The 55080-nt window shown below is 50.3% G+C and carries 69 protein-coding genes, 1 tRNA gene and 5 pseudogenes (2 of these 75 running past the window's edge); 61 read left to right on the forward strand and 14 right to left on the reverse strand.

Annotated features, from left to right (window positions below):
* Positions 1–126: the start of a beta-Ala-His dipeptidase gene (pepD, locus tag CWC46_RS07650; RefSeq protein WP_021017458.1), read on the reverse strand. Its footprint begins 1335 nt before the window's first position; 126 of the gene's 1461 nt are visible here — the first part of the coding sequence; the start codon lies at positions 124–126; the stop codon falls past the left edge of the window.
* A 293-nt stretch (positions 127–419) separates the two neighbouring features.
* Between pepD and gpt the strand changes: the two genes are divergently transcribed.
* The 6 genes from gpt (at position 420) to CWC46_RS07680 (ending at position 5523) form a co-directional block, all read left to right on the forward strand.
* Positions 420–878, forward strand: a complete 459-nt coding sequence (gene gpt, locus CWC46_RS07655; RefSeq protein ID WP_021017457.1) for a xanthine phosphoribosyltransferase — start codon at positions 420–422, stop codon at positions 876–878.
* A gap of 156 nt (positions 879–1034) precedes the next feature.
* Positions 1035–2291, forward strand: a complete 1257-nt coding sequence (gene frsA / locus CWC46_RS07660; RefSeq protein WP_037382517.1) for an esterase FrsA — start codon at positions 1035–1037, stop codon at positions 2289–2291.
* Between the two features lie 112 nt (positions 2292–2403).
* Entirely contained in the window at positions 2404–2778 is a 375-nt protein-coding gene (crl, locus tag CWC46_RS07665; protein WP_021017455.1) for a sigma factor-binding protein Crl, read from the forward strand.
* Between the two features lie 121 nt (positions 2779–2899).
* Positions 2900–4003, forward strand: a complete 1104-nt coding sequence (gene proB, locus CWC46_RS07670; RefSeq protein ID WP_037382626.1) for a glutamate 5-kinase — start codon at positions 2900–2902, stop codon at positions 4001–4003.
* A gap of 10 nt (positions 4004–4013) precedes the next feature.
* Positions 4014–5267, forward strand: a complete 1254-nt coding sequence (proA, locus tag CWC46_RS07675) for a glutamate-5-semialdehyde dehydrogenase (protein WP_021017453.1) — start codon at positions 4014–4016, stop codon at positions 5265–5267.
* 180 nt (positions 5268–5447) lie between these two features.
* Positions 5448–5523, forward strand: a tRNA-Thr gene (locus CWC46_RS07680).
* Between the two features lie 23 nt (positions 5524–5546).
* On the opposite strand, the gene CWC46_RS07685 is transcribed toward CWC46_RS07680, so the two are convergent.
* From CWC46_RS07685 to CWC46_RS07730, 9 genes are all read right to left on the reverse strand, one after another.
* Positions 5547–6695, reverse strand: coding sequence for a tyrosine-type recombinase/integrase (locus CWC46_RS07685; protein ID WP_416354397.1), 1149 nt, complete (start codon positions 6693–6695; stop codon positions 5547–5549).
* Positions 6578–6937, reverse strand: coding sequence for a helix-turn-helix domain-containing protein (locus CWC46_RS23605; protein WP_071790908.1), 360 nt, complete (start codon positions 6935–6937; stop codon positions 6578–6580). The genes CWC46_RS07685 and CWC46_RS23605 overlap by 118 nt, the downstream gene beginning before the upstream one ends.
* Positions 6934–7221, reverse strand: a complete 288-nt coding sequence (locus CWC46_RS07695) for a TraR/DksA family transcriptional regulator (RefSeq protein ID WP_416354388.1) — start codon at positions 7219–7221, stop codon at positions 6934–6936. The genes CWC46_RS23605 and CWC46_RS07695 overlap by 4 nt, the downstream gene beginning before the upstream one ends.
* Positions 7222–7926 carry a hypothetical protein gene (locus tag CWC46_RS07700; protein WP_021017450.1) on the reverse strand — a complete coding sequence of 235 codons (705 nt, stop codon included), beginning with the start codon at positions 7924–7926 and terminating at the stop codon, positions 7222–7224.
* A gap of 17 nt (positions 7927–7943) precedes the next feature.
* The gene (locus CWC46_RS07705) at positions 7944–8612 is read right to left on the reverse strand and encodes a DEAD/DEAH box helicase family protein (protein ID WP_021017449.1); all 669 of its coding nucleotides are present in this window, start codon (positions 8610–8612) and stop codon (positions 7944–7946) included.
* Positions 8612–9274: an exodeoxyribonuclease X gene (gene exoX, locus CWC46_RS07710; protein ID WP_021017448.1), complete on the reverse strand. Its 663-nt coding sequence runs from the start codon at positions 9272–9274 to the stop codon at positions 8612–8614. Before exoX ends, CWC46_RS07705 begins: the two co-directional genes overlap by 1 nt.
* Positions 9275–9594: 320 nt before the next feature.
* A complete protein-coding gene (locus CWC46_RS07715) occupies positions 9595–11280 on the reverse strand; it encodes a RecE family exodeoxyribonuclease (protein ID WP_101377479.1) in 1686 nt (561 codons plus the stop codon).
* A 281-nt stretch (positions 11281–11561) separates the two neighbouring features.
* Positions 11562–11753, reverse strand: a complete 192-nt coding sequence (locus tag CWC46_RS07720; RefSeq protein ID WP_021017445.1) for a DUF1482 family protein — start codon at positions 11751–11753, stop codon at positions 11562–11564.
* Positions 11754–12228: 475 nt separating this feature from the next.
* Entirely contained in the window at positions 12229–12618 is a 390-nt protein-coding gene (locus CWC46_RS07730) for a helix-turn-helix domain-containing protein (RefSeq protein ID WP_037382513.1), read from the reverse strand.
* 110 nt (positions 12619–12728) lie between these two features.
* On the opposite strand from CWC46_RS07730, the gene CWC46_RS07735 reads away from it, so the two are divergent.
* From CWC46_RS07735 to CWC46_RS07970, 50 genes and pseudogenes are all read left to right on the forward strand, one after another.
* Positions 12729–12932, forward strand: coding sequence for a helix-turn-helix transcriptional regulator (locus CWC46_RS07735; RefSeq protein WP_021017443.1), 204 nt, complete (start codon positions 12729–12731; stop codon positions 12930–12932).
* Positions 12933–12949: 17 nt separating this feature from the next.
* On the forward strand, positions 12950–13459 hold the full coding sequence (locus CWC46_RS07740; RefSeq protein ID WP_021017442.1) for a toxin YdaT family protein: 510 nt from the start codon (positions 12950–12952) through the stop codon (positions 13457–13459).
* A 27-nt stretch (positions 13460–13486) separates the two neighbouring features.
* Positions 13487–14209 carry a hypothetical protein gene (locus CWC46_RS07745; RefSeq protein ID WP_021017441.1) on the forward strand — a complete coding sequence of 241 codons (723 nt, stop codon included), beginning with the start codon at positions 13487–13489 and terminating at the stop codon, positions 14207–14209.
* Complete coding sequence (locus CWC46_RS07750; protein ID WP_021017440.1) at positions 14209–15066, forward strand: DnaT-like ssDNA-binding domain-containing protein; 858 nt, start codon at positions 14209–14211, stop codon at positions 15064–15066. Before CWC46_RS07745 ends, CWC46_RS07750 begins: the two co-directional genes overlap by 1 nt.
* A gap of 17 nt (positions 15067–15083) precedes the next feature.
* Entirely contained in the window at positions 15084–15824 is a 741-nt protein-coding gene (locus tag CWC46_RS07755; protein WP_021017439.1) for an ATP-binding protein, read from the forward strand.
* 125 nt (positions 15825–15949) lie between these two features.
* On the forward strand, positions 15950–16639 hold the full coding sequence (locus CWC46_RS07760; protein ID WP_021017437.1) for a hypothetical protein: 690 nt from the start codon (positions 15950–15952) through the stop codon (positions 16637–16639).
* Positions 16632–17105, forward strand: a pseudogene (locus tag CWC46_RS23225) (class I SAM-dependent methyltransferase); the annotation flags it as partial. The gene CWC46_RS07760 and the pseudogene CWC46_RS23225, both read left to right, overlap by 8 nt.
* Before the next feature lie 281 nt (positions 17106–17386).
* Positions 17387–19126, forward strand: coding sequence for a DNA cytosine methyltransferase (locus CWC46_RS07770; protein ID WP_021017436.1), 1740 nt, complete (start codon positions 17387–17389; stop codon positions 19124–19126).
* A gap of 97 nt (positions 19127–19223) precedes the next feature.
* Entirely contained in the window at positions 19224–19472 is a 249-nt protein-coding gene (locus tag CWC46_RS07775) for a hypothetical protein (RefSeq protein WP_021015870.1), read from the forward strand.
* Between the two features lie 136 nt (positions 19473–19608).
* Positions 19609–20046, forward strand: a complete 438-nt coding sequence (locus CWC46_RS07780) for a recombination protein NinB (protein ID WP_021017435.1) — start codon at positions 19609–19611, stop codon at positions 20044–20046.
* Positions 20039–20224 carry a recombination protein NinG gene (locus CWC46_RS07785; RefSeq protein WP_021017434.1) on the forward strand — a complete coding sequence of 62 codons (186 nt, stop codon included), beginning with the start codon at positions 20039–20041 and terminating at the stop codon, positions 20222–20224. Before CWC46_RS07780 ends, CWC46_RS07785 begins: the two co-directional genes overlap by 8 nt.
* A complete protein-coding gene (locus CWC46_RS22810) occupies positions 20221–20352 on the forward strand; it encodes a YlcG family protein (RefSeq protein WP_021017433.1) in 132 nt (43 codons plus the stop codon). Before CWC46_RS07785 ends, CWC46_RS22810 begins: the two co-directional genes overlap by 4 nt.
* Complete coding sequence (locus CWC46_RS07790) at positions 20349–21044, forward strand: bacteriophage antitermination protein Q (protein WP_021017432.1); 696 nt, start codon at positions 20349–20351, stop codon at positions 21042–21044. Before CWC46_RS22810 ends, CWC46_RS07790 begins: the two co-directional genes overlap by 4 nt.
* Positions 21045–21559: 515 nt before the next feature.
* Positions 21560–22630, forward strand: coding sequence for a DNA-methyltransferase (locus tag CWC46_RS07795; protein ID WP_021017431.1), 1071 nt, complete (start codon positions 21560–21562; stop codon positions 22628–22630).
* A gap of 247 nt (positions 22631–22877) precedes the next feature.
* Complete coding sequence (locus CWC46_RS07800; RefSeq protein ID WP_021015876.1) at positions 22878–23117, forward strand: phage holin; 240 nt, start codon at positions 22878–22880, stop codon at positions 23115–23117.
* 2 nt (positions 23118–23119) lie between these two features.
* Positions 23120–23638: a lysozyme gene (locus CWC46_RS07805; RefSeq protein WP_021017430.1), complete on the forward strand. Its 519-nt coding sequence runs from the start codon at positions 23120–23122 to the stop codon at positions 23636–23638.
* Between the two features lie 2 nt (positions 23639–23640).
* Positions 23641–24174 (forward strand): hypothetical protein, encoded by a 534-nt coding sequence (locus CWC46_RS07810; protein WP_021017429.1) that lies wholly within the window; start codon positions 23641–23643, stop codon positions 24172–24174.
* Positions 24175–24257: 83 nt separating this feature from the next.
* On the forward strand, positions 24258–24488 hold the full coding sequence (locus CWC46_RS07815; protein WP_101377481.1) for an Ig domain protein group 1 domain protein: 231 nt from the start codon (positions 24258–24260) through the stop codon (positions 24486–24488).
* 68 nt (positions 24489–24556) lie between these two features.
* On the forward strand, positions 24557–24739 hold the full coding sequence (locus tag CWC46_RS07820; protein ID WP_021017427.1) for a hypothetical protein: 183 nt from the start codon (positions 24557–24559) through the stop codon (positions 24737–24739).
* A 14-nt stretch (positions 24740–24753) separates the two neighbouring features.
* Positions 24754–25563 carry a hypothetical protein gene (locus CWC46_RS07825; RefSeq protein ID WP_021017426.1) on the forward strand — a complete coding sequence of 270 codons (810 nt, stop codon included), beginning with the start codon at positions 24754–24756 and terminating at the stop codon, positions 25561–25563.
* Positions 25493–26884 (forward strand): PBSX family phage terminase large subunit, encoded by a 1392-nt coding sequence (locus tag CWC46_RS07830; protein WP_416354389.1) that lies wholly within the window; start codon positions 25493–25495, stop codon positions 26882–26884. Before CWC46_RS07825 ends, CWC46_RS07830 begins: the two co-directional genes overlap by 71 nt.
* Before the next feature lie 4 nt (positions 26885–26888).
* A complete protein-coding gene (locus CWC46_RS07835; RefSeq protein WP_021017424.1) occupies positions 26889–28340 on the forward strand; it encodes a DUF1073 domain-containing protein in 1452 nt (483 codons plus the stop codon).
* 55 nt (positions 28341–28395) lie between these two features.
* Entirely contained in the window at positions 28396–28944 is a 549-nt protein-coding gene (locus CWC46_RS07840) for a phage head morphogenesis protein (protein ID WP_037382600.1), read from the forward strand.
* A 52-nt stretch (positions 28945–28996) separates the two neighbouring features.
* Complete coding sequence (locus CWC46_RS07845) at positions 28997–30199, forward strand: DUF2213 domain-containing protein (protein WP_021017422.1); 1203 nt, start codon at positions 28997–28999, stop codon at positions 30197–30199.
* 3 nt (positions 30200–30202) lie between these two features.
* Positions 30203–30697, forward strand: a complete 495-nt coding sequence (locus CWC46_RS07850) for a structural cement protein Gp24 (protein WP_021017421.1) — start codon at positions 30203–30205, stop codon at positions 30695–30697.
* Between the two features lie 11 nt (positions 30698–30708).
* Positions 30709–31650, forward strand: coding sequence for a DUF2184 domain-containing protein (locus CWC46_RS07855; protein WP_021017420.1), 942 nt, complete (start codon positions 30709–30711; stop codon positions 31648–31650).
* Between the two features lie 39 nt (positions 31651–31689).
* Positions 31690–31971 (forward strand): STY1053 family phage-associated protein, encoded by a 282-nt coding sequence (locus tag CWC46_RS07860; RefSeq protein ID WP_021017419.1) that lies wholly within the window; start codon positions 31690–31692, stop codon positions 31969–31971.
* Positions 31940–32359, forward strand: a complete 420-nt coding sequence (locus CWC46_RS07865; RefSeq protein WP_021017418.1) for a DUF4054 domain-containing protein — start codon at positions 31940–31942, stop codon at positions 32357–32359. Before CWC46_RS07860 ends, CWC46_RS07865 begins: the two co-directional genes overlap by 32 nt.
* Complete coding sequence (locus tag CWC46_RS07870; RefSeq protein WP_021017417.1) at positions 32356–32973, forward strand: phage virion morphogenesis protein; 618 nt, start codon at positions 32356–32358, stop codon at positions 32971–32973. The genes CWC46_RS07865 and CWC46_RS07870 overlap by 4 nt, the downstream gene beginning before the upstream one ends.
* Positions 32973–33359, forward strand: a complete 387-nt coding sequence (locus CWC46_RS07875) for a hypothetical protein (RefSeq protein ID WP_021017416.1) — start codon at positions 32973–32975, stop codon at positions 33357–33359. Before CWC46_RS07870 ends, CWC46_RS07875 begins: the two co-directional genes overlap by 1 nt.
* Complete coding sequence (locus CWC46_RS07880) at positions 33352–33903, forward strand: phage neck terminator protein (protein WP_021017415.1); 552 nt, start codon at positions 33352–33354, stop codon at positions 33901–33903. The genes CWC46_RS07875 and CWC46_RS07880 overlap by 8 nt, the downstream gene beginning before the upstream one ends.
* Positions 33904–33908: 5 nt before the next feature.
* Positions 33909–35060 (forward strand): DUF3383 family protein, encoded by a 1152-nt coding sequence (locus CWC46_RS07885; RefSeq protein WP_037382598.1) that lies wholly within the window; start codon positions 33909–33911, stop codon positions 35058–35060.
* Positions 35061–35069: 9 nt separating this feature from the next.
* Entirely contained in the window at positions 35070–35510 is a 441-nt protein-coding gene (locus tag CWC46_RS07890) for a phage structural protein (RefSeq protein ID WP_021017413.1), read from the forward strand.
* A gap of 3 nt (positions 35511–35513) precedes the next feature.
* On the forward strand, positions 35514–35960 hold the full coding sequence (locus tag CWC46_RS07895; protein WP_021017412.1) for a phage tail assembly chaperone: 447 nt from the start codon (positions 35514–35516) through the stop codon (positions 35958–35960).
* 35 nt (positions 35961–35995) lie between these two features.
* On the forward strand, positions 35996–36142 hold the full coding sequence (locus CWC46_RS07900; RefSeq protein WP_037382508.1) for a DUF6889 family protein: 147 nt from the start codon (positions 35996–35998) through the stop codon (positions 36140–36142).
* Positions 36139–38145 carry a hypothetical protein gene (locus CWC46_RS07905; RefSeq protein ID WP_021017411.1) on the forward strand — a complete coding sequence of 669 codons (2007 nt, stop codon included), beginning with the start codon at positions 36139–36141 and terminating at the stop codon, positions 38143–38145. The genes CWC46_RS07900 and CWC46_RS07905 overlap by 4 nt, the downstream gene beginning before the upstream one ends.
* Positions 38145–38732, forward strand: a complete 588-nt coding sequence (locus tag CWC46_RS07910; protein WP_021017410.1) for a phage baseplate protein — start codon at positions 38145–38147, stop codon at positions 38730–38732. The genes CWC46_RS07905 and CWC46_RS07910 overlap by 1 nt, the downstream gene beginning before the upstream one ends.
* Entirely contained in the window at positions 38732–39034 is a 303-nt protein-coding gene (locus CWC46_RS07915) for a phage baseplate plug family protein (RefSeq protein WP_021017409.1), read from the forward strand. The genes CWC46_RS07910 and CWC46_RS07915 overlap by 1 nt, the downstream gene beginning before the upstream one ends.
* Before the next feature lie 2 nt (positions 39035–39036).
* Complete coding sequence (locus CWC46_RS07920; protein WP_021017408.1) at positions 39037–40104, forward strand: hypothetical protein; 1068 nt, start codon at positions 39037–39039, stop codon at positions 40102–40104.
* Position 40105: 1 nt separating this feature from the next.
* Positions 40106–40570: a hypothetical protein gene (locus tag CWC46_RS07925; protein ID WP_037382505.1), complete on the forward strand. Its 465-nt coding sequence runs from the start codon at positions 40106–40108 to the stop codon at positions 40568–40570.
* A 236-nt stretch (positions 40571–40806) separates the two neighbouring features.
* The gene (locus tag CWC46_RS22815; protein ID WP_021017406.1) at positions 40807–41016 is read left to right on the forward strand and encodes a hypothetical protein; all 210 of its coding nucleotides are present in this window, start codon (positions 40807–40809) and stop codon (positions 41014–41016) included.
* Complete coding sequence (locus CWC46_RS07930; RefSeq protein WP_021017405.1) at positions 40967–41518, forward strand: DUF2335 domain-containing protein; 552 nt, start codon at positions 40967–40969, stop codon at positions 41516–41518. Before CWC46_RS22815 ends, CWC46_RS07930 begins: the two co-directional genes overlap by 50 nt.
* 57 nt (positions 41519–41575) lie before the next feature.
* Positions 41576–42331, forward strand: a complete 756-nt coding sequence (locus CWC46_RS07935; protein ID WP_021017404.1) for a phage baseplate assembly protein V — start codon at positions 41576–41578, stop codon at positions 42329–42331.
* A complete protein-coding gene (locus CWC46_RS07940; protein WP_021017403.1) occupies positions 42331–42687 on the forward strand; it encodes a contractile injection system sheath initiator in 357 nt (118 codons plus the stop codon). The genes CWC46_RS07935 and CWC46_RS07940 overlap by 1 nt, the downstream gene beginning before the upstream one ends.
* Positions 42688–43878 carry a baseplate J/gp47 family protein gene (locus CWC46_RS07945; RefSeq protein WP_021017402.1) on the forward strand — a complete coding sequence of 397 codons (1191 nt, stop codon included), beginning with the start codon at positions 42688–42690 and terminating at the stop codon, positions 43876–43878. It begins immediately after the preceding gene.
* The gene (locus CWC46_RS07950) at positions 43875–44555 is read left to right on the forward strand and encodes a DUF2612 domain-containing protein (RefSeq protein ID WP_021017401.1); all 681 of its coding nucleotides are present in this window, start codon (positions 43875–43877) and stop codon (positions 44553–44555) included. The genes CWC46_RS07945 and CWC46_RS07950 overlap by 4 nt, the downstream gene beginning before the upstream one ends.
* Entirely contained in the window at positions 44555–45376 is an 822-nt protein-coding gene (locus CWC46_RS07955; protein ID WP_021017400.1) for a phage tail protein, read from the forward strand. Before CWC46_RS07950 ends, CWC46_RS07955 begins: the two co-directional genes overlap by 1 nt.
* On the forward strand, positions 45376–45990 hold the full coding sequence (locus tag CWC46_RS07960) for a tail fiber assembly protein (RefSeq protein ID WP_021017399.1): 615 nt from the start codon (positions 45376–45378) through the stop codon (positions 45988–45990). The genes CWC46_RS07955 and CWC46_RS07960 overlap by 1 nt, the downstream gene beginning before the upstream one ends.
* 373 nt (positions 45991–46363) lie before the next feature.
* Positions 46364–46660, forward strand: a pseudogene (locus CWC46_RS07965) (Arm DNA-binding domain-containing protein); the annotation flags it as partial.
* A gap of 245 nt (positions 46661–46905) precedes the next feature.
* Positions 46906–47730 (forward strand): annotated as a pseudogene (locus CWC46_RS07970) (IS110 family RNA-guided transposase); the annotation flags it as partial.
* Between the two features lie 218 nt (positions 47731–47948).
* Here CWC46_RS07970 and CWC46_RS07975 read toward each other — a convergent pair.
* From CWC46_RS07975 to CWC46_RS07990, 4 genes and pseudogenes are all read right to left on the reverse strand, one after another.
* Positions 47949–48065 (reverse strand): annotated as a pseudogene (locus CWC46_RS07975) (transposase); the annotation flags it as partial.
* A gap of 168 nt (positions 48066–48233) precedes the next feature.
* Entirely contained in the window at positions 48234–49187 is a 954-nt protein-coding gene (locus CWC46_RS07980; protein ID WP_021017395.1) for a retron St85 family RNA-directed DNA polymerase, read from the reverse strand.
* A gap of 12 nt (positions 49188–49199) precedes the next feature.
* A complete protein-coding gene (locus CWC46_RS07985; RefSeq protein ID WP_021017394.1) occupies positions 49200–50171 on the reverse strand; it encodes a retron St85 family effector protein in 972 nt (323 codons plus the stop codon).
* 320 nt (positions 50172–50491) lie between these two features.
* A pseudogene (locus CWC46_RS07990) lies at positions 50492–50868 on the reverse strand (hypothetical protein).
* Positions 50869–51159: 291 nt separating this feature from the next.
* On the opposite strand from CWC46_RS07990, the gene arsR reads away from it, so the two are divergent.
* The 5 genes in view from arsR to arsC are tightly spaced (at most 47 nt apart) and all read left to right on the forward strand, a layout consistent with a single transcriptional unit that may run on beyond the window.
* Complete coding sequence (arsR, locus tag CWC46_RS07995) at positions 51160–51510, forward strand: As(III)-sensing metalloregulatory transcriptional repressor ArsR (protein ID WP_021017392.1); 351 nt, start codon at positions 51160–51162, stop codon at positions 51508–51510.
* Between the two features lie 47 nt (positions 51511–51557).
* The gene (gene arsD / locus CWC46_RS08000) at positions 51558–51920 is read left to right on the forward strand and encodes an arsenite efflux transporter metallochaperone ArsD (RefSeq protein ID WP_021017391.1); all 363 of its coding nucleotides are present in this window, start codon (positions 51558–51560) and stop codon (positions 51918–51920) included.
* Positions 51921–51937: 17 nt separating this feature from the next.
* Entirely contained in the window at positions 51938–53689 is a 1752-nt protein-coding gene (gene arsA / locus CWC46_RS08005) for an arsenite efflux transporter ATPase subunit ArsA (protein ID WP_021017390.1), read from the forward strand.
* Between the two features lie 46 nt (positions 53690–53735).
* Complete coding sequence (gene arsB, locus CWC46_RS08010) at positions 53736–55025, forward strand: arsenite efflux transporter membrane subunit ArsB (protein ID WP_021017389.1); 1290 nt, start codon at positions 53736–53738, stop codon at positions 55023–55025.
* A 12-nt stretch (positions 55026–55037) separates the two neighbouring features.
* Positions 55038–55080 carry the start of a glutaredoxin-dependent arsenate reductase gene (arsC, locus tag CWC46_RS08015; protein WP_021017388.1) on the forward strand. The gene runs 383 nt beyond the window's last position, so 43 of the gene's 426 nt are visible here — the first part of the coding sequence; it begins with the start codon at positions 55038–55040; its stop codon lies off the right edge, out of view.

Genomic DNA, 55080 nt, shown 5'->3' on the forward strand with positions numbered 1-55080 from the left:
TTCCTGTGCCCACGATATAATATGCGCGGCAAGCGCCTCTTCATGATAGGAAGGGTGTGGAATAGAACAAATCTTGGCGAAAATGTCCCACAGCGGCTGTGGGGAAAGCTGAGACAATTCAGACACTATTTAACGTCTCCTTTTCAGCAGGCTGCTCTTCGCGGTTGGTGCGAGAGGCGCTACAGGATGAAAGTGATGGTTTGTTGCCCGAATAATCAGGCTCAATGAGATAGAGTATCACTTTCCCGCCGCAAGGGAGAATGTCTGTATTCGAGGAGACGATTCTGGCGGGGATAAGGAAATGAGGAAATAGGGATAAATACTGGTTTTTATACGGTAGGATATTTATAATCTCGCGCAACCTTTTTCCCCCCTCAGACTCGAATTGAGCCAATTAACCGTTGGCCGGGATATATTTTATGAGTGAAAAGTACGTCGTAACCTGGGATATGCTACAAATCCATGCCCGTAAACTGGCGCAGCGTTTACTGCCAGCCGAACAATGGAAAGGCATTATTGCCGTTAGCCGTGGTGGTTTGGTACCGGGATCCTTGCTGGCCCGTGAAATGAGCATTCGCTACGTTGATACTGTTTGCATCTCTAGCTATGACCATGATAGCCAGCGTGAAATGAAAGTGCTGAAACGTGTAGAGGGTGATGGTGAAGGTTTTATCATTGTCGATGACCTGGTGGACACCGGCGGTACGGCGCAAGCCATTCGTGATATGTACCCCAAAGCATACTTCGTGACCATTTTTGCCAAACCTGCCGGTAAACCGCTGGTTGACGACTATGTCGTTGATATTCCGCAAGATACCTGGATTGAGCAGCCATGGGATATGGGCGTGGTCTTTATTCCGCCCTTATCTGGCAATTGAGTCTTCTGCGTTGCTAATAAAAACGCCCGGTAATGCCGGGCGTTGTCGTCTGTTTTTGTTTTATTGATATCACCGTTTGTCTTCTCCCTTCGGTGTTGGTTACACTCTCTGATGCGTCTGTATGCGCTAATGTTGCTTACACCCATGGAGGCTGTTGTGGTTCAAGCCAACCTGTCCGAAACGTTGTTCAAGCCCTCTTTTAAACATCAGGAAACGTCCACGCTGATTCGGCGCACTCACCATATTGATACGGATACGATGCCGGATACGCAGTCCACGCTGGAAGGACGAAATAACCATAGCTGGTATCGCACGATTAACCGCCTGATGTGGATTTGGCGTGGTGTTCATCCGTGGGAGATAGAAGAAGTCCTGTCGCGTATTTCTGCCAGTCAGGCAGTACGGAGTAATGAGCTTTTGTTAGATACCGTAGTGGGATACCGCAGTGGTAACTGGATTTATGAGTGGACAGCACAGGGAATGCATTGGCAGCAGCGAGCAGTAGAGAGCGCGTCGGGGAAGGATGCGGGGAAGTGCTGGCTTAACGCCGCCAACCTTTACAGTATTGCTGCCTATCCATATCTGAAAGGGGATGATTTGGCGGAGCAGGCCCAGACACTGGCTAATCGAGCGTATGAAGAGGCAGCGAACCATCTTTCCTACGAATTGAAAACGCTGAACTTTCCAGTGGCTGGCGGTGGAACATTAACCACTTTTTTGCATCTGCCTACACGGGGTAAGGCACCGTTTCCGACCATATTGTTATGTGGCAGTCTGGATATGTTACAGAATGATTATCATCGCCTGTTTCAGGATTATCTGGCACCCGCAGGGATGGCGATGCTGACGGTTGACATGCCATCGGTAGGGTTTTCATCCCGCTGGAAGCTGAGTCAAGACTCGAGCTTTTTACATCAACAGGTATTGAGCGCGCTGCCGGATGTTCCCTGGATAGATCACACCCGTGTCGGGGCATTTGGCTTTCGTTTCGGCGCCAATGTCGCGGTGCGGCTGGCTTATCTGGAAGCAAATCGGTTGCGGGGAGTTGCCTGTCTGGGACCGGTGGTACACCATTTATTGTCCGATACCGAACGCCAGAACCAGGTGCCGGATATGTTTATGGACGTGCTGGCCAGTCGCCTGGGTATGCCGTTCTCTGCTGATATGGCCTTGAAAACCGAATTGGGGCGCTATTCTCTCAAGACGCAAGGATTGCTGGGACACCGCTGTTCGACACCGATGTTGGCTGGTTACTGGAAAGGCGATCTGATTTGCCCAAAAGAAGAAGCGAGTCTGATTGTGAATTCATCACAGCAGGGAAAGCTTATGTCGTTGGATTTTTCACCGGTTTATCAGAATTTTCATCTGGCGTTACAGCAAATTAGTCATTGGTTGCAGAATAAATTGGATTAATATGTTGATAAATCTCTAATATCTGTTAATAAATTAGGCAGTGTCCTGCACGCGGCACTTATTGATACCATGGTGGGTCACGGCCTAGTGTTCAACTCAAGGAGATTGCTGAATGACATTGTCTAGTGGACTTTCAAGAAACCGGCTGATAAAAAAATTTGCTTCATTAGGGCCGTATTTGCGTGAAAGCCAATGTGAAGACTTCCATTTTTTCTTTGATTGCCTTGCTGTGTGTGTGAATGTAAATCCGGATCCAGAAAAGCGGGAATTCTGGGGCTGGTGGCTGGAGTTGGATGCAGAAGAACAAAAGCTGATTTATTCGTATCGCTTCGGTTTATTTGATGAAAGTGGTAACTGGTGTGAGAAAGAGTTCAAAAATACTGAGGTAGATGAGAAAGTTCACACTACCCGGCAGGATTTTCATAACCGCCTGGAAATCCTGGCACAAAAACTTGAGCCGCCTTATATCTTAACGGAACGACCGTGATTCACTTCTGTTGACTCGTCTTATTGGCGGGTTTTTCGCGTTGCGCCTGTTGGCATAACGCGTCTCTCCTGTTACAACGTTTTTTCATGGTAATTTTTTATATTCTAACGGCAGAAATATGATGAGTGGCAGCCAGACTTTGGTTGTAAAACTGGGTACCAGCGTACTGACCGGCGGATCGCGCCGTCTCAATCGTGCCCATATTGTTGAGCTGGTGCGTCAGTGTGCGCAGCAACATGCCGCAGGGCATCGCATTGTCATTGTCACGTCAGGGGCGATCGCCGCCGGACGTGAGCATTTGGGGTATCCGGAATTGCCCGCTACCATCGCCACTAAACAGTTGTTGGCAGCAGTCGGGCAAAGCCGATTGATTCAGTTATGGGAACAGCTGTTCTCCATTTATGGCATCCATATTGGCCAGATGCTGCTGACTCGCGCCGATCTGGAAGATCGGGAACGCTTTCTTAATGCCCGCGATACCATGCGTGCGCTGCTCGATAACCACATTGTGCCGGTAATCAATGAGAACGACGCAGTGGCGACGACTGAAATCAAAGTTGGCGATAATGATAATCTCTCGGCGCTGGCGGCAATACTGGCTGACGCCGATAAACTGCTGCTGCTGACCGATCAGGCCGGGTTATTTACCGCTGATCCGCGTACCAACCCCGACGCTGAATTGATCCGCGAAGTGAATGGCATCAACGATGCGCTGCGCAGTATTGCTGGTGACAGTGTCTCCGGGCTGGGTACTGGTGGTATGTCCACCAAACTACAGGCTGCGGACGTTGCCTGCCGCGCGGGTATTGATGTCATTATTGCCGCGGGCAGCAAGCCGGGCGTGGTTGGTGATGTCATCGACGATATCTCGGTGGGAACCCGCTTCCATGCAATGGAAGCCCCGTTGGAAAGCCGCAAACGCTGGATCTTCGGTGCACCGCCTGCCGGGGAAATTACCGTAGACGATGGTGCGCTGGCGGCGATTATGGATCGCGGCAGTTCTTTACTGCCCAAAGGTATCCGCGACGTAATGGGCAATTTCTCCCGGGGAGAAGTGATCCGTATCCGTAGCCTGTCAGGGCGAGATCTGGCTCATGCGGTGACGCGTTATAACAGCGATGCGTTAAGAATGATCGCCGGGCATCATTCCCAACAGATTGCTGAAATCCTCGGTTACGAATATGGCCCGGTGGCAGTCCATCGGGATGACATGATTATTAATTAAGGAGTACGCGATGCTTGAGCAAATGGGCAAAGCGGCAAGACAAGCCTCGTATCAATTAGCTTCGTTGAGTACTTCGCAGAAGAATCAGGCGCTGTTGGCCATTGCCGATTTACTGGAAACTGAGCGTGCCACTATCCTGGCTGCCAATGAACAGGATCTGGCGCAGGCCAGAGACAATGGCATGAGCGAAGCATTGTTGGATCGTCTGCAACTGACGCCGGCACGTCTGACGGCTGTTGCCAATGACGTGCGTCAGATTTGCCGTCTGAACGATCCGGTGGGTGAAGTGATAGACGGGCGCATTCTGGACAATGGCCTGAAACTGGAACGGCGGCGCGTACCGCTGGGTGTGGTCGGCGTGATTTATGAAGCGCGCCCGAACGTCACGGTGGATGTAGCCAGCTTATGCCTGAAAACCGGGAATGCGGTGATTCTGCGTGGTGGTAAAGAAACCTATCGAACTAATGCCGCGACGGTAAAAGTGATCCAACAAGCACTGATCCAATGTGGTTTACCCTCAGCCGCGATCCAGGCGATTGAAAGTCCGGATCGTGAACTGGTCAATCAGTTACTGAAACTGGATCGCTATGTCGATATGCTGATTCCGCGCGGCGGCGCGGGTTTGCACAAACTATGCCGTGAGAACTCCACCATTCCGGTGATTACCGGTGGGATTGGCGTCTGCCATATCTACATGGATGAGTCGATGGAATTCAAGCCAGCGCTGGATATCATAACCAACGCCAAAACCCAGCGTCCCAGCACCTGTAATACGGTGGAAACACTGCTGGTGCACCAGGGGATTGCCGCCGAGTTTCTGTCGGCGCTCAGTGCCGACATGCACAAGGCAGGCGTAACGTTGCACGCTTGCCCGCAGTCACTCTCTTTGTTGACCGGCGGTCCGGCGCAAGTTGTGGCGGCAGAGGCGGCCGACTACGATGACGAATGGCTCTCATTGGACCTGAACGTGAAGCTGGTGGCTGATATTGCGCAGGCAGTGCAACATATCCGTGAGCATGGCACGCAGCATTCTGATGCGATACTGACCCGTTCCCTGAGTCGTGCTGAACAGTTTGTGAGGGAAGTGGATTCCTCGGCGGTCTATGTAAACGCCAGTACTCGCTTCACTGATGGCGGGCAGTTCGGATTAGGCGCGGAAGTGGCTGTCAGCACGCAAAAACTGCATGCCCGTGGCCCGATGGGACTTGACGCATTGACCACCTACAAATGGATTGGTTACGGCGACGATCTTATCCGCGCTTAAACCAGATGGTTATAGGATTCCTGGTTATTATATGGAAACAGATATCAGGGAATCCTTATCGTCAACTGACCGATTATAAAACCGGCAGACAGTCGCTAGATACTTGACTTGCCGGACAGATTTCACTAGTTTGTCACCCCGTAGTTCATCGTCTGGCACTCGCAGGACGATCCTCTTGACGCCGATATAGCTCAGTTGGTAGAGCAGCGCATTCGTAATGCGAAGGTCGTAGGTTCGACTCCTATTATCGGCACCATATAAATCAATGAGTTACTTCATTTAAACTGCTTTCAATTCCTCCTCTTGTGCCGTATTTGTGTCATCATGGCGCAAAATTCTATCTATCTGCTGGGCGTGCTGAGTGAGATGATTTGGCGCAAGATGGGCATATCGACGCACCATTTCAATACTCTCCCAGCCGCCCATTTCCTGTAGAACTGATAGCGGAACTCCAGCCTGAACTAACCAACTCGCCCATGTATGCCGCAGATCATGAAACCTGAAATTGGTTATCCCCGCCCGGTGTAGCGCTGAGCGCCATCCCGTGTTTGCGTCATAGCGCATCTTTCTGATGCATTCCGTTTCAGATCCATCTGGACGGGTGGATTTATTGACATAGACAAACACATATCTGTTATGCCTACCAATTTGGCGTCTTAATACTTGGCAAGCCACATCATTGAGAGCTACACCTATTGCTCGTCCATTTTTTGAGTCCTCTGGATTTACCCACGCGACACGCCGCTGCATGTCTATTTGCGGCCACTCCAGATTGATAATATTAGAGCGTCTAAGTCCGGTTGTTAGCGCAAACTCAACAATCGACTTCAATGGTTCGGCGCACTCATCGATTAATCTCTGCGCCTCATGTGGCTCCAGCCACCTGATCCGTCTGTTTTTTGGTGTCGGGGTTTTGATATGTGGTGCTCTCTCCAGCAATTTCCATTCTCGTTCTGCCGCCCTCAACAATGCCCGAATAAATGCTAAATGCGTGTTTTTTGTTGCCTGTGCTACCGGTTTTGGTTTGAACTCTGGCGGTTTCCTGCCAGCGTGTATCATTGCTTCCGCTTTTAATCTCCAGTTCTCCTCATGTCGCCTGTTCGTCATTTTGCTGATTGCGGAGTAAATTTTTTGTTCTGTAATAGAGCTAATTGGTAGGCCTGAGAAGTGTTTCATCCAGAAGCCAATCCGCGATTTGTCATCATCCAGGGATTTTTTGCTAGCCCTCTCATCGAGCCATCGAATACACGCCTCATCAAACGTGACGACCGGGAAACCTCCCAGTCGAGCTACCCGCCATGATTCCGCTTTCAGTTTATCGTGGAGTTCCTGAGCTTGCCTTTTGTCCTCTGTTTCAAGCGATTGTCTAACTCTTTGGCCGCCTGGCGTAGTGAAATCACAGTGCCAGATACCGCCACGTAATTTGATTGACATGGTTTTTCCTCGGTCATGTCACCCGCATTCACGGATTGAGTGTTGATCGAATTGGTCATTGCAGCAATACATGCCGCACGTACAAACCTGTAAATAGGGCGTTTATCCGTTCCAATATTGAATGCCGGCAGACGTCCCTGTCTGACCAGTTGGGAAACAGTTTGAGGGTTAATATGTAGTAGCGCAGCAATTTGTTCGCGCGTCAGGATGTCATCGATCTCGACGGTCCTTTTCATGCTACACCGCCTTTAACGTGTTTATTTCGTGATTCCACTTGGTCCTGACAATCCCGGCACATAGTACAACCTGGAACGGCTATGCGCCGCGCCTCTTCGATTGCATCACCGCATTCTTTGCATTCGGTTGCTGACACAGCAGTTCTATCTATGCGGTGAGAGCTTATAGCCACGGAACGTTGTAAATCCTCAGTTTCACTAGCGCGATCGATATCATCTGCCATAAATTTCTCTTCTATTAATGGGGAGGTTTCCACCTCCCAGACCATTAAAATTTCCGGCATTCAAAACGGAATATCGTCGTCGTAAATGGGTTCTGATTGTTGCTGTGCTGCGGCCTGCTGGAGCTTGGATTGGGGAATGCCATTTTGTCGATCATAGGGATTTCCTGATGTGTACGGGTTCCCTTGCTGTCCTTCTCGTTGACCTGTTGATTGCCGGTGGTCGTGATTTCGTTCGTCTTTGTCTTTCATTGAGTTTTCAAGATTTGCGATTGCTTCTGCAGGCGCGTTCTCGGCGTGTTCGGCATACGTCCGGCGCGTTCCTGGCTGGAACACGTGACGCACTTCAAATTTATACCCATCCGATCCATCCTGTTTCGTGTAGAGGACTTTCTGCAGAAACAAACCGATTTTTTTCCCTTCCAATGCAGGGCAGTGCCATTCTGTGCCTTCGGCAGTCGGTACCTGCACAGGTTGAGCTTGCTTCACTTGAGCAACCCACATAAGAGCAGATACCAATCCCATTCCGAACGTTTGCTGCCCGTCTTTGCCGATGAAATTAATGCGCAAGTAGTTAGCCTTGACTCCATTCGAATCAAGAGACAGTTCCAGCGCCTGGGATTGACTCCCATCCCGGCCAAATGTATAGATTGCAGAGGTTATGACGCCCTCGTACGCACCTGTTTCACTTATTCCGGCAGATGCTCCAGCTTTTTTCGCCATTTCTGCAGCGTCGGCATTCCAGACAAAACTCATTGGTTGATTCATGGTGTGATCCTTAATCTTTATAAATCTGTCATAAATTCGGTGATTGCCACATCGACCGCTTTCAGGTCGTTATCCATTTCCGTTTTATCTGGAAACATATCTGGCGGTGCCTTGGCCGTATCATTGTCATCGCCTTTAATCAGGAATACGTGCTTGCCGTCTTTCTTGATAGCCCTCAGCACGATTGAGAAATATCCTTCAGGCGTCAGCTTTTCATTCAACATTTTCCCGGTGGTTTTCATCCTGATTTTTCCCTCGCTCTCTTCTGTGTGAGCTAGGAAATAAACGCGGAAATCGTCAGGTAACAGCGTGGCCGCAGTAATGATCCGCCAGACGTGATCTGCCATTTCTGTGAATTTTGCATACCCGGTCTGATAAGCCCGATTCATATTTTCGTGCTGCATGACAACCTGGAAATCGTCAATGATCAGCACGCGGCGTGTAGGTGACTTGACCATTCGATAAATTGTATCCAGTACAATTTCCCAGTTATCAGAACGCAGAACGTTCCCACGCTGCTTGGTGCCGTCCGGCAATTCTTTACCGTGCAATTTCCAACCTGCAGATTTGAATGGCAACATTTTGGGAATGCATTGCAGCAGCATCACTTCATCGGGATTGAAATTGCGCAAGCTGTATGACTTGCCTGCACCAGAGTCACCAAGGATCAGCACTGGCGTTCCCATTAGATGCCCCCGTTAAGCCAATGCCTGGCCGTGTATTTGATGTCTTCATCCATGTCACTGGCAATCAACCAGCGCAGATACCCGGGATCCCCTTTTGACAGTTCCGCAAAGGTTTTCCCTTTATGCTTGCCGAAGCGCATGGCGTGGAGCAGGGACGGGTTGTTTGTTATTTCCCTCATTTCCCTCATAGTCCATTGCGCCATGCGCCCCATATAGATGAGCAATTCAGCGGTGACATAACAGTCATATAGTGCGCGGTGGGCGTAGAGACCTTCCGGTAATTCGGGCTTAAGTCCCAGGCTGTAACGCAGGTACTGGTTGCTGTGGCTGGCATGTTCCGGGAATAGTTTCCGTGCCAGCTTCATTGTGCAAATCCATGGGGAATCAATTTGTGGCAGTTTTGCTTTATCAAACGCCGCATTATGAGCAACGTACGCATCGGCCCCCAAATAGCGACCAATAACCTCGCTAATTAGTGGCGCGCTTTCAACCATATCCTCAGTGATATGGTGAATCGCCATCGCTTCAAAACTGATAGCCTCAGGAGGACAAACCAGATCGCTCATAGGATTACAAATGACGCCATCAACAATGTCGACACTGGCAATCTCGACGATGCCACCCTCAAAACTGGTGGTTTCCGTATCAATGACTCGTAACATGATTTTCTCCATCCGTAATAGCGTCACAAACTGCGTCATACTCCGCGAGCTTGAGAGCGATAAATTCAAGGTCTGTGGGCGAAATACCGCTGTTCAGACATATCAACGCGATGCACTGCAGCGCTACCTGATGCTCTAGTGGGTGAGTTAACATGCACGCCTCCGGAAATTTAGGCGTGAAAAATTTGCTTTCACGTACTCTTGATAACAGGGCTTGTCTTTGCAGAAGTGCATCTGAGTTATGCCCATATAGCGTTTCACTGGGTAAGTGCTTAGTTCGTCACTTTCACGCTGTACCAGACAATGGTCGCAATATTTCTTCACAGCGTGTCCTCCGCAGTTGTAAACGCAGCAGCAAATGACGCCAGAACCCCCTCCAGACGAGCTATACGGGCCTCGAGTTTTTCGACGTGTTCGCTATCAGTCCTGGCAGGAATATTTTCTGAAATATTTCGTGGTTCGATTTTTTGTACTGACGGGATAGCATCAGTACAGCGCTTCATCGCATTCGCCAGATTTGCGGCCGCTTCTTCAACCGTGCCATGTTCGCTCGTTGCTGGTGGTAACGAAGTAACAGCTTCGCTCGACTGACCGACATTCGTTTCCATCTGCACATCACCAACCTCCTCGGAATGATTTTCCGGTTTTTCTCCCTCATTTGAGGTGGCTTTCTGAGACAATCCATCAATAGAGAACATGCCGCCGCCAAGGTTTTTCATTTCTGGCTGAGCGTCAGTGCTGCCTAGTTTGGTATTTTCCAACGTTGAATCGGTGCCATTATTGGTTTCGGTGGTGTTGCCCGGTTCAGTGATGGCGGGCAGGTGACGTGCTAGCGTTAATAATTCCAGTGAGGGGTGTGCGTGGTTTGACTCTGTGAGGCTGGAATTGATATACGGCTGCATTGATGCGGGCATCTTGGTGATGTCTGGGATCGCATTGCGAATTAACGCGAAAATCGCGGCACGGGAAAAATCCAGAATACCGGGCATGTTGAGTAACTTTTGGCTCCACGTATTAAATGGCTCTTCTTTGTTAGCAATAATCTCTTTGGCCCGGCGGAGTATGGGGCCGGGTATTTCATAGATATCAAAATCCATCGGCAGGGTGGCCATCGCTATTTCTTTATTCAGCAAATCAAGAGAGTGCGTGATGTCATTGCCGCGATCAGTTTGATTGTTACCACCTGCGTTCGTGCCTGCATTAGTGCGTTTTATGCCCTGTTTTGCGACCCACTTCGCGGTAATATCTTCACGTAACGGACCATTAGATGATTCGGACTGATTGTTGTGTGCGTTAATCCATTCTTTTGCAAACGTCAGCAAGTGGCCGACGTCCGGCGCCTTGTCGTCCACCGGCCAAACACTTTTGATGTCACGAATCAGATCGAAAAGCGTTTTAGGGAAGCAGTGCTTGAGCTGTAGCAAGTCTTTTGCATTGTTCAGCGCCAGCAGCAGGTTTTGTGGGTATGCTGCGTCCATATCGTGCTGCAACGTAGCAATATCGCGCAGGCCTTGCGGCCCGAGAGCCGTGAATTTACTATATAGCCACGCGCCAAGAACTCGCTGAGTAAACGTAGCCTGTTCAAATGTAACGGCGCTGTCTTGCTGCGGCTCCGATTGCGTGCCGGTCTGCTCTGTATCCTGTGCTAGTTGCGCGCCAGAATGTTCCACTTGCGCAGCGGCTACGGTTGCGTGGTCGTCATGAATGTTAACTGATGGCGGCGGCGCGGGGATCCGCTTCCACGTCAGGCTATCTTCACTCAGCTCGTAGCGATCGCACCACGTATCATCAATGACACCCTCGTCCGGCAGGTCATCAACAACGTGCCAGTTGGTACGGACGGGCAAGAGATAATCGGTACCGCGGCCAGTTTCAATTTCGGCATCTTCAAGAATATTGGCAATTTCGCGCTCGGCGCGTGAATCAGATTTTGCAGAGAACCAGCAGAACAGACTTTTTTTGTCCGATTTTGCTTTCGCTTTAATGACAAACGCATAGTTGTTCATTGCGTTTTTGCTCCTTCGGGTTGTAGAATCCCCTGAGCCATTGATTGCGCCCTTAGGGAGTGGTTATTGGTCAAAACTCGATTCCGATTTGCTTTGGTCGGCGAATCGGCGCATTAAACCGCTTCGGCGGTTTTTTGCGTTTTAAAAAGCGGCGGATTGGTAAAGTAATAAACCCGCACCGCCGAAAGACTACACACAGCAATTGGTGCTCCGTAACGTGGAGCGGGCGTTTCCCCAGTGCTGGCAAACAGGCCAACAAATGGCAATTGGTCAAAACTCGATTAACGTGTAGCGGGGCGCTGGCCATCTCCTGTGGGGACAATCCCCTCAACTGGATAACATTCACCGTGAACGCGCTGAACATACATGTCCTGAACGCATTCCTGCTTGGACTCATAAACGCCCAGAACTGCGTCATCACAGTTGCCGTTCAGCATGCAAACGCTGATAACGAGCGCGAATAGTGTTCCCATTAGTGCAAAGTCCTCCCTGTTGCCTGCCGAAAAAGGCGTTTAGCCTCTTCCCATTTTTTTTTGTCGCGGCTTGATACTGCGGCTGCGGCCATGCGTTGTGCTTCTCGTAACTGCTGGTGGTTAATCATCAGCCCCTCATTGCCCTTGACGGCGGGTCGCCGGAACGGTTCTAACCTGCTGCGCGTCTACTTCAATTTCAGCAACTGCCGTCATGTTCGTATGCCTCGGGCTGGCTACTTAACCCTTTCGCACCATCAAGTAACTCGTGGTATTGCCTGATGCTTATTGCTGTGGGGTGTTGCTGCGTTGTGTTGGGATGATAGTCACATATTGTGTCTGATATGTCAACCACGATTTGTGGCTAATAATAGCGTTAGATTGTGTTGATGAATTTTTGATAGTGCTGGGCAAAGATTAGATAATAAAAAAACCCGCCGGAGCGGGTTGGGAATAGATGGGGAGGTTAGAAGATTAGTTACTCATCAGCTAACTTGTAACGACCACGCAGATACTTTTCAACGTAATCATCAAGTTCTCGTAGCCGCAATTGAAACAGATCGATCATTCTGTCCTGCTCGGCTTCCGGCAATTGATCGAATAGTAATAGTACGGCCCTCTGTCTGTCATTGAGCCAGTTAGCCGGGTCACCCTGTTCACCGAAAAGCAGCTCTGACGGAGTCACGCCCAGCGCCCGCGCCAGTACGACTGCATCATCCGCTCCAATGTTTCTGGATCCAGATTCGTAATTTCCTACACGCGAAGCCGTAGCCCACCCGCACAGTTTCGATAACTGCGCCTGGCTCAAGTTCCGTTTTGTGCGGAGCTCTTTCAGTCTCTCGCCGATCACTTCTGACATCGTTTTCATACTCCGAATGTTACCACGATGTGTGACATTCAAAAATTCACGTTTTGTTGTTGACCGATAGTCACATTTTGTGTCTAATGCTCACATCACGTTTTGTGAAGGAGGTAATAGTGAGCAACATTCAAGCCGAACGAAAAAAACTTGGCTTATCGCAGGCACAGCTTGCTGATGCGCTTAGTTGGAATCGTTCTCGACTGTCGAACTACGAAGCCGGTTTACGGGCGCCCGGATTATCTGAGTGCCGTGAAATTGTCGAGGCACTAAATCGCCTTGGTAGTAAATGCACGCTGGATAGCGTGTTTCCCGCAGCCTAAAAGGATCAGGTGAAATCATGAACACAGCAGTAACAGAGTTTAAACAACGCGGCGCGCTGGTGCCGATTTACGCAAATCACCCGGCCATTACACATGAGCATATCCGCAATGCTGTGCGTGCATGGGCCGCCAACTGGCGCAGCCGTGAGGCTGTGGCCACTGACATCCTGACGCACTGGCGTGAGCAGGGTGGCGCCGGGCTGGAAATTCCGGAGGGCAGTTATTTGCAGATGCAGAAGCTATTCCGCTGGTTGGATTCTGATTCGGAACATGCTCAGCAGTGCGTTGCGGCATTAACACCGTCAATCCTGGACGTAATGCCGAGTCAGTTCAGATTGTGGCTCGTACAGCCAAATGACCGGCTGGCGCTTCTGTCTATCGCAATGAAGGCCTGCAGCGACGCGTTTAGCGCCGCTCTGCTCGGCGCTCCATCGCGTGAGTTCGAGCTGAAATTATCGGCTGGCATATCGTCGCTGATGCGACTGCGCGACGACCAGCGCGCAAATATCCAGTCCATAGAGTTTTGACCAATGAATACTATTAAGTAACCAGTCATGAAAGAAACCGGACTGATTTTTAACGGCGATATGGTTCGCGCCATTCTCGACGGGCGCAAGACGCAGACGCGGCGCCCGGTTAAATTCAGGCCACGGGAGAAAGGTTTAAACCTGAATTTCAGTGGGCTTGAACTGGGGCATTACTGCGCCGGGGTTCCCTCTAGCGGCTATGTGCTTCACTCTCGCGGTGATATGGGGTGCTGGAACGACAGAACTTTTCCTGCCCATTGCCCTTTTGGCAATGTCGGCGATCGCATCTGGGTGCGGGAGACGTGGGGCGTAGTCAGTTATGCATTTGATGATGACGGCATGATGGTTCCATGGATTCCAGACCGACCAGCAACCGCCATTCATGAAATGCCGTTCGGCAATGGATACTACTCCGGTCACGTCATTTATGCCGCTGATGGCAGTTTTACATGGTGTGATGATGACGGCTATGAAGATGGTCGCTCGTGTTGGAAGCCGTCAATCCATATGCCACGCGCTGCCAGCCGCATTCTGTTGGAAATCATCGATGTGCGCGTGGAGAAACTTAAGCACGCCCCGCGTGATGGGATTATAGCCGAGGGATATCCGGCTGAGAGAGCCATTGATGGCGGTGAGTACGATCCGTTCCTATGGTATCGCGACGTGTGGCAATCCATCTATGGCGAGGGCAGTTGGGCGTCTAATCCATGGTGCTGGGTTATCGAGTTTAAACGCATTGAGGTGAATTGATGGCGCGTATACGGACAGTCAAGCCAGAGTTCTGGACAGATGAAAAGGTGGTGGAATGCTCAATTGCTGCCCGTCTCTTGTTCATTGGTCTGTTCAATTTTGCGAATGATAGGGGATGTCTGGAGCGATCGCCTAAACGCATCAAAATGCAGGTGTTCCCAGCTGACTTGATTGACTGCGAACCGCTGATAGCGGAGCTAATTACTCACGAATTACTCACTGAGTACTCAGTGAATGGCGTGAATTATTTGCGGATACCTGGATTTCTAAAGCATCAGAAAATAAACCGACCCAGCAAATCCAGTATTCCCATGCCATCAGGGTTCACTGAATCAGGGCCAAACGATAGCAAAGATTCAGTGAATGATGTAGATAACCCGCCGCTAGATTCACTACTCACTCAAGGAGCACTCAGTGAGTCCTCAGTGAGTAGTGAAGGAGTGCTCACTGACGGAAGGGAAAAGGAAGGGAAGGGAAAGGATAAAAACATAGAGAGTATACCGTGCGCATGCGATGAGGATTTTCTGGAAGACCCGCAACCTCAAGGCAATTTCTCACTCATCGGGAAAATTCCCGTTACAGGAAGCTGGCTGCCATCCTCTGATTTTTCCCGCCGTGCAGCTCTGTGGGGGTGTTATTTGGGAAATGAACCAGGTTACACGCCTGAAGAGCTACAGCAATTCAGGGATTACTGGGAACCAGAAGGGAAGGTTCGTCACCACCAGCAGTGGGAACAGGCGTTTGCACAGAGCCTAAGACAACAACGCGCCAAAACGCATACTGACAAGCGACGAAGTAGTTCCAGTGCTACCCAATTTTCTGCGCCGAACGACACAATACCACCAGGGTTTAACTAAAAATTCGGAGGATATGCATGAAATCATCAGTTGAGTTACTGGCACGCCTGCAACGCCTCATGCCACCTGGCATCCAGCCGAAATTCAAAACGCCGGAGGAGTGGATCGCCTGGCAGCGCGAGGAGTCCATGAAGCGTAGCGCAGAAATCACGCAGGAAAACCAGCGAGTACGTGCTGAGAAAATTATGGGACGTTCTGGTATCTGTGACCTGCACAGGAATTGCACGTTTGCTAACTACCAGGTCACTAATGACGGCCAGCGCAATGCGTTGAGTAGAGCGAAAAGTTACGCACAGAATTTTGGCATGGGGTTCGCCAGTTTTGTGTTCAGCGGTGGATGTGGGACCGGGAAAAATCATTTAGCCGCCGCCATTGGTAATCACTTGCTGGCGCAAAAATGCAGCATACTGGTTGTCACTGTTCCTGACCTGATGTTGCGAGTGCGCCATTGTTACGACGGTGGTGAGTCTGAATCCTCATTGCTAGATGATTTATGTCGTGTCGACCTGCTGATTTTGGATGAAGTCGGTGTTCAACGAGAAACACGTGGCGAGTGGGTAATTCTGAATCAGATTATCGATCGTCGACTGGCGGCAATGAAACCTGTGGGAGTACTAACAAATTTGAATTTTGAAGAGTTAAGTCGTGTGTTAGGTGAGCGCGTAATAGACCGCCTCACGATAGATAACGGCGTCTGGGTGAATTTTACATGGGGCAGTTATCGAAAAAACGTAAGCCACCTGAGGGTGGTCAAGTAAACAACAATCGAGATTTGACCAATGACCAAAAAATTAACGACTAAACAGCGTGTTGCTCGCTATATCAAGACCAACGAGGACCCCCGGCAGGAACAATTTAATCAGCTATTGGCGGAGGTACGGGCATGAAACCTGAAATGTCTACAACGGTGATGATTGAATTTGTTCGCTCAATGGCCACGGATGATCAATCACTAGAAGTGCCGTTTTTGGCTGCTATTGCTAATCGACTTGAACGGCTTTTATCTATCAAATCCAGCATGTCACGTGAGATGGAATGTATTCGTCATGCGTTGGATATTCCACCAGACAAATCTGTACTGGCTGGTGTTGTAACGGAATGTACCCGGTTGAATGCGGAAATTCTTTCGCTACGCTCTGAACAATCGGAATTGAGAAAATTATTGGATGGTGCCACGCCAGAGGTCATTCCATTAATCGAAAAAGCCTGCAATGACGCCGTAGACCCGCAGTCCGTGAATGATCCCCGCATTAGGCCTGCGCTCCCTGAGCGCGATGAGAGTGGATTTTGGTATCACCCCGCATACAACCCGCCGTTTGAAGAAGGGGCTACGGCAGAAGAGGTGCGTAATTGGCACGCTGAACGTGGTATGGAGCACGACTACACGTTTATGTCTTTCGATTTTTGTGAAGAATGCGTTTACAACAGCGACACGGTTTCGGCATGGAACCCAACACCGCCGAACGGCACAGGCTGGATACTAGTGAGTATATTCGATACAGAAGATGGCGCGGCTGCGTGCTGGGTACGCTACACAGACGCACTGAACGTAAGGACGGTGATGCATGACTGATGTATCACCAATTCTTGATATGTGCTGCGGTGGCCGCGCGTTCTGGTTCGATAAGAGCGATCAGCGTGCCGTTTTCAGCGATATCCGTCAGGAAACGCATACATTGTGTGATGGACGGACGTTGGAGATTTCACCTGATGTGATCGCTGATTTTCGCAGCCTGCCGTTCGCCGATGAAAATTTTAGCCTGGTAGTATTCGATCCGCCGCATCTTGCTCGTGCTGGTGACGACAGCTACATGCGCGCCAAGTATGGAGCGCTGAACAAAGAAACATGGCGAGATGATTTGCGTGCTGGTTTTCGTGAGGCATTTCGGGTGCTGCGGCCTAGAGGTACGCTTATTTTCAAATGGAACGAAACGCATATTCCTGTAAGCCTGATTCTGACTCTGACGGAGCATAAGCCTGTAATAGGGCATAAATCCGGCAAACGCTCGAATACACACTGGATCTGTTTTCTGAAAGACGGCGTGTTGCCAGCGGTGGCGGAGGATACCGATCCACTCCTGCAATACGCCACCAGACGTATTATCGAGTTGGAATCGATGATGCTGGTGGATGTGCCGGAAACGGTATGGCCTGCAGAAGTTGAAATGGTCTACTCGCAGGTTGAACGCGCTGGGGAAATTCCGGCGCATCATCAGCGTCGGTTACATCATCACATTAATCGTATGTGGCTGGAAAAAATGTCGGTACCGGACATCGTCAAAGCGACCAAATCACTGGTCAATGCCATGGAGAATTACTCGTGAGTGAAATCATTGTTGATAATTTTGCGGGCGGCGGCGGAGCCAGTACCGGCATTGAGCTGGCGATTGGCCGTAGCGTTGATATCGCCATCAACCACGACGAAAACGCCGTTGCCATGCACACGACGAATCACCCTGACACCTTGCACTACTGCGAAAGCGTGTTTGATATTAATCCCATGGCGGCAACTTCTGGCCGCCCGGTGGGCCTAGCATGGTTCAGCCCTGATTGCCGTCATTTCTCAAAGGCCAAAGGCGCGAAGCCTGTTGAAAAGGCTATCCGTGGACTTGCCTGGATTGTGCTGCGTTGGGCGCTGGCCGTGCGGCCACGCGTCATGATGCTGGAGAACGTCGAGGAGTTTAAAACGTGGGGGCCACTGCTGGCCACCGAAGATGGCACAGAGCATCCGGATCCGGCGCGCGCTGGTAAAACCTTTGCTGCTTTCATCGGCATGCTGACCACCGGCATTGCAGCGGATCATCCGGCAATTGCTGAGTGTTGCGAAGTGCTGAACATCGATGTTAACAGCGACGACGTTTGCCGCCTGGTCGCCGGTCTGGGCTACGTTGTTGACCACAAAGAGTTACGCGCCTGCGACTTCGGCGCGCCGACCAGGCGGCGCCGGTTCTTCATGGTGATGCGTTGTGACGGCCAGCCAGTTGAATGGCCTGCTGCGAGCCACGGGGATCCGAAATCACTGGACGTGCAAAGTGGGAAGCTGGTGCCGTGGCGCACAGCAGCTGAATGTATCGACTGGTCGATTCCTTGCCCGTCGATTTTCGAGCGCAAAAAGCCGCTGGCTGAAAACACGTTGCGCCGTATAGCGCGTGGGGTGGAACGTTTTGTTATCAATAACCCGACGCCGTTTATCGTCAAGTGCAACCACACCAGCAACCGGACGAAATACGATTGTTTCCGTGGGCAGTCGCTGAACGAGCCGTTGCAGACGATCACTAAAACGCCCGGCTATGCGCTGGTACAGCCGTTTCTTGCTGGTGCAGGTGGCCCGAAATATTCAGCAAAGCCGCGCTGTATTGACCTACCAATGAACACAATCCTGAAAGAATGCCACACCGCGCTGATCGCTCCGGTCATTGCTCGTCAGTTCGGAAATAGCGTGGGGCATGGTGCTGATGAACCCAACGGCACGATCACTGCCGGCGGTGGTGGAAAGTCGCAGCTGGTTTCCGCGTTTCTCGCAAAGCACTACGGTGGAAACTACACTGGTCCCGGCGCTGCGATGGATGAACCCGCCCATACAGTGACGACGACAGATCATCATGCATTGGTTTCGTCGCACCTGGTCAAGTTGCGCGGCACATGCAAAGACGGTCAGCCAGTCACTGAACCGATGCCGACAGTTACGGCCGGGGGCCTGCACATTGGAGAAGTGCGCGCATTCTTGCTGAAATACTACGGCAACGAGAAAGAGGGCGTCGATATCAATGACCCTATGCATACAGTCGTCAGCCATGACCGGTTCGGACTGGTGACTGTAGAGGGAATCGACTATCAGATCGTTGATATCGGCATGCGCATGCTGCAACCGCACGAGCTTTACGCAGCTCAGGGTTTCCCGAGCTGGTACATCATCGATCAAGATTATCGCGGAACCAAATACGCCAAAGACAAGCAGGTAGCGCGGTGCGGCAATGCTGTACCGCCGCCGTTCGCAGAGGCGCTTGTTCGCGCCAATCTGCCGGAAATGTGCGTGGCACGGCAGGAGGTAGCTGCGTGATCAAGTCCACAACAACTCCTTTTTCGTTGCAATTGTGTTAGCTAAGGTTAATAATTATTACTGTATATTTGTACAGTTATTCAAAAAGGGAGTTGGAGTGGCCGAAGAACAGGAACAATTGCCAGCCACTGGCTATGCGGTGGTTAGGTGCCGTGATCAGGTTGTTGTAGCGAAGTTCATGGATTTCCCGGATTGTGATCGGGCGCTAATGTATAGGAGTGGAGATATGGTTTCGTTTATGCCTCTGCAGCATGATGAAATAGTGGGTACGCCCTCGTTGTTTATGCAAATGCTCGAGAAAGCAGGCTACCGAATTACCAGCACCTCTGGTAACATTCCCTCATAGGCCTGAACAACCTATGACCTGCCGCGCCAATGGAGAACACCATGGCGCTATTGCACATAAAAAATCCCCATTCACTGACGTTTAGCGATGCCAGCGATTTTCTGTTATTTGCGTTTTGCCTCTCAGGGGGTGAAGCGTGGCTGTAAAATTCCTCCTGCGTGATAAGCGTATTCGCCAAAACCTTATCGACTATATCAATCAGCAGCCGCTGAACGCTGATTTTCCACTCGTTGTGTCTGTCTCTGACCCCGATCGTACATTGCCGCAGAACTCATTTTTTCACGCGCTATGCAGCGATGTGTCAAAGCAACTGCAATGGGCAGGGAAACGCCGGAACCTATCTGAATGGAAGGTTCTGTTTGTCTCCGGGCATGCGGTAGCCACCGGTAAACCTGGTGAAGTTGTTCCCGGGATTGAGGGCGAGTTTTGCGCCATTCGTGAAAGCACCTCAAAGATGGGCATTAAGCGCATGAACAGCCTGATTGAGTACACGCAGGCTTTTGCCGTTGGTAATGGCGTTCAACTCCGAGAAGTGCGTTATTCGCTGGACTATTTCGGGAGGATGCATGCGTAAACCATCCCGCCGTAAGTGCAAAATCTGTGGTGAAAGGTTCACTCCGCAATTCGACAACATTCGCTGGTGCTGCCCGGAACATGGAGCACAGTACGCTATCCAGTTGCGCGAAAAAGAGCGCCAGCGCCAGCAGGATAAAAATCAGCGGGCAGAGCGCGCCGCAGGAGGAAAACAATGAAAAATATCACCGATTCTCTGCGCCTGCGCTGGCGTCGCTTGCGCATATACCGCTACTCCGGCTCAGTAGTTATTGATTACCGGATTTTGCGTAATTATCAGAAAATGCTGGGGAGGGCTGGCGCGTGAACAATCAGTACCTGCAGTACGTTCGTGAAGAAATCATGCTGGCCACCGCCGATTTTTCGGGGCGGACAAAAGGTCAACTGGCGGCGCTGGTGGAACAACTACAGTTCACGCACGAACGTTACCCGCGCAAACGTCAGTTTGTCGTTGATGAGGTAACAGGAAAGAAAATCATGCTGCGCAATCCTCCTGTTCCGGGCAAACAATCACACGCAAAAGGCCACGCGATCCCGCTGGTAATCCCTGTTGAGTATTCAACAGCGTCATGGCGTCGCGCCATTAGCGTAATCGAGGAGCATCAGAATGCATGGGTGCGTTGGAATTACGCTGGTGATACCAATTTCCAACTCCAGACCATTATCGTTAAATTTGGCTGGGGAAAATTCAGCGAGAGCATTGAAGGACGGCGAATTGCGAAAAAAACGCGCGAACGGTTACGGGCGATGATCTGGCTGGCGGCGCAGGACGTTAGGTTTCAAGTTGCAGGACGCAATAATGACGTTTATCAGCACGCGGATTTAGCGGCGCTAGCGGGTGTAAATAAGTCCACATGGTCAGAAATGTATCAGCCGCACTGGCTATCCATGACCCGAATTTTTGCCGACCTAGATCGCGCTGCGTTGATATCGGTTTCAAAAACACGATCACAGCAAAAATCGACAAATTACAAATCATGTATTGCAAAACCGAACTAAATAGGCCATATTTAAGTTTACTTTGATATGATGTCAAAACTTTAAGTTTCGACAATGAATAGCAAAGATAACCCGCCACTGAGCGGGTTTTTGTATTTCTGGGGGATATGAATCATGTGATGGCAAAACGGATAGACCGCGGTCAGTAGTGACAATGCAGCAGTCATGATGCTGCCCCGAGTCGCCAGTCGGCGAGCCTGTGTAGCGATGGGTCAGGGTTCATAGATCAAAACAAGCTCCGGTAAAGCAGCGCGACAGCCAAACGCGCACCGGTTATCAGCGGCGAGAAGCGACAGAGACTCAAGGGCGTGAGCGCGACCACTGCGAGAGTGTGGTATCGAATAGAGAAATCCCTGGCATATGCAGGGGCTTGATTGTTTGTGGAATGGGCGGTGTGCATGATGCTGATAACATCATGCACACCATTCACCCGTTAGAAGGTCACGAGCGAACCGAGGCCCATTGCTGATGTGCACACAGCAAATGGAGCCTATCAAAAAGGGTGACTCTGATCCATGGAAAATACTGTAAATTTAAACAGCATTAATATTGTTAATGCTGATTCTTTCGAATTTATCAAAACGCTCCCTGATAACTGTATCGATCTGATAGCTACCGATCCACCGTATTACCGAGTTAAAGCGTGTGCATGGGATCGACAGTGGGAAAGCATTGAAAACTATCTTGCGTGGCTGGATGACATGCTGGCAGAGTTCTGGCGCGTCCTGAAGCCGGCCGGCAGCCTTTATCTGTTTTGCGGATCGCGTCTAGCGGCAGATACCGAATTGCTGGTGCGTCAGCGTTTTGATGTATTGAACCACATTATATGGGCGAAACCGTCGGGTCCCTGGCGCCGGATGCGTAAAGAGGACTTGCGGGCATATTTCCCCGCGACTGAGCGGATCGTTTTTGCTGGTCATTACGGTTCTGAGGGATTTGCAAAAGGACAGGTAGGCTATGCCACCAAGTGCCAGGAGTTGAAAGCTCAGGTATTTCGACCACTGATTGATTATTTTCGCAATGCTCGCTCTGGGTTAAAAATTACCGCTACGGAGATCAATACAGTAACTGGTACCCAGATGTGCTCACATTGGTTTTCAGAGAGTCAATGGCAGTTGCCGAACTCGGTGCAGTACGCAGCATTACAAAATTTGTTCGCTGATAAAGCGGCTATTTCTGGCATGGGCAGCCCGCTGGTGGATTCCCACCCTGATTTACTTGAACATTACGATGCCTTGAGTAAAACCTATGCCGGGCTGGTGGTGGAATATGACGAGTTGCGCCAGCAATACCGAGATTTGCGACGGCCGTTCGCTGTAACATCCGCAGTTCCTTATACCGACGTTTGGGCATTCCCGGCTGTTCAGTATTATCCAGGCAAACATCCGTGCGAGAAACCGGCAGATATGATGCGTCATATCATCCAGACCAGCAGTCGGCCCGGCCAAGTGGTTGCAGACTTTTTTATGGGGTCAGGCTCGACAATCAAGGCCGCTATCGCACTGGGGCGTCATGCTCTTGGTGTCGAGATGGAGGAGGAACGATATCGGCAAACACTCCAGGAGATAGAAAAGCCTTCTACTTAATCTGCAAGCGATAGAATTTTAGAAACCCGCCATCAGCGCTGGGTAAACGCCTGGAACTAGTCGCTGCTTAATGCGTTAACCTAAATCACTATGTGTTAAGTTAGCTCCAAGGCTCACTTCGGTGGGCCTTTCCTTTTTCTGCCCCTGCCAAATCTGACGATCAATTCTAAATTACGAAGCGCCTACGGCAACGGGCAGATCCCTATTACTACATCACTACCCTCGGGAACGTCGAGGAGGCCGGAGCATGATTAAAATGCCTGAGAAAATAACGACGGCTGGAGCGTATTCGTCATCCGGCCTGCTAATCGCGTTAGGAAAATTTTTCGATTGGTTTCACCACATCGACTGGAGCCAGGCGGCGGTCATTATCGGGATCGTAGTGGCTATCGCGACGTATTTCACGAATGTTTATTTTCAACGCAGACAAACCCGAGCAATAGAGGCCGCGGCCTCGTTAGGGAAGACGATTATTCGCGGAGATTAATCATGGCCAACTTTAAGAAAGCGGGTGGTGCCGTTGGTGTGGTGTGTTCCGTAATGACAATAATTGCCATCGTGGTTTCTAACGGACAGGTTCGTACAAATGAACGTGGGTTAGAGTTGATCGGCAATGCTGAATCTTGTCGTCGTGATCCGTATGTGTGTCCAGCAGGCATTTTGACAGATGGCATTGGCAACACTCACGGTGTGATAGATGGAACCCGTAAAACAGACGCGCAAATCGCGGCAGACTGGCAGAAAAACATTCTCGACGCTGAACGCTGCGTTGACAGATACGCAAACGGAAAAAAGTTGCCGGATGGTGCGTTCAGCGCTGCCTCAAGTATCGCTTTTAATGCCGGTTGCCCGACGATGCAAAAATCAACGATGTTCCAGTTATTCCGGGCCGGAAATATTCATGCAGCGTGTGAACAGTTTCCGCGTTGGGTATACGGCGGTGGTAAAAAATTGCCGGGGCTGGTGGTTCGTCGCGATAAAGAGAAGGCGCTCTGTCTGGAGGGCTAACCATGATCAACTGGTTCCGCATCAGCGTAACCGCGTTCGCAGCCGGTTTTATCGCTCTGATGATATTTTTGGCTTTTCATTTTTACGGAAAATCTGTCGAGGCAAAAGGGCAGGTGAGCCAGCTTCAGTCTGACAACGCGCTCCAGTCAGAAACCATTTCAACCCAGGCGTTTAACTTCCAGCGAGCAAATCAAATTGCTGGCGCTGCGCAGTTGTACACGGTGCGAATCGTCGGAAAAAGCCAGGAGAGAAAAATTGAATACCGAACGATTATCAAAAGCGATCCTGCCAGCGGCAAGTGTATTGATTCTGCTGTTGCTGGCCGGCTGCTCGGATACGCGAACAGTTTACGTGCCAGCGCAATGCACACCGATACCGGCCAGCCTGCTGCAGAAAGTAGCCCCGCCACTTCCACCGGCTGCAGATTGACATACGGACAGGCTGTTTACTGGATTGACCCGCTGCTTACGACGGTTGACCAGTTAAACAACCAGCTCGATGGCATCAAGCAAATCGAAGAGGCCAGACAGAAATGATTAAGCGCTTTCTTACATGGCTGAAAAGCATCTATTACACCCCAGTCTATACGACTGAAACCCCAACATCAGGAGTTACAACAATGTCAGATATACCAGTAGAAGTCGCAACAACCCAAACCGCTCCAGCAACCGACAAAACTGTCACAGCAGAACCAACCACCACTGATACCATGCCAGCAGCATTATCCCCACTGGAAGCCATGAAAGCTGATTTCGACAAAGTGGTCGCATTTATCGAACACGGTATCGAAGTTCTGGGTGAAGATGCAGAGGCCGATCTAGTCGCTCTGAAAAACAAATTCCTGATCTAAACAGCATTACAGGTGGCTTTCAATGAGAGCCATCGATAATGCCCGTAATCAGCCGTAAGGATTTTTAAATGGCGCGTTTAAATGTAGAAATCATCGAACCACGCAGCGCTGACGTAAACGCTGTTCTGGCAGAAATTGAACGCAAATACCGCAGCAAGGTTGCAACGTCAGAAACCATCGCTGATATGGAGCGTGAAGCCGCGAGACTTATTCGCCGACTGATAACCACGAAAGTGACGTTCGTTAAATAAACTCCGGAGGGGGTATGGCAAATCCCGAGGAAAGCGGCCTTGAACGTGATTACTGCGCCGGACAACTTTCCCTTCGTGATTTGGCTAAAATTTACGGCGTCAGTGAAGGGGCGATAAGAAAGCGCGCCAAAAAACACGGATGGGTACGCAGCGAAAAAAAAGGTACGCAAAAAAGTACGCAGGTACGCAAAAGTGGTACGCAAAAAAAAAGTGTGCGTACCACGGAAAAGCGCGCCACTTCTGACGATTCGAAAAAGAACGCAACGGGGGAAAGTCAGCCTCCTGAAAATACGAAACCGATTCGAGGCTCGCGTACCGATCCACCAGTTAACGCCTTCAAACCGAATAATCAGCTTTCCCTCAAGCATGGTGGCTACGCCCGGCGCCTGTTATTGAGTGATGAGGTAATCGAAGATGCAAAGGCGCTGACGCTCGACGACGAACTATTTCGCCTGCGCGCCAGCAACCTGGTCGCCTCGGAAAATATTGGGCGTTGGAAAACTGAACTGGAAGACGCTAATCACGACGAGATAAAAGGGCTGCTGGAAAAAATCAGCTCTGCGGACAAAGCCATGATGCGCAATACCGTTCGAATAGAATCGATAGAGGGCACCACCGCAACAATCCGTAAGGTGTTCGCTGACACAAATTATCGTGAGATAGCGGCGGAGAAAGTGGGGCTCGAGGTCGATCGTCTGAAACTCGAACTCGGTGATCCGAATAATGACGCCTCAGGCGGTCTGGATGATTTCTATGCTGACAACCCAACGCCCGTCCTTGAATCCGGCACTCAGGCCGTTCTGGACAACCAAGGCGAGGAATAAGGTACTTTACGGTGGCCGCGCTTCGAGTAAGTCGTGGGATGCTGCCGGCATTGCTATTTTTCTTGCCAATAAGTACACGCTGCGTTTCTGCTGTGCCAGGCAGATACAGAACAAGATAGAAGAATCGGTTTACACACTGCTTAAAATCCAGATTGACCGATTCGGTTTGCGACACCGCTTTCGCATTCTGGACAACAAAATCATTAACCGCGTAACGGGAAGTGAATTTGTTTTTTATGGCTTATGGCGAAATATCGAGGAAATAAAATCCCTCGAATCTATCGACGTTCTGTGGCTTGAAGAGGCGCATGGTCTGACAGAAAAACAGTGGGAAATACTTGAACCCACAATCCGTAAAGAAGCCTCTGAATGCTGGTTTATCTTCAATCCCAATCTGGTGACCGATTTTGTCTGGCGTAATTTTGTGGTGGACCCGCCAGAAAACACGCTGATACGCAAAATCAACTACGACGAAAATACATTCCTGTCCGACACCATGTTGGAAGTTATTGAGGCGGCAAGGAGACGTGATCCGGAAGGGTTTGAACATGTCTATCTTGGCGTTCCTGATTCCGATGATGATGTCGCCATTATCAAACTTTCATGGATTGAGGCGGCCGTTGATGCTCACAAAGCACTTGGTTTTGAACCTAATGGGCGTAAACGGGTTGGGTTTGACGTTGCGGACAGCGGAGCGGATAAATGTGCCAACGTATACCGCCACGGTTCAGTTGTTTACTGGGCTGATGAATGGTCCGCCAAAGAAGATGAGTTACTCAAATCCTGTCAGCGTACTTACCAGGCTGCATTAGAGCGCGGTGCTGATATTGTCTACGACAGCATTGGTGTGGGCGCATCTGCTGGCGCTAAATTCTCAGAAATTAACTTCGATAGAAAACGCGATAATCCGAATGCCAGGGATGTTAACTATCAGCGTTTCAATGCCGGTGCTGGCGTTAATGAACCAGAACAGGAATACAACAGTATTCCCAATCAGGATTTCTTTGCAAATATGAAAGCGCAGGCGTGGTGGCTGGTGGCCGACCGTTTCCGAAATACCTACAACGCGGTAAAGCGTAGTGAAAAGTTTGAAGTCGATGAACTGATTAGCATCGATTCATCCTGCCCGTTGCTGGAAAAGCTCAAGCTGGAACTGACAACACCACATCGTGATTTTGACAAAAATGGTCGAGTGATGGTTGAGAGTAAAAAAGACCTGGCTAAACGTGATGTGCCGTCACCTAACGTGGCTGATGCTTTCATTATGGCGTTCGCACCTACCGACACTGCTATGGATGTTTGGGCGAAGCTTGGAGAATAACCGTATGGCGAAAAAAACAGGAAGGTTCGCCACGGCGGATTCGTACGATAACTTTATTGCCCGCGTTGGCATGCAGCAACCGAACCAGCACGCTGCGTCTACGTACAAGGCGAACTATACCAGCCGTAACCGCCTGCTTATTGAGTGGGCATATCGCTCGTCGTGGATCATTGGGGTGGCCGTTGACGCCATCCCCGACGACATGACCAAAAAAGGCGTGCGCATTACCAGTGAGATTGACCCGAAGCGCCGCGGCATTCTGGAATCGAAGTTTGAAGAGCTTCAACTGTGGGATGCACTCAACGAGGCGCTGAAATGGTCACGGCTTTACGGTGGAGCGGGCGCACTGATTCTTATCGAAGGTCAGGCACCGTTAACCCCCCTTATCCTCGATAAAGTTGGCAAGGGAAGTTTCAAAGGTCTGGCGGTACTGGATCGCTGGATGCTTAACCCGCAGCTAGCGCGCCGCATTAAAACGCTGGGTCCAAACCTGGGTAAGCCTGAGTTTTATGACATCGTGACAACGGCACAGGGGTTACCCGCCTGGACGCTGCACCATTCTCGCCTGATTCGTATGGATGGTGTGAAACTGCCGTACCAGCAGAAAACAACCGAAAACGAGTGGGGTATGTCTGTCGTCGAGCGCATCTTTGACCGCCTGACTGCCTATGACAGTACCAGCGTTGGCGCAGCTCAGCTTGCCTACAAAGCACACCTTCGCACCGCAAAGATTAAAAAGCTGCGTGAAATAATTGCCATGGGAGGCAAGCCGTTTGAAGCACTTGTCAAACAGATGGACCTGGTGCGCCAGTTCCAGACCAACGAGGGTATGTCGCTTTTCGACGCGGAGGACACCTTTGAAACGCACTCATATTCGTTTGCCGGATTGTCTGACCTGCTGAGTGAGTTTAAAGAAGACATTGCCGGGGCCGTTGGAATCCCCCTGGTGCGTATGTTCCGACAATCCCCGAAAGGATTCTCTACGGGTGACGCTGACCTGGCTAACTACTATGGTGACGTGGGTACGCAGCAGGAACGCGACCTTCGCTCGCATATTCGCCTGTTGTTCGATGTCCTGCATCGCTCAGAGTTCGGCGAGCCATTGCCGGACGATTTCACCTTTGAATTTAACCCGCTCTGGCAGATGTCGGACGTTGACCGATCAACGGTCGCAACAAACACGGCTAACGCGCTGGCAACGGCAGTTCGCGAATTGGGGATGTCTCCGGCGGCTGCGCTGACTGACCTGCGCGAAATGGCTGACGTTACCGGGATTGGGGCCAGCATTTCAGACGAGGATATAGAAAATGCCAAGTCTCAGTGGGAGGAGGCTGAATCTGAAACCGAACCTCCGCCGCAAATCGGAGCGACAGTACAGAAAGAGCCTACTGGCGATAGCCAACCAGATCGGCGAAATAGTGGCGGGTTCCTACGATGGTTCACAGGCAAGCGCTGATAAGACGGCTGCCACGTTGGTGGATTATTCAGAGCTAATCAGCAACTGGGCTGAAATGGTCGGCAACAAGATGTTCGCCCAGGTCGAGAAGGAAGAGTGGAACCAGTGGCGATCAGTGTCAGAACAAATCTCTGTCGGGTTGCGCGACGTTGTCGGTAACACGCCAGTCGGGATGGTCGCGAAGGATATCGTGGCCCGTCAGGTTCAGTACATGAAGTCGTTACCGCTTGAAGCCGCTGGACGCGTTTCTGAGATTCAGGATCGGGCAATAGAAGCGGTTATTCGCGGTGAACGGCCCGATGCGCTGTACGAAATGATTATGGCCTCCGGTGATGTGGCAGCCAGTCGAGCGCAGATGATAGCGCGTACCGAGATTGGCAGGGCTACAGGCGCACTGACGCAAGCTCGCGCGCTTGCCGTTGGTTCTGAGGGCTACTGGTGGCGCATTGAAGGGGCAGGAACGAGACCATCACATCGCAAGATGAAAGATAAGTTTGTTCGCTGGGATGACCCACCGACCCTTGATGGCATGACTGGTCACGCCGGATGCTTGCCTAATTGCAAGTGCTGGTCAGAAGTTCAGATACCCGAGCCAAGAAAATAACAGGTCGCCACTGAGCGGCCTTTTTTATTGCCCGCAATTCAGCAGGTAACCCATGAAATATTTTTTTAAAACCCGCCTGGGGAATACCCGCTATCAACTGGCGGATGGCTCCGTTCTGTTTAAAGACGTGCCTATTGGCCGCACAGGCGAACAGGTCTATGGCGCGGAAGAGTTGCCAGAAATCGAGCCAGACAGCCAGGAGTTGATAGTCGTTCGCCGGACGCCGGAAGAGGTATTCAGCGAGCGCACGATCGCTTCGTTTGAGGGAATGGCCGTCACTATCGGTCACCCGAAAGACTTCAATGGCAACATAATTTTTGTCACGCCAGCCAACTGGCGACAACTGGCAAACGGACACATTCAGAACGTCAGGCGCGGTAGCGGGGAAAATTCAGACCTTCAACTGGCTGACGTTATCGTAAAGACACCCGAAGCCATCCAGGCGGTGGAAGACGGTGACGATGAGGTGAGCTGCGGCTACGACGCAGATTACCGCCAAATCTCGCCGGGTATCGCGGAACAATACGCGATCACCGGTAATCATCTGGCTTTAGTCCCTAACGGGCGGGCCGGTTCACGTTGCGCACTTGGAGATAGTATGCCAAACAAAGCCAAGAATTGGTGGGAGCGCCTCGTGCGCGCTCGTAAAACCAATGATGCCGCCGAAATGGCGAGCCTTATCGATAATCCGCCAGATACCGTTACCGGGGATGATGATGTCACATCCTCTATGACACCTGGTGGCGTGGTTATCAATCTTGCACCGCAAAACCCGCTGCCCGGTCCGGCATTGCCAGGTACTGGTGACGCAGAGGAAAACGTGCCCGCATGGGCGCAGGCCATCATTGCCCGTCTGGACAAGCTGGAAGGCCTGGAGAAACAGGAACAGCAGACCGGTGATGAGGATGCAGAAGAGAAGAAAGAGGAAGAAGGCAAAGTAACCGGCGATGCCGCTTACCGGGCTGACCTCATTCAACCCGGCATCCAGTTACCTGAGAAAGCGAAACTGACAGCGTTCAAGCGTCAGGTTCTCACATCTGCCGATCAGTCTCTGGTACGTTCAATCGTTGGTGATGCTGATATCACCAAACTGAAAAAAGCTACGGTTGATATGGCGTTTAACGCCGTTTCTGAGTTGGCGAAAAACCGCAATACCAAAACTGCAGACAGCCTGCAAACGCAGACTGCCACCACTGTTAAAACCATTGCCAGCATGAATCAGGCTGCGCAGGACTTCTGGTCTAAACGAGGCTAATCCATGTCGAATACTTTTCTTTACCGGATGCCTGCTGGCATCGCCGGGGCAATTTCTCGTCCGCAGGATCTGACTGTAGAACCTCAGTTGCTGGACTCCACCAATCTTTTTTCTGCTTACGGTCTGGGCGGCAAGATTTCCTCAGGAAAATTCGTGCCAATCGCTGCGAGCGACACAGCGGCAGTGCTGGCGGGTATTTACGTTCGCCCGTATCCGACCGCCAGCCAGCCGGACAAAGTTCAGCAGGTAGGCAGTGGTAAAAACTTTACTGGCGATTCCCTGGTACGCGGCTACGTCACGGTAAACCTTGGGGCTGATGCTTCGGGTGTTGCATTGCGCAGTCCGGTTTATATGCGCGTGGATACACCATCCGCATCCAGCCCTCTCGGCGCATTTCTTGCTGCCGCAGATGGTACGAACACCGTCCAGATCACTAACGCTTACTTCAATGGCCCGGGCGACACCAGCGGAAACATTGAACTGGCCTTTAATATTTAAGGAAATCGCAAATGCCAATGACATTTGACCAGGCGACAGTCGACGGTACTGGTGCCTTTCTTATCCATGAACTGGAACGTCTCGATCAGACACTGAACCTGCCGCTGGTGAGTTATACCTGGTCGCGCGATATCCAGTTGCGCGAAGACGTTTCTATCGCTGATGAAATCAGTTCGTTCACCAACACCACTTTTGCTGCTGCCGGTACACCGAATGCCAACGGTAAAAACTGGCTGAGCAAAATCCCTACCGCGATGGCTGGCGTTAACGTCGACATCGCAAAAACGGGTTTCCCGCTCACCTTATGGGGTATGGAGCTTGGCTGGACAGTGCCGGAATTGCAGGCTGCCGCACAGGTTGGGCGTCCTATCGACACCCAGAAGTATGATGGCATGCAGCTCAAGTGGAACATGGACACCGACGAGCAAGTGTACACGGGCGATACAGGGCTTGGCGTAAAAGGCCTGTTGAACCTGTCTCAGGTGACGCCGACAAATGCCGCCAAAACCTTCGCGACGTCCAGTCCTGACGAAATGCGGGACGCAATTAATGCTGGTCTGAGCGCGGCCTGGGTTAACTCCTCTTACACGATGGTTCCTACTGATCTGCTTTTGCCTCCAGCGCAGTTCTCGCTGCTGGCAAGCACCATTGTTTCCAGTGCAGGTAACCAGTCACTGCTGACTTATCTTGAAACCAACACTATCGCGTATCACCAGAACGGGCGTCCTCTGAATATCCGTCCGGTGAAATGGGCAATAGGTCGTGGTGTATCGAACTCTGACCGCATGTCGTTCTACACCAATGACAAGAAATACGTTCGATTCCCGATGGTTCCACTGATGAGCGTCCCGATCCAGTATCGTGGCCTGTACCAGTTGGTGACCTACTACGGCAAGTTGGGTGCAGTAGAGCCGGTTTATCCGGAAACGCTGGCGTACGTTGACGGCATCTAATCCGCAGCGGCCCGAAAGGGCCGTTCATGAGGACTGGCAATGAAAAAGATTTACGTACTAGCTCCGTTTAATTTCAATAACGGCAGCGAGCAAAAGCATTTCTCAGTGGGTTTCCATGAAGTGGATGATGATGTAGCCGATCACTGGTTCGTTAAAGCGCACTGCTCACCTAACGGCGAAGCGCCGACCGTGGCGGATGACCCGCGTATTGCGGATCTGGAATCGCAACTCACCGATAAAGACGTGAAGATTGCCGAGCTGGAAGCGAAACTGACGGAGGCCACTACCAATGGCAAGAAATCAAAGCCTGCCGACGCCTGATTTTTTCCGACAAACCTTTCCGCAGTTCTCTGACACAACCACTTATCCCGATACTGTTGTTCAGATGCGCCTGACATTGGTTGATGCGATGATGAGCGAAAGCCGGTTTGGCACTGATGTTTTCCCTTATGTCGCAGGCCTGTTTGTTGCGCATTATTTAGCTCTGTCTGCGGTGGATAACCGCTCCGTTGCTACTGGCGGAGCGGGCGGGATTAACACCGGGATTATGACGGCTAAGTCCGTGGACAAGGTCAGTGCCAGTTATGACGCCAGCAACACGCTGAATCCTGATGCGGGTTTCTGGAATAACACCCGTTACGGTTCTGAGTTCTGGGAATACCTGATGATATTCGGTGCCGGAGCAATTCAACTGGGAATACCGGAATGAAAAGCGGCCTGACGGTAACGACGGATAATGCTGACTCAGTGCTTGCTGCACTAAAGAAACTTTCTGGTATGGATGTGCTTGTAGGTATACCAGAGGGTAACGCCGCGCGAGAGGACGGTGCGCCATTTAATAATGCTGAGTTGGGGTATCTCCATTCTACGGGCGCAACGATTCTTATCCCTGAGCACACCACAACGATTTATCGACAGGTGGATGCCAATGGGGATTTGAAGAATGGTGGCCGCTTTGTAAAAGCAAAAAAAAGCAATATTGCCACCACTCATACGGTTAAAGCGCAGGTTGTGACGCTGCCACCCCGCCCGTTTCTTGATATCGGTATTGAAGATACCCGCGAACGCACAACAGAACACCTCAAAGCCTCAGCGGGTCTGGCGCTGGAGGGCAATACTGCTGGCGCACAGAAAGAACTGGAGAGAGCTGGAATTATCGCTTCCGATGGCGCTAAAAAGGTCATCAGCGACGGCGACCGATTGCAGTCGCTGTCTGATAAAACACTTCAGGCGCGCCGTGCTCAGGGATTACCTGGCGATAAGCCGCTTTACGCCCACGGCTATCTGCTGCGTTCGATAACCTACGTGGTAAGGAGCAAGTAATGCCGTTTCTCGACGTATCAGAGGTGCTGCTGGATCCGGATTTTGTGGATACCACGCTTGTTTGTCACCGTAACACCCAGACCACGGATGACGACAATTTCCCTGTTAACACGCCGGCTGACCACCCGTTCTCAGGTGTTGTTACTGTTGACCGGTCACTGGAAACCAAACGCATGGCCGCCGGACAGAACATTAACGGCGCTATTCTCATCGTGACCCAGTTCCGGCTCACGCAGGGGCAAACTGGACTTGACGCTGATATCGTGACTTATCGCGGGCGTGGATATCGGGTGACCTTCGTTGATCCCTACACGGCGTACGGTGCCGGATTCGTTCAGGCGCATTGTGAGCTGATGGACTTTGACGGAGGGACGCCAGTTGAGTAATGACAGCACAGCACCGGGCTACCTGACGCCAGTTGGCGATGCTCCGGAATATGACGAAGAGCTGGAGCGAGAAATCAGTCGCTGGATACGCGGCGTCACGGGAATTGATGCAAAATTGGTCTTTCCCCGATGGACTGATCCGCAATCCTCCATCCCTAAAAACGGCATAACGTGGGTAGGCTTTGGTATCACGACCAATCCCTTACCTGACACGCCAGCAAACGTTCAGGTCAGCGAAGAAAACAGCGAACAGTGGACATGGGAACAGGTCACTGTGTTGTGCTGCTTTTACGGTCCTCATGGCTCTGGTATGGCGTCACTTTTCCGTGCTGGCATTGCCGTAGAGCAAAATCAGGACACTCTTCGCCAGGCAGCAGGATTGTCTCTATTGGAGTTCGGGGAAATTTTTAACCTCCCGGAATTAATCAATAACCAGTGGGTGCGCCGGTACGACATTACCGTAACGCTGTTGCGCAAAAACACCCGCACTTACAACGTAAAATCAATCCTCATTCCTAACGTAGAAATCATCACCGGAGATTAATCATGGTGCAGAAAAGTCTGCCATTAAGTCGCGTCACAAATGTGACAGTGACTCTCTCCGCCCGTGCAGCGCAGGGCCGAAATTTTGGCTCCATGCTTATTCTGGGCGATTCAACTGTTATTCCGATCGCAGAGCGCCTGCGCCTTTACTCCAGTGCTGATGATATCGGCGACGATTTCGGGGTGGACAGCGAAGAGTATAAAGCCGCTGTTATCTGGTTTTCCCAGTCTCCACAGCCCACTCAGGTTTATGTCGGGCGCTGGGTGAAAACACTGGACGTAGCCGAAGCCGGTGAGGTTGAAACTCTGCTGCAAGCTGTAAATGCGCTGATGGACTTCAACAGCTGGTACGGTCTGCATCTGGCTGTGCCGGAAGCGGATTATCCTACTGATACCGACATTATCAGTGTGGCTGCCGCTATCGAAGCTGCGAGCGTTTCCCGCATTTTCGGCATCACTACCAATGAAGCCGATACGCTGGTGGCCGCAACTACAACCGATCTGTCGTCGAAGCTGAAAGCGGCCAAATACAGCCGTACGTTTATCCAGTATTCGACCAGCAGCCGCTATGCCGCGCTGTCGGCGTTCGCGCGCGCATTCACTGTCGACTTCACCGCCAGCAACACCACGATCACCCTGAAATTTAAACAGGAGCCGGGTGTCACGTATGAAACGCTGACAATCAGCCAGGCCAACAACCTTGAGGTGAAGAACTGTAACGTTTACGTGTACTACGAAAACGACACGGCGATTCTGGAGCAGGGTGTGATGTCGAACGGCGATTTCTTCGATGAGCGCCACGGCCTCGACTGGCTGCAAAATGCAGTGCAGACCGCAGATTTCAACACGCTTTATACCAGCACCACAAAAATTCCGCAGACCGATGCGGGTACAACCACCCGAATAGCAAACATTGAGGCAGTGCTGGACAAAGCGGTCAATAACGGTCTGTTTGCGCCAGGCGTCTGGACAGGAGGCCCACTGGGTGTGATTTCTACAGGGGATACCCTCACTAAGGGATATTACATCTATGCCGAAAGCGTGGCTGACCAGTTGCAGGTTGACCGCGAAGCGCGCAAAGGAGTGCCGATTCAGGTGCTCGCGAAACTGGCCGGAGCCGTGCATTACGGTTCCGTTGCAATCACTGTGGTGCGCTAAGGGGGCAGCATGTCTACTTATTCTTTTATGGATGTTTCCGTCACGCTGGTAGGACCGACCGGATCTATTGATTTGGGGTATGGATCAGCTAACTCCAACGAAGGTGTAACGGTATCCTACGCTGAAGCGAAAAACACCATGACGGTTGGCGCTGACGGTGAAGTGATGCACAGCCTGCACGCAGGTAAGTCAGGTACCATTACAGTTAACCTGCTTAAAATATCACCAGTTAACAAAAAGCTGAACCTGGCTTATAACGCCCAGTCCCTTTCCTCCGCTACATGGGGAAATAACATCATCGTGATCCGCAACAAAGTCAGTGGCGACACCATCACGGCACGCAGCTGCGCATTCCAGAAACACCCGGATATTGTTAACGCAAATGTCGGTAATAATAACGTTTGGGTATTCGACTGCGGCAAGATCGACCCTCTTCTCGGGGAGTATTAACAGATGGAATTTACTATCAACAGCGTGGAATATCGCGCCGCGAAACTCAGCGTTTTTGAACAGTTGAAAGTGTCCCGTAAGGTGTTGCCGCTGATCGCAAAAATTGTGTCAGATGTGGCCCTGCTGAAAAATACGCTGAAAGACAAAAAGCCTGGTCAGGAAGAGATCTTCAAGACGCTTGAAACAGTGCTGCCGAAGATAGCCGATGCGTTGGCAGAAATGCCGGATGAAAGCGTAGATGCGATCTTGCATCCCTGCCTGAAAGTGGTTTCACGTAAAAGCGCGATGGGTAACTGGACGCCGATTTTCAGCGATGGTGTGCTGATGTTCGACGATATCGACCTCTTTGCGATGCTCGGCATCGCTGCGCGTGTGGTGGGCGATAACCTCGGAAATTTTTTGCGCGCACTCCCTACGAGCGAGACAGTCACCTCGGTGGATCAGGCCTGACGCTTAATGCTTTGCCTGACGGCGAAGACTTTCTCATGCGCCCGGTGCACGCCGGGTATATCCCCTATACCGCACTGAAAGACGGCTCTGTTGATTTGGCCGATATCGCACGCATGAATGACTGGCTTGATGTCAACGCAGATAACAAAGCCCGTATCCAGCAATGGGAGAAAGACCAGTGAATGCTGAAACAATAAAGTCGTTCCTGGTTTCTCTCGGGTTCGATGTCGACGACGCAGGTATGCGCAAATTTGATGCGACACTGGTCAGTGTCACTACCAAAGCGATCAAACTCGGTGTAGCTGTCGAAGCCGCGGCCCTGTCCGTCGTGGCGTTCACGACGAAAATCGCCACTGGACTGGATGAGCTTTACTGGGAATCCCAGCGCACAGGAGCCACGGTTGCAGGAATTCAGGCTATCGGGTATGCGGCATCGCAGACCGGCAGCAGTGCCGCCGCCGCGCGCAGCTCTCTGGAGAGTCTGGCGCGATTCATGCGTAACAGCCCCGGCGCGGAAGGGTTTCTTAATCGTCTGGGAGTGCAGACGCGGGACGCCAGCGGCCAGATGCGCAGCATGGAGTCAATCTTTTCTGGTGTGGGCCAACGCCTCAGCAGCATGCCGTATTACCGGGCGAATCAGTACGCCTCCATGCTCGGTATTGACGAAAATACGCTGATGGCGATGCGCCGTGGCATGGGCGAATTTGGCGCGCAGTACAGTGCCACGGCGAAATCGATCGGCTTTAATGCTGACGTTGCAGCGAAAAGTTCCAACCGTTTCATGACCTCTATCCGCGAATTCACGATGATGGCGGGTATGGCTCGGGACAAAATCGGCAGCAGCCTGACGGATGGCCTTTCCGGCTCTCTCGATCGTCTGCGCAAACAGATACTCGATAACTTCCCGGCGATTGAGCGCGGCATTATGGCGGTCATCAAGGGGATTTTGTGGCTTTCTGACGTCATTGGCCGGGCCGCGATGCGGCTTATTCAGGCCGAAGGCCAGATATCGGACTGGTGGAAGGGGTTGGACAAGGACAGCAAGTCGCTAATCGAAACGCTGGGTGCTATTGTCGTTGTCTGGAAACTGCTTAACGCTGAAATGTGGAAATCCCCGGTAACGTGGGTACTCGCGCTGGTCGGTGCATTGGCACTGCTATGGGAAGACTATCAGACCTGGAAAGAAGGCGGCAAGAGCCTGATTGACTGGTCGAAGTGGCAGCCCGAAATTGAACAGGCGAAAAAGGCGTTCATCTGGCTTCGCGACACGCTGATCGAGCTGAAAGACCATCTCGGCGGCTGGAAAAACACATTAGAGCTGATTTTTGGCTTTATGGTGGGCGCGAAGTTGGCCGGATTTCTTGGCGGTATCGGGAAGATAACCGGTGCATTCGGCGGTATGGCCAGTGCTATCGGTGGCGTGCTGAGCGGCCTGGGTAATCTTGCGAAGGCGATAGCTGATATTGCCCTGCGAAATCCCTGGCTTCTGATGTTCGTCCCGACCAACAATACGCCGACAACCTCGGAAGAACTGGCAACTATTGGCGGCGTGGGGGCGAACATTGACCCCGCTGAACTGAAAAAGGCTCAGGACTGGCAAAAGGAACACCCTGGAGAGGTTTATGTCCCAGGCAATGAACGGGGGATTCGCAACAACAATCCCGGTAATATCGAATTTGCAGGGCAGGCGGGGGCAACATCAGACGGACGTTTTGCGCAGTTCCGCACACCGCTTGAGGGATTGCGCGCAATGTCTCGCCAGCTCCTGCGCTATTACGATGGCAAAACTACCGGCAAGCCACTGCAAACAGTCTCCGATATTGTCAGCACCTGGGCTCCACCAACCAAAGACGGCAAGATCGAGAATGACACCCTCGCTTATATCGCGCATATTTCGCAGATGCTTGGTGTTTCACCTGACGCGCAAATCAATCTGCGTGATCCGAACGTCATGGCAACAATGATGAACGGTATTATCCAGAAGGAGAATGGACGCAATCCCTACGGTGACGAAATGGTGCGCGCCGCCGGTACTGCCACGATCGGTGGCTCGTCTCTCAGCCAGGAAGTAAATATCACCGTTAACGGCGTGTCCAACCCGCAGGAGGCTGCAAATATCATCGCAGGCAAGCAGGCAGGCATTCAGGCTAACGGTATTCAGCAACTTCAGACGGGGCCACGCTGATGGATATTCTCTCTACTCTGTTTCAGCAGCAGAGCCGGAAAATCGGGGTGATGGTACCGAGTGTTGTTGTCAGTGAAAGACACAGCGATGCGCTGGAAATCACAGAGCACCCGGTAGAAAAACCCACATCATCTGCTGCGGGTTTTGTAGCAGATCATGCATACCGGCGACCCAGTGAGGTTGTGATGGAAGTTGGCTTTGCCGGGGGCGGCTCGCTGCTGGACTTACTTGATACCAGCAATCTCGGTATCAGCCTCGGACTTTCTCCAAAGGAGGTTTACGCCTCCTTTCTGGATATGCAGCGGAACCGTGAATTGCTGGATGTCACTACAGGCAAGCGGCAGTATATTAATATGCTGTTGCGCGCCATTGAGGTGACTACCGACAAGACGACGGAAAATGTCCTATCAGCAGTGCTAACGCTTCGTGAACTTATCCTGACTTCGACAACGACAGTTCAGGTCGCGGATAAAACGGGTATGTCGCAGGGTGTGTCCACATCTGCCACGCAGAACGCCGGTGTTAAATCGCCGGTTCCTAAAAATGAATCTCTGCTTTCGCAGATCGCCGGGGGAATTGGGCTGTAATGAACATCAGCGAAATCCCGCTTTCAGCGGATAATCAGAACTTCGCCATCACCATTGCCGGTACTGCATACCGCATGCGGCTCGTATGGCGTGACGCGTTCTGGTGTCTTGATCTCCTTAACGGCGACCAGACTTCGATAGCGTTATCGCTTCCCTTGCTGGCCGGTGCTGATCTGCTGGCCCCTTACGCTTATCTCAACCTGGGGTTCTCCATGTTTGTGAACAGCGATACCGAAGGACAGGAAAACCCGACAAAAACCGATCTCGGAATTTACAGCCATCTTTACGTCGTTACGGAGTAACCATGTCCCAAAACTGGATACGGCATTTTGAGCTGCAAATTGTCGATGAGAACGGAAACGGGATCAGCCTTTCTGATTTCAAGGTGACCTTTCGCATTGAGTGGGCCGATACGCGGTTTCCTCGCGTGGCGAACGTCAAAATTTACAACGTATCGCCGGAGACGCAGGCCCGTATCATGGGCAAAGAGTTCAGCAAAATCCGCATCATTGCCGGATATGATGGTGCGATGCCTGTTGTTCCGGACAGCGAGATAGGTATTGCTCACCCGGTAGCGCCTGGCGACGAAGGGAAATTTTCGGGTACCAACTACGGGTTGATTTTTACCGGCGATATCCGCTTCACTATCAACGGCAAAGACAATATCACCGACAGCTGGGTGCTGGTGCAGGCCGCCAGCGATTACAACGCGTTCCTGTTCGCCAGCACCAAAACCACGCTGGCCGCCGGGTACACGACGAAAGACCTGCTCGACCTGACGATGAAGGGATTTAACCCCTGGGGTGTCACGCCGGGCGTCATCGGCGATATGCCGACCACGGTATTTCCGCGCGGTCTGCCACTGTACCACTCCAACCGCGACATCATGGACGACATCGCGAAGATGTGTGGCGGTACGTGGCAGATGGTCGATGGCCAGGTACATGTCGTGCCGTCGAATAAGTACGTTCAGGAAGCGATCGTGCTGAATTCTGACACCGGTCTGATCGGCATGCCGCAGCAGACAATGGACGGCGGCGTTAACGTGCGCTGCCTGATTAACCCGAACATCAAAATCAATGGTCTGGTGCAGATTGACCAGGCGTCAATATACCGCGTGGCTCTCGGTAATAACGAAGTAGCCAGTGCCACCGGTCGAGTGACTGAGCAGAACGTTAACGGCAACCTGACAGCAGCCGGAAACGGAACGCTTCAGAACCCGGCCAGCATTGCCGCTGATGGCGTTTATATCGTCAAAGCAATCGACTATACTGGCGAAACGCGAGGACAGCCGTGGTACATGGATATGATGTGTTTTGCGCGGGGCGCGCGTGATTTGCAAACTGGCTCATCACTGTTACGCGGGGGATAATGTGGCTAAATTTATTGCTACTGCTTTTCTTTCTTTTTCAGTTTTATTTTCCACCATCGCACTAGCAGATCCATATGTTGATAAAACTGGTGTTCTGATGAATAAGCAGCAACTAAACCAGTGGCGATCTCCGGAGTCTGCAGCTCCGTACTTCGCATTAAATGGGCGCCTTTTTTATATGACGATTGATGATTTCGCATCAATAATTGATAACACTTATGCCCAATGTGATGATTTAGATGCGTATACCAACCGTAAGGGAGTCACTAAAGCATGTAAAGACCATGTTTTTAGTGGTATTAAAGAAATTATTGCCCTTTCGAAGGATAAAACGGTCAGCGATCAAGCCTGGAAAATTGGGACGAGATATGCATGGGACTCGCACAACCCAGTGCCTGGTATGAACGTTTGGGATTTTAACGGTTGGGCTGCGGGGATTCGGGTCGCTAAATCAAAGGGATACTAGCCACATGAGCGCCTCGCGCGTGTATGGGACGCATGATTGCGTGAGAACAAAATGATTCTGACGCTATCGTCACACATTCATGTTGCAGCCTCAGCGCCTAAATAATACACTCTGTGTAACGATAACTGTGGTTGTTGGCACTAGAAAACACCAATGATGCAGATATCGCCAGTGTTTTTTTTGTCTTCATAGGAAGGCGGATATGAAGTTGGTTGTATAAGCGGGAGGAGGGGAACATGTCTGAGTCAATCAAGGCATATTTTAACGCAGCAGCAAGCGTAATGAACATTATGCCCTCAACAAATTATATGGAATCTATCCATTGCATTTCTGATTTAGATTCCATCAAACATGATGTTGTCAATGTGGCTATGGATATGAGAAAGGTCATGGAATATGAACGCCAAAAGCAACAAGGGGCAATTGCGCAATCAGCCTGTGAATAATGGCAATCGTCATACACAGGAACTATCTCAAAAGATTGCGGAACAGATAAGCCTTGCTGTAAAGCAGGATCCTGAGCTAAAAGGGAAAATCCCACCAGAAATTGTAGAGAGATTGTCACGGAATCAAGTGATGATCTCTCGTTTTTCCAGCACTGAACGTTTTGAGGGGCCATTTCCACACCCGCAAACGCTTGAGCAATATAACAAAGTGCTTCCCGGTGCTGCAGAGCGGGTTTTTGCTCTGACAGAAAGAGAGCAATTACATCGACACGGTCTCCAGAACACGGCTGTTAATGGAACGATATCACGTGATAAACGTGGGCAATGGATGGGATACACCATAACGATATTGGTGTTATTAATTGCTGTTTATTTTGCTTATCGTGGTAATACTGCCTTTGCAGGCACTTTGATTACGGTTGATCTAGTTGCGTTGGCCGCTATCTTTGTTTCAGGTAGAGGTGGAAATGCTAAAGAAAATCAAAGCCCTCCATCTACGTGATAGATAGAATTCTGATTACCCGCTCTGGCGGGTTTTTTATTGCCCGGAGTTTCCCTCATGCCAATTCCTCTTTCGTCGCAAATCAGCGGCGATCAGCAGTTCATGCTCGCGATTCAGGAAGCCATTAGTGCAGGAATCCGTGTGGCCCTGCCTGGCACGGTAGTTTCGTTTGATGCTGATGCGGTGACCGCCGTCATACAGCCAGCTATTAAGGGCTATGAACCAGACGCCAACGGAAATCAGGTTTCGATCTCAATGCCGCAGCTCGTCGATGTGCCTGTGTCATTCCCGCGTGGCGGTGGAGTCACACTCACGTTTCCGGTTAAGCCTGGCGATGAGTGTGAACTGATATTTAACGATCGCTGCATTGATTTCTGGTGGCAATCAGGCGGGGAACAGGAGCCGGTACACCCGCGCCAGCACCACATCGGCGACGCGATAGCATTACTCGGGCCGATGTCGCAGGCTAAAAAAATCAGTGGCATCAGCACCAGCGCCGCGCAGTTGCGCACCGACGACGGCGCCGCATTTGTGGAGGTGGCGGCCGGGCATAACATCACGGTCACCACACCGGGGACGTTGACGGCCACGGCCAGCGGTGGTGCGGAAATTACAGCACCGGAAATTGTGCTGAATGGCAATGTGACCATTAACGGCAACCTGTCGCAGGGCATGGGAGCCAGTGGCGGCAGCGCAACAATGCTTGGCCCGGTACACGTAACTAACGATGTTATCGCTGGCGGTAAGAGCCTTGAGTCTCACACTCATGGCGGCGTACAGACAGGCAGCGGTAACACAGGAGCACCGAACTGATGCGATACCGACGCGAAGATGTCGACGACGGTGATTACACGTTTGGCCGAGGCAATGATACCTGGCTGATTAACTCGCCGGAAGCGGTGGCACAGGCGATCAAAACCCGGTTCCTGCTCTGGTACGGTCAGTGGTTCCTCGATACGACAGCCGGTACGCCGTGGATGCAGTCTGTACTCGGCAAGCAGAAACCAGAAATCTACAACATGGCTATCCGCCAGCGCATTCTCGACACTGCTGGAGTCAGTTCAATCACCGAATTCAATACCACGGTTAACACTTCTACCCGGCGCGTGTCATTTACTGTGACGGTAGAAACCATCTATGGAACAACGACAGTTACCAGCGAGGCATAAATGGCCCTCAATTTGGACACACTCGGTTTATCGGCAACGGTAACCGCTGAGGGGATTAGTGCGCCTGATTATCAGACGATACTCAGTACAGTTACCGGGTATTTCCAGCAAATCTACGGCACCGACGCCTACCTCGAACCTGATAGCAAAGACGGCCAGGTGGTGGCTCTGGTGGCGCTGGCAATCCATGACGCCAACACGACAGCCATCAGCGTTTATAACAGCTATTCACCGGCAACTGCGCTTAGTGATGCGCTGACGCGCAACGTAAAAATCAACGGCATTACGCGAAAGGGGGAAACCCGTTCAACAGTTGATCTTGAGCTGGCCGGCACCATTGGTACAACAATTACAAACGGCTCTGTTCGTGATGATAACGGCATTATCTGGAATCTGCCGACTACTGCAACGATTGACGGAAACCCGGTGACGGCAACCTGCAATACGTCTGGAGCGGTTGCGGCGCTGGCCGACACGGTCACCAGCATTAACACCCCGACGCGCGGATGGACATCAGTTACTAACCCTTCTGCAGCTACTGTCGGTACGGCGGCGGAAACCGATGCTGAACTGAGAATAAGGCAGACGCAGAGTGTTGCTCTACCGTCGCTGACGCCTTTTGATGCGGTTGATGGCGCGCTGGCGAATATTTCAGGTGTGACGCGTCATAAGCTGTATGAGAACGACACAGATTCCGTGGATGTTAATGGGCTGCCGAGACATTCCATTTCCGCCATTGTTGACGGCGGTGACGCAACTACCATCGCCCAGACTATCCGGGGCAAGAAAGGTCAGGGTGTTTTCACGTACGGTAACACCACTGTTCAGGTGCTGGATAAGTACGGCAATCCACACAGCATCAGCTTTTCACGTACGGTTGATGTGGCAGTGTATATTGCTATCACCCTCCGCGTTTTCACGGGCTACACAACTCAGATCGGCGAAGAAATTAAATCGGCCATTGCAGGCTATATCAACAGTCTGACAATCGGCGATGACGTACTGATTAGCCGCATATATTCCCCTGCAAACCTCGGAGTCGTAAGCGGCGGCAACGCGCGCTATTACGACATCAATGAGCTGCAGATAGGCAAAACATCCGGGAGTGTTGCGTCATCGAATATCGTCATTGCTTACGATGAGTCGGCAAGCTGCTCTACAGCAAATATCACGATAACGGTATCGTCATGAGTAAATACACCGACCTGATAACTAACTACCACGCCGGGAAACCTCTTTTTTTTCAGCATGTGGATTTATCAACCAGACCACTTACCGATGTATCTACTGCACTTAGCGACCTGATCACCGCATTTGATATTGATACGGCTGTCGGTGTGCAGCTCAACATCTTGGGCGAATGGATAGGGCGCACGCGCTATGTCAGCGTGCCAATCAGCGGCATCTATTTTTCACTGGACACCGACGGACTTGGATTTGATCAGGGTGTATGGCAAGGACCGTATGACCCGGACAGCGGCTATACGGCACTGAGCGATGAAACATACCGGGTAATACTGAAAGCGAAAATCGCTATCAACAACTGGAACGGTCAGAACGACACGCTTCCGCCCATTCTTGATACGGCGCTGGCAGGTTCCGGTCTCCGCATGCAGATTGTCGACAACCAGGATATGACGATTTCTATCTGGGTTTTCCCTGATGTCGATATCTCGCAGGTGTCACTGGAGCTTATCGCCGCAATCAAACAGGGATACCTGACTGTTAAAGCCGCTGGTGTATGGGGCGGTAGCATTGAAATACCGGCGGTGGAAACGCCGTCTGAAGGTAACAGGTTCTTCGGTTTTGACATGGATAACGACTATATCGCCGGATTTGATGCCGGCTCATGGGAGAAATTACTCTAATGGCTGAAAATAATTTTAAACCGTTCGCTACGAGCGCGGGCGCAAACGTAATCTCGCAGGCTGACTGGGAGGTGCTCGCAACGCTGGACACGGGATTTCAGGGCGGGAAAGCATCAAGCTCACAAATGAATAAGGCTATCAGACAGTCATCTGTTATTTCTAGCGTTATTGCTCAGCTTATCGCAAACAGAACTGGAAGTGATGTGCTGGATAACGGAGATACCGCAACAATCCTGACGAACCTGCTGGCAGCGTTGTTTAACAGTCCGGCATTGACCGGAACACCAACCGCGCCGACGCCAGCGCCAGCGACAAACAGTACGCAGATTGCCACTACTGCGTTTGTGTGGTCCGAACTCAATAGCTCGCTGGTAGGCATCCCGCTACCCTGGCCGCAGGCCACCGCGCCAACTGGCTGGCTAAAATGCAACGGTCAGACATTCAATACAGCGTTATATCCAATGCTGGCCATGACGTATCCGTCCGGCACCTTGCCCGACCTGCGCGGCGAGTTTATTCGCGGTTGGGATGATGGTCGGGCGGTTGATAATGGACGCACACTATTATCTCAACAATCCCATGCGATGCAGCAAATGACAGGCAGTGTACCCGGGGTACATGCGCAAACGATAGGGGCTCAATTCGGCGGCCTCGGTGTTTTGGGAATGAATCATGTTGACAGCACAATACCCCCAGCAGAGGGAGGCGCGGATTATGGAGGATTCGTCATGACGTTTGATAACAATATTCCAGGTATAAATACATCAACAGAAAATAGACCACGTAACGTGGCATTTAACTACATTGTGAGGGCTGCATAATGAGTGATTCAATTCAGGCACAAACACACCTTAATAATACCGGGCTGGCCGTAAACGCGGGCTGGATAACTGTTTACCATGTTGACCCACAGACCCGCGAATATTGCGGGGCCAGTGATGAATACCTGATGCAGGGCGTGGGTATTCCCGCCGACAGCTACGCCGATGAACCCACATCACCCGAAGCCGGTCAGGCGCTACGCCGCACGACAGACGGTAGCGCATGGGAACAGGTGCCCGATTATCGTGGCCAGACGGTATACGGCACGCAAACTGGCCAGGCGCAAACAGTCACCGCCCTCGGTAATTTACCGGATGATGTGACACTGATGGCACCAGCGACGTCGTATGATAAATGGGATGGCAGCGCGTGGGTAACCGACACTGACGCCCAACACGCCGCCGCTGTCACTGTCGCACAACAGGAACGGGCGACACGCCGCGCAACCGCTAACGCCCGTATCGCAGAGCTCACCTACGCGGTGGATCTGGCATTGGCAACAGACAAGGAAAAAGCGGCCTTGACTGACTGGAAAACCTATATTGTGCTACTGAGCCGTATTGACACGTCTACAGCACCGGATATTGACTGGCCGACGGTGCCGGTGAATTGATTGTGTTCATGTTTTTTATTCGGTTTTTTGTTGGTATTTGATGTGGCGTGAATGTGTCGTCGTGTATCAATATAAACTATTGTGAGCTGTCACAAAACAATAATTAAGTGGTGTGAATGCGAGTAATCTATTGAATTTTAAATGATATTTATGTAGATCTTATGATTCGTAATGCGAAGGTCGTAGGTTCGACTCCTATTATCGGCACCATTTCAAACTCTTCCCAAGTTTACCGAAATCAACTCAAAGCCCGTATACTGCGGTTTCTGGCCCGTATCTTATCTCCTGTTATCAACTGGACTCAACCGGAATCAAGTCACAGTTGGGGGAATAAATGGGGGCATTCTGTGTTCGGTCCAGGGAGATGCCCCCAATGAAGCTTAATGCACGACAGGTAGACGCTGCTAAACCCAGAGAGAAAGCCTATAAGCTGGCAGATGGTGCTGGTTTGTATTTAGAGGTCGTTCCTTCTGGTTCTCGATACTGGCGGATGAAATATCGCTTCAATGGAAAAGAGAAGCGTATGGCTTTTGGTGTCTATACAGCAGTGTCTCTTGCACAAGCGAGGGCACTACGTGATGAAGCCAAGAAAAAACTGGCCGAGGGTATCGATCCATCGTTTGCCAAGAAAGAAGAAAAGCTGGTCCGCGATGTGCAGCTCAATAACACTGACCCGTCCTAAATAGCGTTGACACATTTAACTCGCACACTGAGGAAAATGTGATGAACCAATATGTTAAACGCACGCAACGCGATTACCCTCTATCCTTTAAATTGGCCGTTGTTGAACAGGTCGAAAAAGGTGAAATGACATACCGCCAGGCGCAAGACCGCTACGGTATTCAAGGTAGCTACACCGTCATGACGTGGCTACGCAAGTACGGTCAACTTGACTGGCTTTCCTCCGCAGAGGGGGAGTTTGAAAAACTGGGACATAAAGTAAAAGTCATTAGCCCCCAGTATGTAAAACCTTTTGTCCGTGGGCAAAAAAATGACGGCAATGATGCGCAGGCGATAGCTGTGGCTCTGATGCAACCTACGATGCAGTTTGTTCCGTCGAAAAGCCCTGAACAGCAGGATATTCAGGCCCTGCACCGTGCAAGACAACGTATTGTCAATCATCGTACTGCAACAGTCTGTCAAATCAGAGGGCTGGGAATAACAATCGGCGCGGCAGTCTCAAGAGTTCGTCGTGCCGTTCCGCTGATCCTTGAAGATGCTGAAAATGGTCTCAGCGTCAGAATGCGCAGGACGATTGCAGAACTCTATGATCTCTTTAACGACCTTGGTCGTCGTATAAACTTTTTTGATAAAGAAATCGATGTTGTGTTCAGACAATCTGAAGCCTGTCAGCGCATTGCCAAAGTTAAAGGCATTGGCCCTAAAACGGCCACGGCTGTTGTAGCCGCTATTGGCAAAGGATCTGAATTTAAAAATGGTCGTCACTTTGCCGCATGGCTTGGTCTGGTTCCACGACAGCACTCGAGTGGCGACAGACAGGTGCTGATGAATATGACGAAAAAAGGCGACAAGCATTTGCGGACACTTTTTATTCATGGTGCCCGCGCTGTCGTCAGGGTTGCCACGAATAACAATGATGGCTGTCCGCATCAGTGGGTTAATCCGTTGAAGGAACGACGTGGGTTTAATAAAACGACCGTGGCGGTCGCTAACAAGAACGAGAGAATAATCTGGTCGATGCTGAGAAATGATACCGAGTATCAGGCAGTTGGAAATTAGTACCCAGCCAGAAAAGTTGCAGTGTACTGAAAAATGGTGACAGGTTGCACCTGCACAATCGGAACCTGATTTTTATACTGGCCTCAGAGGCCGTCCAGTTGTTGAGGCGATTGTGTGCGGATTACCCATTTGGGCACAGATTTTCCTGATGGCGGATAGATGTAAGCAACAACCCAAAACCAGATTCAATACTTGCAAAACGGAGGTAGTCCATAGATGTAATAGCTGGCTTCAGACACACCGTTTTCGCGGCATACATCTTTAACGGTACGTCCGGCTTCAACGGACTTCAGTACAGCAATGATTTGGTGCTCGGTAAATCGGGCTTTGCGCATAGCGATCTCCTCACATGGACATTATCAGTATGTCGGAAGATCTCTAAAAGTGAATGGTTCGGTTTAGCGGGATGCTTACAATAAGTTTAGTGCCACCAGAAGAACCATTAGATTGGGATAACATCTAAGGTAAGGCGTGTTGACCAGAATTAATTAAAAGATAATCAGTCATTGTTTTTTCTGTAAAACAGCAAAGGAATCTTTACCAAGTTGTTTTAGTTTGTCTTCGCCATTAATTTTTATCAAGCTGTAATAATAATCTGGTTCGATGTTTTTAATATGAGACAGCATACCTAATAGATAAGGTATGTCTTTATGATTGATTTTATTATTTGAATATAAATAAAATAATGCTCTTATTTTTTTTCGTAAGAACCTTCCTACTCCTAGATCACCAGTATTAGAAATAACAACACCCGTTATGCGACGAGACCTTCCCTTACCTATGAACTTTGTTTTACTTGTGTTGATTATTAGTTCTGGTTTTTTTTGAAGAGACACTAAATCAATAACAAAATTCTTTACATCATTAAGTTTATCAAAACTGTCAGATGAAAAAGTTAAATCATCTGCATATCGCGTATAAATAACATCATTTTCCTTACAGTGGTTGAACAATTTTTCATCAAAATCATACATGACAATATTTGATATTATGGGTGATGAAGGAGCACCAATGCATAATCGTAGTTTTTTTTCTCCCTTTTTCCTTCGGAAAAGATAATGACTAATAACTTCATATTCAAAGTGGTTAAGTTTTATATCATTTTTTGAAATAAAATAATTAAGGTCTTGTGGTTTAATAGAATAAAAGAAATTCTCAAAATCCATCTTAAGGATGTATTCGTTTTTTTTATGCGGTTCCGCATTGTCAAAAATTGATTTTTCTTCGATATAAGCAGTGGCGCATTCATGCACTGGTAATAATGAAAGTAAGGAATTTACTATTGCACGTTGAACCTTTTTAACATCAGGCGATGGTTGTGCTATTTCCCTTAAGCCTTTACCATTTTTTTTCTTTATAAAGAAAACTTTGTATTTTTTTGGCGCTTTAATATAGCCAGAAATTATGGTCTTAGGGGTGCAATTTAATGTTTTAGACAACTCATCTATGTAACTCATTCCTTCCTCCTGTTATCTATTTAAAGCATCGTTTCTAGAAATATCACCTTCTCTATAGAAGAGAATAACTTTGGTTTTAGCATCATCAGCATCTACAAAGGATGATACCTGTTTTTTATTATTGTTGTATCTATATTTTATAAAACCATAGTTGTTATGAGATGCGACATAGAATATATCTCCAGAATTAACCTTTATTATTAATTCTAGATTCTCGAGAATATAAAGGTATTCTTTTATCTTTTTAACAGTAAGTTCAATGGAGAAACCAACGGATAAATATATTTTAATCTCACCAACCTTCAATGCGGAAAAAATATAAATAAGATCAGCGATTACTAGGCAGATATGACCTTTTCGGTCTTTTTCAAATTTTACTGTTGATTGTGTCTTTTGTTCAATTTCTTGTTTTAATTTATCTAATATAATATCAGCTTTGTTATAAATTACTTGATTAGTGTCAGAAAAACGAAGGTTGACCTTTTTTCTATCTCCTGATGCTATATACTCCACGTTCCATTCGTATCTTAAAATAACTTGCTTATTATCTTCAAGATATTTAATCACACCTAGATTTATGAAGGATTTTCCAATTATTGTATTTGTGTTTAAAATAGTAATTAATTTTTTTGATATTGATTCAATGATGCTAAATGCGCCAAGTTCTGCATACGCACCTAATCCTTCGACTATTAAAATTACAGCACTTGCTAAATCAGCTAGAACAATTTCAAGATCAATTAAGTTATCTATTTTTGAATGCTCAAGCCAATCTTGAAACTCTTCTGCTTCACGTATACGAGAACTTAGCTTGCTATCAGTATGCTCAAGGCGGCGTAATAAAGCATCCCGCATCGAACCGGGATTATCGACATCAACTGAGTTACGTACACCGCCACAAATGAACACAAAATTAGGTAGGTTTTCTAACCTTAGTTCTTCTGCATCGATGCAGAGTATGAAATCGTCTCTGATATCGTCCATTGAGCAGCCGCTTATGTTATAAAAAACCCCGGTAAACCGGGGTTCTGCTCTTTACCTAGAAGGGCACGGCCTGAGTAAAAATCGAAGATTTTTGGGAAGGCCGTGGCATAAATGACCACAATCAACAAGTTCCGGTGATACACCAGATGAAGCAGATACGCCTCTATCGCGTAAAGAGTGTCTTATACACTAACTTAATGATTTGCATCAATCAAGTTGCTTGTCTCAAGATTATGGAACGCATTGATAATGGCGAAAAAATTGTTGAGAGCATAGTTAGCTTTGAATAGTCATATTGTTTAACTTAAATGCTAGTAATATTAATCAAGTAACCCACGCGAAACCTTACTCGCCGTCTGACTGAAATTATATCGATCAACAACATTCCCCTTGAACCAAATCTCTAACGAATTCATATGCGCGGTGCTGCTGTTCTTCAGTAGGCCAGACCGGGAATGTAGTTCGAGATCTGGCTCTCGCCTGACATGCTGGAGTAGGACCACATTTCCTGTCCATCATTGGTGGCTCGTGTTTGTGGTTCCCCGAATGCGTTAATAACATCTTGCGGGGTAGTTTTCCCTTTAACTATTTTGGTTTTTACGGTTTGTTGCGATTCGTCTTTAAGGGATTTGTTGCCATAGGTGGTGCAAGCGGTAAGAGGCAGGATCACCAACGCAGTGATAAACAATTTTCTCATGTTAACTCCATTTGACGGTACGTCCAGCTTCAACGGACTTCAAAACGGCGATGATCTGGTGCTCGGTAAATCGGGCTTTGCGCATAGCGATCTCCTCACATGGACATTATCAGTATGTCGGAAGATCTCTAAAAGTGAATGGTTCGGTTTAGCGGGATGCTTACACATCCTCCCTTCCTGATTTGTGGGAGAGTTCTCGTAAATAGGAATTAACATATCTGTTTTTACGAATATGAATGTTGATTTTGATCCTTTTGGGAGTATCCTACCTTCAATAGAACAGGAGGCCTAATGTCACTAACTCCCCTACAACTCTTCAAAAACCTCTCTGATGAAACCCGTTTGGGCATAGTGTTGTTGCTCAGAGAGATGGGAGAACTGTGCGTGTGCGACCTTTGCACTGCACTGGAACAGTCACAGCCCAAGATCTCCCGTCACCTGGCAATGCTTCGGGAAAGTGGTCTATTGCTGGATCGCAAGCAGGGGAAATGGGTTCATTACCGCTTATCCCCGCATATTCCTTCCTGGGCTGCTCAGGTTATTGAACAGGCCTGGTTAAGCCAACAGGATGACGTACAGGCCATCGCCCTTAAGCTGGCATCAGCCAATTGTTCTGGCAGCGGTAAGGCAGTTTGTATCTAAAAAATTTGCCTGAACATATATGATTTTACGAATGTGAGGTGTTAAAGATGAAAACGTTAACGGTGTTTGATCCGGCGATGTGTTGCAGTACCGGCGTTTGTGGCTCAGATGTCGATCAAGTTCTGGTCGATTTCTCTGCTGATGTGCAATGGCTGAAAGGGCGTGGGGTTCAGATCGAACGTTACAACCTGGCGCAACAGCCGATGAGCTTCGTTGAGAACGCAAAAGCGAAAGCATTCCTTGAAGCTTCTGGAGCCGAAGGGCTACCGCTGCTGTTGCTGGATGGCGAAATGGTGATGGCAGGACGTTATCCCAAACGCACTGAACTGGCTCGCTGGTTTGGTATACCGCTGGAGAAAGTGGGAGTGGCACCGACAAGCTGCTGTGGCGGTAATACTTCCTGTTGTTGATTATGTCAGGAGGACATATGCATTTTTTACAGAATATCCCGCCTTACCTGTTTTTCACTGGTAAGGGAGGAGTAGGTAAAACCTCAATTTCCTGTGCGACGGCTATACGTCTGGCAGAACAAGGCAAGCGAGTTTTGCTGGTCAGTACCGATCCTGCCTCTAATGTCGGCCAGGTATTCGATCAGACTATCGGCAACACTATCCAGCCCGTGGCTGCTGTGCCCGGCCTTTCGGCGCTGGAGATCGACCCACAGGATGCTGCTCAGCAATACCGCGCCAGAATCGTTGACCCTATTAAAGGTCTTTTGCCTGATGACGTTGTTAACAGTATCAGCGAGCAGCTTTCAGGAGCATGTACGACTGAGATTGCTGCGTTCGACGAATTCACTGGCTTGTTGACTGACGCTTCTTTGCTGACCCGCTTCGATCACATCATTTTTGATACTGCGCCGACGGGCCACACTATTCGCCTTCTCCAGCTCCCCGGAGCCTGGAGTCGCTTCATTGAAAGTAACCCGGATGGTGCTTCCTGTCTTGGGCCGATGGCTGGGCTGGAAAAGCAACGCGAGCAATATGCTCATGCGGTTGAGGCATTATCTGATCCCGAACGTACCCGCCTGGTGCTGGTCGCGCGATTGCAAAAATCAACATTGCAGGAAGTCGCCCGCACTCATAACGAATTATCAGCCATTGGCCTTAAAAATCAGTATCTGGTCATTAACGGTGTCCTGCCTACGAGCGAAGCAGAACGTGATGCACTGGCCGCTGCGATATGGCAACGGGAGCAGGAGGCGCTGGCAAATCTTCCCGCTGGGTTATCTGAGTTGCCGACAGACACCTTATTCCTTCAGCCGCTGAACATGGTTGGTGTCTCCGCATTGAAAGGCCTGCTAAACGAATACGCTGAGCCAGCATCGCTTCCTGTACAGAGTATGCAGAACAAGCCAGAGAATATGTCGCTGTCTGTCCTGGTTGATGATATCGCCCGCAGTGAACACGGTTTAATTATGCTGATGGGCAAAGGTGGCGTGGGTAAAACCACGATGGCGGCTGCTATCGCTGTACGACTGGCGGACAGGGGTTTTGATGTGCATCTCACTACCTCAGATCCTGCCGCACACCTGAGCACAACTCTCGATGGCAGCCTCAAAAACCTGCAGGTCAGTCGAATTAACCCTCACGATGAAACCGAACGCTATCGTCAGCATGTTCTTGAGACGAAAGGCAGGGATCTGGATGAGGCTGGGAAACGACTGCTTGAAGAGGATTTACGTTCTCCTTGCACAGAAGAGATTGCGGTGTTCCAGGCGTTCTCACGCGTGATTCGTGAAGCAGGGAAACGGTTTGTGGTCATGGATACGGCACCGACTGGACATACGCTGCTACTACTTGATGCTACCGGGGCTTATCACCGTGAGATTGCGAAGAAGATGGGGGATAAAGGCCATTTCACCACGCCGATGATGCAGCTTCAGGACCCGGAACGTACCAAAGTGCTGCTGGTCACTCTGCCTGAAACTACACCTGTACTGGAGGCGGCAAATCTGCAGGCCGATCTGGAACGTGCGGGAATTCACCCCTGGGGCTGGATTATCAACAACAGCCTTTCGATTGCACAGACGCGTTCACCACTGCTTTGCCAGCGTGCCCGACAAGAGCTTCCTCAGATTGAGGCCGTGCAGAGCCAGCATGCCAAACGTATTGCGTTAGTACCAGTACTGGCATCAGAGCCCACTGGCATCGAAAAACTCAGAGAGCTGGCAGTTTAATTTTTTGTATACACAGGGCGGCAGAGCCGTCCTGTCTGGAGGGTTTATGTTTCTGGCAGGCGCTATTTTTGTCCTGACCATCGTTTTGGTTATCTGGCAGCCTAAGGGATTAGGGATCGGCTGGAGTGCGACGCTGGGCGCGGTACTGGCATTGATTTCAGGCGTTGTACACATGGGCGATATCCCCGTGGTTTGGAATATCGTCTGGAATGCTACGGCAACGTTTATTGCCGTTATCATCATCAGCCTGCTTCTGGATGAATCCGGCTTTTTCGAATGGGCGGCGCTGCATGTTTCGCGTTGGGGCAATGGGCGAGGTCGTTTGCTGTTTACCTATATCGTTCTGCTCGGTGCAGCGGTGGCGGCACTGTTTGCCAACGATGGCGCGGCACTTATTCTGACGCCGATAGTCATCGCCATGCTACTGGCATTAGGGTTCAGCAAAGGCACGACACTGGCATTCGTTATGGCTGCCGGGTTTATTGCCGATACAGCCAGTCTACCGCTTATCGTGTCGAACCTGGTGAACATCGTTTCTGCAGACTTCTTTGGACTGGGCTTCACTGAGTATGCGTCGGTAATGGTGCCGGTAGATATCGCCGCCATTATTGCCACGCTGGTGATGCTGCACCTGTTCTTTCGCAAAGATATTCCGCCGACCTACGACCTGGCTCTCCTGAAAGCACCGGCAAAAGCGATTAAAGATCTGGCAACCTTCAGAACCGGCTGGATAGTTTTGATTCTTCTGCTGGTTGGCTTTTTCGTCCTTGAGCCGCTCGGTATCCCGGTCAGCGCGATTGCGGCTGTTGGGGCTGTCATCCTGTTTGCGGTGGCGAAACGAGGCCATGCAATTAATACCGGCAAAGTGCTGCGTGGTGCACCGTGGCAGATAGTCATCTTCTCGCTGGGGATGTATCTGGTGGTCTATGGCCTGCGTAACGCCGGGCTAACGGAATACCTCTCCGGCGTACTGAACGTGCTGGCAGAAAAAGGCCTTTGGGTTGCGACGTTTGGTACTGGCTTCCTCACTGCTTTCTTGTCTTCCATCATGAACAACATGCCTACCGTGCTGGTTGGCGCTCTCTCTATTGATGGCAGCACCGCAACAGGCGTTATAAAAGAGGCGATGATTTATGCCAACGTGATTGGCTGCGATCTTGGGCCGAAAATCACCCCGATTGGTAGCCTGGCAACGCTGCTCTGGCTGCATGTCCTTTCACAGAAGAATATGACCATCACCTGGGGATACTATTTCCGCACCGGGATCGTCATGACTCTGCCTGTGCTGTTTGTAACGCTGGCCGCGCTGGCGCTACGTCTCTCTTTCACTTTGTAATGAGATACTGATATGAGCAACATCACCATTTATCACAACCCAGCCTGCGGCACGT

The sequence above is a fragment of the Prodigiosinella confusarubida genome (assembly GCF_002847015.1).
Taxonomy (GTDB): Bacteria; Pseudomonadota; Gammaproteobacteria; order Enterobacterales; family Enterobacteriaceae; genus Prodigiosinella; species Prodigiosinella aquatilis.

What these genes read in the sequence shown, in the direction of transcription:
- CWC46_RS07835 (WP_021017424.1), top strand. Translation starts at nt 26,889, where the DNA reads ATGGCGAAAAAAACAGGAAGGTTCGCCACGGCGGATTCGTACGATAAC.
- CWC46_RS07845 (WP_021017422.1), top strand. Translation starts at nt 28,997, where the DNA reads ATGAAATATTTTTTTAAAACCCGCCTGGGGAATACCCGCTATCAACTG.
- arsB (WP_021017389.1), top strand. Translation starts at nt 53,736, where the DNA reads ATGTTTCTGGCAGGCGCTATTTTTGTCCTGACCATCGTTTTGGTTATC.
- CWC46_RS07870 (WP_021017417.1), top strand. Translation starts at nt 32,356, where the DNA reads ATGAAAAGCGGCCTGACGGTAACGACGGATAATGCTGACTCAGTGCTT.
- arsR (WP_021017392.1), top strand. Translation starts at nt 51,160, where the DNA reads ATGTCACTAACTCCCCTACAACTCTTCAAAAACCTCTCTGATGAAACC.
- CWC46_RS07750 (WP_021017440.1), top strand. Translation starts at nt 14,209, where the DNA reads ATGGCGCGTATACGGACAGTCAAGCCAGAGTTCTGGACAGATGAAAAG.
- CWC46_RS07940 (WP_021017403.1), top strand. Translation starts at nt 42,331, where the DNA reads ATGCGATACCGACGCGAAGATGTCGACGACGGTGATTACACGTTTGGC.
- CWC46_RS07955 (WP_021017400.1), top strand. Translation starts at nt 44,555, where the DNA reads ATGGCTGAAAATAATTTTAAACCGTTCGCTACGAGCGCGGGCGCAAAC.
- CWC46_RS23605 (WP_071790908.1), bottom strand. Translation starts at nt 6,937, where the DNA reads ATGAAAAGGACCGTCGAGATCGATGACATCCTGACGCGCGAACAAATT.
- CWC46_RS07900 (WP_037382508.1), top strand. Translation starts at nt 35,996, where the DNA reads ATGCGCCCGGTGCACGCCGGGTATATCCCCTATACCGCACTGAAAGAC.
- arsA (WP_021017390.1), top strand. Translation starts at nt 51,938, where the DNA reads ATGCATTTTTTACAGAATATCCCGCCTTACCTGTTTTTCACTGGTAAG.
- crl (WP_021017455.1), top strand. Translation starts at nt 2,404, where the DNA reads ATGACATTGTCTAGTGGACTTTCAAGAAACCGGCTGATAAAAAAATTT.
- CWC46_RS07825 (WP_021017426.1), top strand. Translation starts at nt 24,754, where the DNA reads ATGGCAAATCCCGAGGAAAGCGGCCTTGAACGTGATTACTGCGCCGGA.
- CWC46_RS07830 (WP_416354389.1), top strand. Translation starts at nt 25,493, where the DNA reads ATGCTGACAACCCAACGCCCGTCCTTGAATCCGGCACTCAGGCCGTTC.
- CWC46_RS07705 (WP_021017449.1), bottom strand. Translation starts at nt 8,612, where the DNA reads ATGGGAACGCCAGTGCTGATCCTTGGTGACTCTGGTGCAGGCAAGTCA.
- CWC46_RS07850 (WP_021017421.1), top strand. Translation starts at nt 30,203, where the DNA reads ATGTCGAATACTTTTCTTTACCGGATGCCTGCTGGCATCGCCGGGGCA.
- CWC46_RS07815 (WP_101377481.1), top strand. Translation starts at nt 24,258, where the DNA reads ATGTCAGATATACCAGTAGAAGTCGCAACAACCCAAACCGCTCCAGCA.
- CWC46_RS07820 (WP_021017427.1), top strand. Translation starts at nt 24,557, where the DNA reads ATGGCGCGTTTAAATGTAGAAATCATCGAACCACGCAGCGCTGACGTA.
- CWC46_RS07695 (WP_416354388.1), bottom strand. Translation starts at nt 7,221, where the DNA reads ATGCCGGAAATTTTAATGGTCTGGGAGGTGGAAACCTCCCCATTAATA.
- CWC46_RS22810 (WP_021017433.1), top strand. Translation starts at nt 20,221, where the DNA reads ATGAAAAATATCACCGATTCTCTGCGCCTGCGCTGGCGTCGCTTGCGC.
- exoX (WP_021017448.1), bottom strand. Translation starts at nt 9,274, where the DNA reads ATGTTACGAGTCATTGATACGGAAACCACCAGTTTTGAGGGTGGCATC.
- CWC46_RS07755 (WP_021017439.1), top strand. Translation starts at nt 15,084, where the DNA reads ATGAAATCATCAGTTGAGTTACTGGCACGCCTGCAACGCCTCATGCCA.
- CWC46_RS07890 (WP_021017413.1), top strand. Translation starts at nt 35,070, where the DNA reads ATGTCTACTTATTCTTTTATGGATGTTTCCGTCACGCTGGTAGGACCG.
- CWC46_RS07745 (WP_021017441.1), top strand. Translation starts at nt 13,487, where the DNA reads ATGAAAGAAACCGGACTGATTTTTAACGGCGATATGGTTCGCGCCATT.
- gpt (WP_021017457.1), top strand. Translation starts at nt 420, where the DNA reads ATGAGTGAAAAGTACGTCGTAACCTGGGATATGCTACAAATCCATGCC.
- CWC46_RS07930 (WP_021017405.1), top strand. Translation starts at nt 40,967, where the DNA reads ATGAACGCCAAAAGCAACAAGGGGCAATTGCGCAATCAGCCTGTGAAT.
- CWC46_RS07785 (WP_021017434.1), top strand. Translation starts at nt 20,039, where the DNA reads ATGCGTAAACCATCCCGCCGTAAGTGCAAAATCTGTGGTGAAAGGTTC.
- CWC46_RS07860 (WP_021017419.1), top strand. Translation starts at nt 31,690, where the DNA reads ATGAAAAAGATTTACGTACTAGCTCCGTTTAATTTCAATAACGGCAGC.
- CWC46_RS07985 (WP_021017394.1), bottom strand. Translation starts at nt 50,171, where the DNA reads ATGGACGATATCAGAGACGATTTCATACTCTGCATCGATGCAGAAGAA.
- CWC46_RS07810 (WP_021017429.1), top strand. Translation starts at nt 23,641, where the DNA reads ATGATCAACTGGTTCCGCATCAGCGTAACCGCGTTCGCAGCCGGTTTT.
- CWC46_RS07855 (WP_021017420.1), top strand. Translation starts at nt 30,709, where the DNA reads ATGCCAATGACATTTGACCAGGCGACAGTCGACGGTACTGGTGCCTTT.
- CWC46_RS07760 (WP_021017437.1), top strand. Translation starts at nt 15,950, where the DNA reads ATGAAACCTGAAATGTCTACAACGGTGATGATTGAATTTGTTCGCTCA.
- CWC46_RS07915 (WP_021017409.1), top strand. Translation starts at nt 38,732, where the DNA reads ATGAACATCAGCGAAATCCCGCTTTCAGCGGATAATCAGAACTTCGCC.
- CWC46_RS07715 (WP_101377479.1), bottom strand. Translation starts at nt 11,280, where the DNA reads ATGAACAACTATGCGTTTGTCATTAAAGCGAAAGCAAAATCGGACAAA.
- CWC46_RS07920 (WP_021017408.1), top strand. Translation starts at nt 39,037, where the DNA reads ATGTCCCAAAACTGGATACGGCATTTTGAGCTGCAAATTGTCGATGAG.
- CWC46_RS07700 (WP_021017450.1), bottom strand. Translation starts at nt 7,926, where the DNA reads ATGAATCAACCAATGAGTTTTGTCTGGAATGCCGACGCTGCAGAAATG.
- CWC46_RS07720 (WP_021017445.1), bottom strand. Translation starts at nt 11,753, where the DNA reads ATGGGAACACTATTCGCGCTCGTTATCAGCGTTTGCATGCTGAACGGC.
- proB (WP_037382626.1), top strand. Translation starts at nt 2,900, where the DNA reads ATGAGTGGCAGCCAGACTTTGGTTGTAAAACTGGGTACCAGCGTACTG.
- CWC46_RS07740 (WP_021017442.1), top strand. Translation starts at nt 12,950, where the DNA reads ATGAACACAGCAGTAACAGAGTTTAAACAACGCGGCGCGCTGGTGCCG.
- CWC46_RS07795 (WP_021017431.1), top strand. Translation starts at nt 21,560, where the DNA reads ATGGAAAATACTGTAAATTTAAACAGCATTAATATTGTTAATGCTGAT.
- proA (WP_021017453.1), top strand. Translation starts at nt 4,014, where the DNA reads ATGCTTGAGCAAATGGGCAAAGCGGCAAGACAAGCCTCGTATCAATTA.
- CWC46_RS07840 (WP_037382600.1), top strand. Translation starts at nt 28,396, where the DNA reads ATGGTCGGCAACAAGATGTTCGCCCAGGTCGAGAAGGAAGAGTGGAAC.
- CWC46_RS07935 (WP_021017404.1), top strand. Translation starts at nt 41,576, where the DNA reads ATGCCAATTCCTCTTTCGTCGCAAATCAGCGGCGATCAGCAGTTCATG.
- CWC46_RS07875 (WP_021017416.1), top strand. Translation starts at nt 32,973, where the DNA reads ATGCCGTTTCTCGACGTATCAGAGGTGCTGCTGGATCCGGATTTTGTG.
- CWC46_RS07895 (WP_021017412.1), top strand. Translation starts at nt 35,514, where the DNA reads ATGGAATTTACTATCAACAGCGTGGAATATCGCGCCGCGAAACTCAGC.
- CWC46_RS07730 (WP_037382513.1), bottom strand. Translation starts at nt 12,618, where the DNA reads ATGAAAACGATGTCAGAAGTGATCGGCGAGAGACTGAAAGAGCTCCGC.
- CWC46_RS07800 (WP_021015876.1), top strand. Translation starts at nt 22,878, where the DNA reads ATGATTAAAATGCCTGAGAAAATAACGACGGCTGGAGCGTATTCGTCA.
- CWC46_RS07865 (WP_021017418.1), top strand. Translation starts at nt 31,940, where the DNA reads ATGGCAAGAAATCAAAGCCTGCCGACGCCTGATTTTTTCCGACAAACC.
- CWC46_RS07805 (WP_021017430.1), top strand. Translation starts at nt 23,120, where the DNA reads ATGGCCAACTTTAAGAAAGCGGGTGGTGCCGTTGGTGTGGTGTGTTCC.
- CWC46_RS07910 (WP_021017410.1), top strand. Translation starts at nt 38,145, where the DNA reads ATGGATATTCTCTCTACTCTGTTTCAGCAGCAGAGCCGGAAAATCGGG.
- arsD (WP_021017391.1), top strand. Translation starts at nt 51,558, where the DNA reads ATGAAAACGTTAACGGTGTTTGATCCGGCGATGTGTTGCAGTACCGGC.
- CWC46_RS07945 (WP_021017402.1), top strand. Translation starts at nt 42,688, where the DNA reads ATGGCCCTCAATTTGGACACACTCGGTTTATCGGCAACGGTAACCGCT.
- CWC46_RS22815 (WP_021017406.1), top strand. Translation starts at nt 40,807, where the DNA reads ATGTCTGAGTCAATCAAGGCATATTTTAACGCAGCAGCAAGCGTAATG.
- CWC46_RS07960 (WP_021017399.1), top strand. Translation starts at nt 45,376, where the DNA reads ATGAGTGATTCAATTCAGGCACAAACACACCTTAATAATACCGGGCTG.
- CWC46_RS07950 (WP_021017401.1), top strand. Translation starts at nt 43,875, where the DNA reads ATGAGTAAATACACCGACCTGATAACTAACTACCACGCCGGGAAACCT.
- CWC46_RS07980 (WP_021017395.1), bottom strand. Translation starts at nt 49,187, where the DNA reads ATGAGTTACATAGATGAGTTGTCTAAAACATTAAATTGCACCCCTAAG.